We start from the raw sequence: 56,057 nt of genomic DNA, 5'->3' as shown, positions 1-56,057 counted from the left end.
TTTCGTAAAACGGGCGCAGCGTGTCCAGTAGATCGGGTTTGCGCAAACTCCTCGCGCCGGGAATCAAGGCAACGGCTTCAGCGAAGATTTCCAGCAACTGAGGACGTGTGCTGAGCGCGAACAGATCGTCGAGCGTGAGGTGCGGTTCGGTGTCGACCCAGCCGAGCGCCGCCATCGGCGCGGCCGCCTGCAACGGGCAGCCGATCTCGTCGTACGCGAGACGGCTCGCGCGAAACAACGCGCCTTTGCGCATCAGCATGCGCACCAACAGCGCACGGGACGCCAGAGGCAAGCGGGCGAATGCGTCGACGAACGCGTGCTCGCGTGCGTCCATCAGATCGTCGTAACGCGTGGCGAGCCACGCCAGCGCGCGCTCGAAGTTCAACAGGTAGTAAGGGACGTCAGAGCGGATGTCTGACCGAGCATCGGTTGCCACGGGTTTTGCTTAACCTGTATGTTTATACAGTGATGATAGCAAAGTCCGTGGCGGGGACTGCCGCCATAAGCGTCAGCGCGCGGCCCACACGACCGTCAACGACCGCACGCCTTGCGCGCCGCGAATCAGCACGCCTTCGATATCGGCCGTCGCCGACGGCCCCGTGACGAGCGCCGCATAACGCGCATCACGGAAGTCGTCGCGCCGATAAAGATCCTGCAAGCCGTCGATCAATTGCGCCGGATCGAGCAGCACGACCAGATGCTGGACGATGTAGCCCAGCGCGTTGACCACATACTCGCGTTCGCTGAACCACACCGAGCCGGTCTCGGCGACGCCGAAGCGCGCGCGCACCACGCCGATGTCGATGTCCTGCAACGACGCCGGTTCGGTATCCGCCGCGAGCGAGCGCGTGCCCTGCACCTCGGGCGTGGCCGATGCGATCGACACGTCGCTGCCGAAGCGTTCGCGGATCAAACCGCTCACGTCGCTAGCAGCGGCAACTTCGACACAGGTACCGCCCATCAACTGCAACGCCGCGGTGAAACGTACGCGCAGATCGCCGCCCGTCGCGTCGAACAGCGGGACGTCAGGACGCGGACGTGCCGGCGGCTGCGCCTGCCGCACCTTCGCCAGAAAAGCGTCACGCGTTGCCATCGCCACCTCCACGATTTTTCTTGTACCAGGCATGGAAGGTCAGCTTCGGCGCCTCCGGCAACTCGCGCTGCTTGCCCCAGATATTGAGCGGGTTGTACAACATGAAATTCGGCAGCCGCCGCAACGCGCTGCCCATCGACGATACCGTCGCGCGATACAACGTCGGACTCGCGAGCAGCCGCCCCGCCATCTTCAACACCTCCTGCTTCACGAACGGCACCTCATGTTGCCCGGCAATCACCGTGCGCCATTTGTAGATCTGCTCGTGAATGTTGATCTTCACCGGACACACGTTCGTGCAGCTACCGTTGAGCGTCGACGCGAACGGCAGTGCGCTGTAGCGCTTCAGATCGAAGGTCGGATTGATGATCGCCCCGATCGGCCCGGAGTACGTGCCGCCATACGACAGCCCACCGCTGCGCCGATACACCGGGCACGTATTCATGCACGCGCCGCAGCGGATGCATTTGAGCGAATACCAGAAGTCCTCCATCGCGAGCCGCTCGGAGCGGCCGTGATCGACGAGGATGTAGTGCATCTCGGTGCCCGGACGCGGCGCGCGAAAATGCGACGTGTACTGCGTGATCGGCGAGCCGAGCGCGCTGCGCGACAGCATGCGCACGAACACGCCGAGGTCCGACACTTTCGGAATCAGCTTCTCGATACCGATCGACGCGATATGCAGCGGCGGCACATTCGCCGACAAATCCGCGTTGCCTTCGTTAGTACACACAACCACCGTTCCCGTCTCCGCAACCGCGAAATTGCAACCCGTCATGCCGGCGGTTTTCTCGCGCACGAAGTACGGCCGCGTGTTCATCCGCTGGCTTTCGGCGAGGTAGTGAATGTCGCTGTTGTTCGGATCGGTGCCGATGGTGCGGCCGAACAGTTCGGCAACGTCGGCGCGCAGTTTATGGACCGCCGGGACCACCATGTGACTGGGGTCCTGATGATCGAGCTGCTGGATGCGTTCGCCCAGATCGGTCTCCATCACCGTGATGCCGCGCGGTTCGAGGTACTCGCGCATCTTGCATTCGTCGGTGAGCATCGACTTGCTTTTGACGAGCGTGGTCATGCCGCGCTCGGACATGATCTTGTGCACCAGCGCGTTGTGCTCTTCGGCGGTGGCCGCCCAATGCACCACCACACCATTGGCTTCGGCCGCCGCGGCGAACTGTTCGAGATAGTCGGACAGATTCGACAGCGTGTGTTCCTTGATGCCCGAAGAGAGTTCGCGCAGCGTCTCCCACTCGGCGATGCCATGCGCCTGCGCATCGCGCTTCTCGCGCAGATCCCACAGACGCTTGTCGTGAAACGCGACATGCTCCGTCTTGCTGATGAAAGCGCCCGCGGCTTTCGCGTGATCGATCCGACTCATGCGCGTGCTCCGTTGAGGACCTGCGCGATATGGATGAAGCGCGCGTCGGCCTTCATGCGTTCCGCGCAGCCTTGCTGGTGCATCAGGCACGACATGTCGCCCGACACGATGTATTCGGCGCCCGCGTTCAGATGGTCGCGCACTTTGTCCTGGCCCATGCGCACCGACACCGGTTCTTCGGTGACCGAGAACGTGCCGCCGAAACCGCAGCATTCGTCGGGTCTTGCCGGCTTGACGAACTCGATGCCCTTCACACGTTCGAGCAACGCGCGCGGCTTCGAAAACGGCGTCCCCGCAATTTCCGACACCGAGGCTTCCTTCAGATGACGCAGCGCGCTGCAACTGTTATGCAAGCCCACCCGATGCGGAAACTCAGCCCACGGAAATTCACGCGCGCCGACCACGTCGTGCAGAAATTCGACCAGTTCATACGCGCTCGCGCGGACCTTCTTCACGTCGCCGGTCTGCTCGATCGCGGTGAGATGCTCGCGCACGTGATGAATGCAGCTCGCCGACGGTCCGACGATGTAGTCGTAGCCCGCGAAGTTGCACGCGAACACGCGCTCGGCGCCGGCGGCCTCGGTGTGCGCGCCGCTGTTGGCCATCGGCTGGCCGCAACAGGTTTGCTCCTGCGGATAGTCGACTTCGATGCCGAAGCGTTCGAGCAATTCGAGCGTGGCGATCCCCACTTCGGGATAGAACGCGTCGATGAAGCACGGGATGAACAGGGCGACTTTCATAAGCTCTTTGAAATGAAGAAGCGGCGCGGGGACTCGCCTACTCTACTGCGGATTCGGGTCGGAGGGGCCATGACGGCTCGCAGGTTTCTGTTCCCGCGAGGCGTGCAATCCGGCACTCCGTAAGACTGGTCATGTTGGTCTGACCACGAATATAAGGAACTCGCCGGAGGGTGTCAATCGGGGAAAGCGGGATCACGCGGGATGACGCGGGATGGGATGCAGGAGAAACAGCGACGCGCGCAACGCGCGAACAGGCGATCAGACAACCAGGCGACTAGCCGCTCATCAGATCGCCCTCGCCGACGGTTTCGCCGCGTCGTCCTTGTACATCTCGCGCACATACGTCAAATGACGTTCGGCTGCCTTGCGGGCTTTCTGCGCGTCGCGCGCCATCACGGCGTCGTAGATCGCCTGATGCTGGCTCATCAACTGCTTTTCCATCGCGTCATCGTAGTCGATCAATCGATGATATTGGCGCATCCCCTCGCGAATCAGCGTATGGATGCCGTGCATCACATGCGCCAGCGCGATGTTGTGCGTGGCGTCGGCAATCGCGAGATGAAACGCGGCGTCCAGTTCGGCCAGGTTCACGCGGTCGCCGGACTGCGAGCCGGCCTTCAACGCGTCGAACGCTTCGGTGATCTTCTTCAGGTCCGCGGCGGTGGCGCGTTGCGCGGCATATACCGTCGAAATCGATTCGAGGCCCTGACGCAATTCCAGAATATCGGCACTGGTGCGCGGATTTTGCAGCAGCAACTCGGCGAGCGGCTTGGAGATGATCGGCGCAGTGACGTCGACCACCGTGAAGCCGCCCCGGCCCGACGTTTCGATGTAGCCGTCCGCTTCCAGTCTGATCAGTGCTTCCCGCAACGAAGGCCGGGATACGCCGAGTTGCGTAGCCAGATCGCGCTCGGCCGGCAGCCGGTCGCCAGGCATCAGCGTGCCTTCCGAGATCAGTTGCTTGATCTGGTCGGACACCACGTCGGACAGCCGTTTACGCGTGAAGGACTGGATCGGGAGGAATGGCATAGGCAGCGATGGGTGAAACCGGTTTGGAAAAGCAGCACTGGCAGTGCTGTGAACGGCGGGCTATCGCGGCGTTCGAACACCCGCCGCACGGTGCGTGAATTATACCGTTCAACGGTATGCGTCGAATCGGCTTCCGGCCAATCGCGCGCGGCGCCAACAGCCGCGCGAAGCTCGACTGGCCGCTTCGACACAGCCGATCGGCCGCCTCGTTTCAACGCGCGCCCAATTCGCCCACAAACGCCGCGATCCGCTCGCACGCATCGATCAACCGCGCCTCATCCACCACGAAGCCGAGCCGCACGAAACCCTTCGCGGTCTCGCCGAACGCGCTCGCGTCGAGCAGAGACACGCCCTTCGCGCGAAACAGCTGCCAGGTGAAATCAACCGTCTCCAGACCCGTGCCGCTGACGTCGACCATCATGAACATACCCGCCTCGGGCAACAGGCACCGCAAACCCGGCACGCGATGCAGGCGCTCGAACACCACGTCGCGACGACGCCGGTAGATCTCGCGCATTTCGGCGGCGATCGCGGCCTTGTTCTGCAGCGCCGTCAGCGCGGCCTGCTGGATGAAACCCGGCAGACCGTAAAGCATCGCGAGTGCGAGACGTCCCATATGCTCGATCAGCTCCGTCGGACCCACTGCCCAGCCGACGCGCCAGCCCGCCATGGCATGCGACTTCGACAGACTGCCGAGCGTGACCGTACGCTCCGCCATGCCGGGCAGCGACGCGATGCTCACGTGCTCGCGCTCGAAGGTCAAATCCGCGTAGACCTCGTCGGACAGCACCCACAGATCATGCTCGCATGCGAGCCGCGCAATCCGCTCCAGATCGGCGCGCTGCATCACCACGCCCGTCGGATTGCATGGCGTCGCGAAGAAAATGGCCTTGGTGCGCGGCGTGAGCGCACCTTCGAGCGCATCGCAATCGACGTGAAACGCCCGCGCCGCATCGACCGGCACCGGCACGAGCGTGGCGCCCGCCGCGCGCACGCACGCCTCGTAGGTCAGGTACATCGGCTCGGGGACGATCACTTCGTCGCCCGCTTCGAGCAGGCACAACGACACGGCGAACACGCCGTTCTGCGCGCCCGCGGTCAGGATCACGTTGGCCGCGCTCGCGGTACAACCGGTCGTGCGCGTATGCTCGGCCGCGATCGCCGTGCGCAGCGGTTCACGGCCCGATACCGCGCTGTAGTGGGTATCGCCGCCGCGCAAAGCGTCGATTGCGCGCTCGACGATCGGCGCGGGCGTCGCGAAGTCCGGGTCGCCCACGCTGAGTACGATCACATCCTCGCCGGCCGCGGCGGCCAGTTGCGCGACACGATGGATTTCCCACGCCGACGTGCGTCTGCCTTGCAGTCGCTCGACCAGATTCGAGTACTTCATTGCGCTCATCCGTTTCGATTTGACCCGCCAATGTAATGGCGCGCGCACGAAACGTCCAGATACGAAAAAGGGCCACGCGAGTAGACAGTCTCGCGTGGCCCTTCTGCGCAGTCGCCTCCGGAACGGGGGCGACGTTCCTGACGGCGCGTTAAATCTGGCGGCGCAACTCCGCCGGCGGCACCTTCATCAGATGCCGGTACTTCGCGACCGTGCGGCGCGCGACCAGCACGCCCTGATCCGCGAGCATCTTCGCGAGCGTCACGTCGGATAGCGGATCGCGAGTGTTTTCGGCGGCGATCATCTCCTTGAGCAGCGCACGCACCGCAGCGGCCGAACAGGTGCCGCCGCTTTCGGTGCCGAGTTCACGCGGAAAGAAATGCTTGAACTCGAAGATGCCGCGCGGCGTGGCCATATATTTGTTGCCGGTGGCGCGCGAAATCGTCGACTCGTGCAGACCGAGTTCTTCGGCCACATCGCGCAACACCATCGGCTTCAGCGCGATTTCGCCGTACTGGAAGAAGGCTTTCTGATGCGCGACGATGCACTCGGCGACGCGTTGAATCGTGTCGAAACGTTGTTGCGCGTTGCGGATCAGCCAGCGCGCTTCCTGCAACTGCTGCGCGAGCGGCGAGCGGCTCGCGCCGGCCGACTGCGCGAACAGCTCCGCGTACATGCGATGAATCCGCGCGCGCGGCTGAACCGCCGGGTTGATCGACACGACCCACTTGTTGCGCACCTGACGCACGATCACGTCCGGCACCACGTAGTTGTCTTCGGTGCGGCCGTAGCAATTGCCTGGCTTCGGATCGAGCTTGCGCACCAGCGCGCAGGCCACGCGCAATTCTTCCGCGCTGCAGCCGATCTGCTTTTGCAATTCGGCCTGCTCGCGACGTGCGAGACGTTCGAGATGATGTTCGACGATTTCCCGTGCGACGTCGCGGCCCGGCGTGTCGGCGGGCAACGCATGCACCTGCAGCGACAAACACTCCGACAACGAACGCGCGCCCAGACCCGGACGATCGAGCGATTGCACGAGGCGCAGCGCCACCAGCAATTCTTCTTCGGTCAACTCCGGTTCGAGATCGACGCTATCGGCGAGATCGGAGAGTTCCTGACGGAGATAGCCGTCATCGTCGAGTGCTTCGATGATGAAGCGGGCCACCGCGCGATCGCGATCGTCGAGTCGGTACAGGCGCAACGAGTCGTGCAACTGCTCGCGCAGCGTCGGCTGCGACCGGGCCCACTCGGCGGGATCGCTGCTGTCCGAGTCGCCGTTCTGGCGCGTCGAACTGCGGCTGCTGTAATCGCCCGAGAAATCGCCCGGCACGTCGTCCGGGCCGGAGCTTTCCAACGACTCGCTGCCGGCGCTGTCCGCGGCCAGAGAATCGGGTTCGGCGGTGGCGACCGTGTCGGCCGCGGGCAGCGCGCCGCCCTCATCGCCAGTCGATGCGGTGGCGAGCGCGACATCTTCAGTTTCCGACGAGTCGTATTCGAGGAACGGATTGGTGTCGAGCGCGGTGCGCAACTCCTGCTGAAATTCCAGAGACGACAACTGCAACAGACGCACCGATTGCTGAAGACGCGGCGTGAGTGCGAGAGACTGCCTCGTGCGTAGTTCAATTGAAGGCATTGTAGTGAGGTCCCGTTAATAAGCTGGAAAATGGTCAGTGACCTCAATAGAGCAACTGTCGTACCAGCTTACTCAACGCCCTGTTTTTTATACGCTTTGCTTTTGCAGGCCCGCCAATTGCGCGGGCGTCGAGCGCCTTTTTTACAAGTACCCGGCAAATTCCGGTTCTGCTGCGACCACCCCGCCAAACCGCCCTTCATGCCTGGCGCCTCACCTATTCGTCAGCCTAAATGGTTGTGCGGTAACGGCTTTTTCCTCTCTACCTGACGAATTGCGGATACCGGGCACACCGCTTGCGCCTAGCTCTATGTGGACGGATGTCGGTCTCTGCACGCCAAACGCACTAGCGCAACGCATGCAGAGACCGTCGTCCGGTGTCGATAACGGGCCGTGACGGAACCGTAGCGGCAACGACCCCACGCGAGTCATCGGCGGCTACGGCTGCGATCGACCGCAGGCAACAAGACCGCAATTTTCATCAACACCCGAAGGAGAAACCATGAAGACCATCCAACTTCTGAAGACCGCAGGTAGCATCGCTTGTGTTGCATTCGCACTGAACGCTACCGCGCAGACCGCCGCCCCGGCGCCGGCCGCTTCCGAATCCATCGGTCAGCACGTCGACGACACGACGATCACCACCAAGGCCAAGGCTGACCTGCTGGCCGCGAAGAACGTCAAGTCGACCCATATCCACGTGAAGACCCGCAAGGGCGTAGTGTCGCTCACGGGCTCGGTGCCGTCGGCCGACGACAAGGCTGCGGCCGAAGAAGTCGTGACCGCCGTGAAGGGCGTGTCGAGCGTGAAGAACCATCTGAAGGTCGCAGCCGAATAAGATCGGTCGCTAGCCTTCGAAGATGCCGGCTTAGGCCGGCATCTTTTTTTGCGCTTCGATTTTGTGGCTCCAAATTGCGCAGAGAAAAAAGCCGTCCGCGTTCAAAACGCGGACGGCTTCTTTTGTTGCAGGGCTTTATCGCAGTGTTCTGCTTTGCCGCCTTCAATGCATCGCTTCAAGCAATGACTTTCACGCGGCCCTTGCGCAATGTCCGGCGCCCTTCCGGGCGCCGGACACCTAACCGCATCCAGCAACAGCGCTGATGTTAAGCGCGGCTCGCGTACTGATCGCGCAAATCGCGCACGCGATCATGGTTCTGCAGCACGCCCTGATACTGACGTTCGACGATCGCGCGCACGTCCACCGGCAAGTCCTTTTCGAGCGCGTCGTGATAGCGCTTCTTCGCGACATCTTCGCCCTTTTCGCATTCGGCGAGGATCTCGTGATCGCTGCGATCGGTCACCGCCGACTTCACGTCCACCCAACCGCGATGCAGCGCACCGCTCATGCTGCCGCCCGTCTCGGGTTTGCCGCCGAGGCTCTGAACCGCGTCCTGCAGTTCGCGTGCGCCGCGCGAGCAGTCTTCCGCGCGCGACAGGAACATCGTCTTCAGTTGCGCGTCATGCGCGTCTTCCGCTGCTTTGCGAAAGCCCTTCTCGCCATCCTTCGACGTTTCGACCAGATCGTTCAGCACGGAAATAACGTTCGTAGCCATTCAATACCTCCAGGGGTTTCGTTGATCGTGGAATCCGCTGCCAGCCTCTGCGTGCGTTTGCGTTGCACGGGTCACGCATCGGTTGTCGATGGCAACGGGGTTCGTCGTTGTATTCGCAGGAGCCGTGCCCGGCCCGATGTTCTTTCAAGATTTGTCGCGGCGCGTCACGAAACCGCGCCAATCTTGCAGATGCGCGTAAATGTTGCGCGCCGGCTTGTGCTTCCATGGGCCTCGATGTCCCGCCTGGCGGGGCTTGTGTGAATGGCATGCCAGTTGCTTTTGTAGTCGCCGAGCCCGCGTCGTGCAATGCACGCGGCGACACACGGCAAGACTTGCCAAAGGCTTTGAAAACAATGGCAGGCAATAACGACAGGGAGCCCTATATGAAGAAGTTCAGCAGCACGGCATTTCTCGCCGCCGTCGCGGTCGTCTCGTCCGCCACCGTGATGCAGATTCGCGACGACCTGCCATCGGCCGACGCGTCGCCGGCCAATGCACAGGCGACGATGTCCTCGTGCGGAACAGCGCGCGACGGCCTCTTGCCCGCGTCATGCGAGCCGACGCCGACGCGTGGCGAACGTCAGATGGCGCCGACGACCCAGCCGCAACAAGGTGCGCGTCGACAAATCTGGGTGTGAAGGCTTTTTAAAGGTTTCGAGGCAACGCGCATTCCCGCCGCTTTAATTACACCCGTGCCTCGCAACCATCGCATCGCCACCTCTCGCGATCAATCAAAGCAAAACGGCCCGACAAACGTCGGGCCGTTTTGCTTCCGCCATTCACCGCATCGCGAACGGAACTAAAAAACTCAGGCGTGCTTCTCGCTGTATTCGTTGAGCGGTTCCGGCGTCTTCAACGGATCGAAGTCGGCCCAGCGCCCTTGCTGCCAGCGCCCACTCGCCCGTTCGATCGCAACGCCGCCGGCTTCACGCAACACGCGCGCGGCGTCGAACTGATTGTCCGGCGACACGTGCACGGCGACCAGCACGCCCGAATCGCGTGCCTCTTCATGAAACGCCAGATGATGGCCCGACTTGCCGGTTTCGCGCGTGGCCGCCATTGCGCCGACCAGCGAGCCGACATAGGCGCCGACACCAGCTGCGATCAGCGACACGATAATCGGCGCGGAGAACGCAGCGAAAATCGCCACGCCCACCACCGCCCCAAGCACCGCCCCGAGCGTGACGCCGAGACCGGCGCCTTTGGGCGCTTTCTTCGCGCCGGGATCGGTGCCGGTGTCGCCGCCAATCGGATAACGTGCATGCTGGCCGCGCGGATTGACGAAAAACAGCGTCACGTCTTCTTCGACGAACCCTGCGTTGAATAACTTTTGCGCCGCCTCTTCGCCGGCGGGAAAAGTCGTAAAACGTGCTGCGACGATGAGTGACATGAGGCCTCCTTGCATCGTTGAAATGGCGTTGGCGGACCATGCCGCCGCCGTTGCATGCGCGGCACGCGCGCTCGCACGACGACATGCGCCGGCACTACGCCGTGGCGCCGCGATCAGGTTCCATGCCTTCCACTCTGAACAGTCCGCTATGCAACACTACGCCTTCGCCGTGATTCTGGTCGAGCGCTTCCGCGCAGACCGAACGGATGCGGTGAAGGCCCTTGTCGAAGGCTGTCATCAACGTGGACTCCAGCGCGGAATCCGCGCCGAAATGATCTTCCAGCGCCTCGGCCGTGATGGCGCACACCACCGGCTCGCCATCCACCCGCGCCATGAAGCGCACGGTCAGATTCGAGCCGTCGAAGGCGGGCTTGTCGTCCGGGAAATTGATCTGCATAAGCGAATCCTCATAGGCCGGCCGCGGCAAAATCGCGTTCATGACGAACCCTTCATGTCGCCGGCGAGTTGCTGCGCCATGGCGAGGTGGTGTTTGATGATCGGCAGCGCCTTCGCGGCGGCGGCCTTCAGTTGCGAGTCGGTGCCGCTCTGGCTTTCGCGCTCGAACAGATCGACCGCGCGCTGATGGGCTTCCACGCCGATCTGCTCGACGTAGGCCTGATCGAACTCCTTGCCCTTGAGCGTTTGCAGTTTGCCGACCAGCGCCGAATCCGCGGACGGCGTCGTCGTGAAGCCCTTCTTCGACACCAGCGCCGCCATCCCATGCGAAAGCTTCGTATGGTCCGTGATCATCTGTTGCGCGAACTTGCGCACGTGCGGATCGCTGGAATTTTTCAGCGCGATCTTGCTGGCCGCGATTTCGGTCGCGTCCGAGGTCGACGCGTCCTGCACGAACTGCTGGTCGGCCGGCGAGAGCTTCGTGCCGCTGACCGGCGCTTCGCTTGCAGGCGCATCGCTCGCTTGTGCGTGAACCACGCCGATCGACGCGGCGCTCAAACCCAGCGCGAACGTCATCACTTGTAGGGAATACCGGAATTTCATGCATTTTCTCCCTGTTGGCCACGGCGCCGGAGCCCAGTCGAGCGACGAGTCGCGGCAGATGTTTCGCACAGCCTCGCGTTCCCATGCCGCGTCTCGTTCATCCGCTCCACTCAGGCCGCCTTGCGCTTCGACAGTTGCGCGATCAGCGCCTTGTTAAAAGCAGGCAGGTCATCCGGTTTGCGGCTCGAAATCAGATTGCCGTCCTCGACCACTTCCTGATCCACCCACGTGCCGCCCGCGTTGCGAATGTCGTCCTGCAGGCTCGGCCAGCTCGTCAGCGTACGTCCCTTGATGATGCCCGCCGACACCGGCAGCCACCCGCCATGACAGATCACCGCGATCGGCTTCTTCGCGTTGTCGGCCGCTTTGATGAAGGCCTGCGCTTGCGGCAGCAGGCGAATCGCGTCGCCGTTCACCACGCCGCCGGGCAATACGACCGCGTCGTAGTCATCGGGGCGCGCGTTGTCGAAGGTCGCGTCGACCGCGACCGTGTCGCCCTTGTCGACGTGCTTGAAGCCCTGAATCTTGCCGGCCTTCTCCGAAATCACATGCACTGTCGCGCCCGCTTCCGAGAGTGCGCGCTTGGGCTCGACCAGTTCCGCCTGTTCGAAACCATCCACCGCGAGTACCGCTACCTTGTAACCGTTCAGTTCGCCTGCCATGCGTGCTCTCCTTCGTTTGAATGCGGGAGCCGCGCGTGATGCAGTGCGGCCCCGTGCTCTCATTACCTCGTGATTGAGCAAAAGACGTGCCCGTCGAATTCCCCGCGTCTCACAGACCGTTGGGGTCGTCGTCGAGACCGTCGTCATCCGAGGCGAGCGGATCGATGATCCGATCCGGCTCGATGTCGCTGTCGGCATTCAGCGTCGAATCGCCGTCGGCTGCCGCGCGTTCGCCGGTGCCGGCACGATCGGTGTCGCTGCCGAGTTCGGTATCGCCCGTTTCTAGGGCGTGATTGTCCAGTTCCGAATCGACGTCGAACACATGACGCTTTGCACCGGCGACGTCGCTGCCGCTATCGGACGAATCGCTCGGACCGAGCGCGCCGGTCGTACCGGACGTTTCCTTCACCACCTGTTGCGGCTCTTCATCGGGATTCAGTGTGCTGCTCATGGTGCTCTCCTTGGCTGGGTTGATCGCTGGTCGATCTATTGATGAATGCGGGGTCGCTGTTCATCACACGCTTCACTTCGCAAGGACTGTTCCGCTCGCATTGCGCTTGCGCCGCACGCGCGCACGCTGCGCATCGCGCGACGTTGGGCATCGGCTTTGCTTCCAGCGAATCGTCGGCGCCAAGCGCGCCTCATGCTTGAAACTTCTACCTGCAACAATGGCCGCCACGACCCAACCGAGCGCACGCCGTGCCGAATCCGCGCAACCTGCGAATCCCGCGGACGATTCCGCGAAGCCATCGGCGCCCGCTGCGATGCCGCCAGGTCTGCGGCACGCCGACGACACCAAGCCGGGCTACACACGCAAGCGCGACAAGGACGGCTTCGTCTATTTCGATGCGAGCGGCAAGCGCATCGACGATCAGGACGACATTCAGCGCATCAATGCGCTAGCCATTCCGCCCGCGTACGAAGACGTGTGGATCTGCCCCGATCCGCGCGGCCACATCCAGGCGACCGGCCGCGACGCACGCGGTCGCAAGCAGTACCGCTATCACCCGCGCTGGCGCGAGACGCGCGACGCCGACAAATACGAGCGCATGGCCGAGTTCGGCCGCGCGCTGCCACGCATTCGCGCACGCGTCGCCCGTGACCTCAAGCTGCCGGGCATGCCGTGCGATAAGGTGATCGCGGCGATCGTGCAGTTGCTCGACACGACGCTGATCCGTATCGGCAGTGTCGAATATGCGCGCGATAATCAGTCGTACGGATTGACGACGCTGCGCAAGAAGCATGTGAAGATCGAAGCCGGACAGGTGCGCTTCCGGTTTCGCGGCAAGAGCGGTATCGAACACGACGTCACGGTCGACAATCCGCGCATCATGCGCATCGTGCGTCGCTGCGCCGAACTGCCGGGCCACGATCTGTTCCAGTATCTCGACGATGACGGCACGCGCCGCACCGTCGGCTCGGCCGACATCAACGACTATCTGCGTCGTGCGAGCGACGCGGACTTCACCGCGAAAGACTATCGGACGTGGGCCGGGAGCGTGTACGCGCTCGCGGCGCTGCGGCGGCTGATGTGCAGCAGCGCAGCGGAAGCGCGCCGCCATCTCGTCGCCACGGTGAAGGACGTCGCGACGCTGCTGCGCAATACGCCGGCGGTGTGCCGGCGTTGCTACATTCATCCGACGGTGATCAGCGCGTTCGAGGCGGATGAATTGCAAAGTTTGCCGCCGGGTCAGTCACGTCGCGGGCTCAGAGTGGATGAAGTGGCGTTCGCCGCGCTGCTCGCTCACGCGGAAAAGCGCGCCGCGAAACTGGCGCGTCAGGCGGGGGCGAAGGGCCGCAAGGTACGTGAGTCGGCGGTGGCGGAGAGTATCGACGGCTCGCTCACCAGCTTGCTGAAAAAGTCGCGCGTGGGGCGCAATGCGGCGGCCGCCGAGAAAGCCGGCGCAAAAGCGAATGCCAAACGGGCACGCTCCGCGCGACGGACTGCCGGTATGAGCGCCGTCGATGCCGCGAGTGATGTGAAGCGGGCCGCTCATCGAGCGTGACCGAATGAGCGCGGCGGAAACTATCCGCGCAATGCGCGCTTCATCGTTGAAGACGTCGCTAAATCAAAAAGACTATGGGGTGGTGTAGATAAGAAACAGGCAGCGCCACGATGTGTGTGCGTGCCGTCCCAACGAACGACGCGTGCGCCGCCCCTCACCCTTCCTCGTCGAACGCGGCCATCACGAGCCACATTGCGCGCTCGCCGTCGCGTATCGGCGCCGCGAGCGCGTACGGGTCGCCCGGCTCGCACACGCGCTCGAGCGCTTCATGCGCGGCTTCGCCGTTATCGAACACCCGCTCCGACAATCGCCGCACTTCCTGCTTGCCCTCGAACATCCGTTGATGCCTGCGATAGACGAGCGGCTCCGACTTCCAGTTGCGAAAGCATTCGCGCACGTGCGTAAAGTCGCCGCCGCAAATGTTCACCTGATAATGGATTCTGTTCGCCACAATCGATTCCCCCGCGCGGCAAGCGCCGCATGCGCGTCGTTCGCGCGCAACTCGTGATGAGCGCTGGAGCGCATGCTCCCTTGCATCGATTCAGCCAAAGCGGCGCTTCGTTATGCCGCGCCTGCGTCGGTGTTCACATCACTGCTACTACAGCTTCCGCCTCGGACATCCGCCTGCATGTCCATAGCGGGTTCGGACCGGACTCAAACGGATCGACGCGAGGCGCGCACCGATCCGCACTTGCTCGAAACCGACTACTCCGCCGATCCATCTGCGATCGATCGGCTCACGCGCGCACGCCCACGCGCGCAACCCGGCAGTCGTTCGACACGCCGAGGCTTACTGCCCCTTCGTATCGCTGCTCGCATTGGCGCCGGGCATATTGGTCGAATCGTTCATCGGCTTCTTCGCCTTCGACTTCGACATGGAATGCGCCTTGGGCGCCGTGGCGCTCGTCGCGCCGGTCGACGCATCGCCACCCGTGGTCGGGCCGGCCGTCGCAGCGCCGTGCGCGTTGCCCGAGCCGCCGGTGCCGCCTGCGCCGCCATTGCCGTTGCCGCCGCCCGCTTGCGCGAACGCGGCCGTGGACATGGCGACGAGCGCCGATACCAACAGTGCTTTTGAATATTTCATGAAAGTCTCCCTTGAGTGATGGGCCAGCGTGGTGGAATCGCGCCATGTCGTCATGGCGGCGAGCCACGCCGAAGTCCATCCATCACTCAGCAAGGGCTATGCCGCGCGAGGCTCGGGAGACGCGAAACATCGGCAGGCATCGACGCGCGCTCGACAGACATCGATCCATTGGCTCGACGAGGCGACCTGCCGAAATAATTTCAAACACGCTCGCAGCCTTTTTTGCGTATCGGTTGCGCACGCAGCGCGTACGCCCTTGAGCGTCTTGCAGACGCGCAAGGAACGCGCGTTGCTCAGGTCTTCGGTACATCCACCTGAAGAGGAGTGACATCATGCTCAACCAGACACAGACTCAAGGACAAGGCGCACGTATCGTCGGTAAGGGCAGCATGACCGCGGAGGGCCCCGGCCCCGACGTGATGGCGGCCGCCACACTCGATGGCAACAAGGTGATCAGCAGCGACGGCGAGGATGTCGGCAAGGTCAAGGACATCATGCTCGACGTCGGCTCCGGTCGCATCGCCTATGCGGTGCTGTCGAGCGGCGGCTTTCTCGGCATCGGCGACAAGCTGCTGGCAATTCCGTGGCACGCATTGACGCTCGATACCGAGCAGAAGTGCTTCGTGCTGAACATGACCGCGGAAGGCGTGCGCAACGCCCCGGGCTTCGACAAGGATCACTGGCCGTCGATGGCGGATCAGACGTGGGCCACCTCCGTGCATCAGTACTACGGCAGCGAACCGTACTGGGCTCGCGATCGTTACGAGCTTCGCGACGACCTCGGCACCGACCCGATCCCGCCGGCTTCCTCCGACGCGCCCGAGGCTGGCGGACTGAAGCTGTAAGCGCAGTCTGTTGGTGCAGGGCGCGCGCCATACGCGGGACATTGCGTTGGACGTTTCGTTGGACGTTGCGTCGAAAGTGACGCGCGCCCGTCCACCGCGCCGGCATGCCGCGAGCAGCTAGCGGCTACCGGCGCATTCACCGCGCCCTCCGGGTTGCGCGTTGGCGCACGCCTGACGCAAGCGATGCGACAACGCCGCGCCGCCCTCCGCGCCGACGCCCCTCCAACCCCATAAGGACTGACCACCATGCCCGCCCGAAAAGCCAGTAGCAAATCGAAGCGTCCGGTCGCGCGCGGCAAGTCGGGACGGCCACCCCGTCAACGCCATGCCCAGGCGCATGCCGCGCATCGCGCGAAAACCGCCAAAGCAGGCGGCGCCCGCCATTCGCGCAAATGGTCGCATCATGTGATGGAAACCAGCGACGCAATGGATATCCAGCACGACATTTTCAAAACCGGCAGCGCCGAGTCAATTGCGCAGTCGCTCAAGCGCTCGTCGACGCAGAGCCGTCGCCGCAAGGGCACGCCGTACCAATCGGCGATGTCGATGCTTAATTTCTATATCAATCGCGCCGGCAAGAATCTGCCGAAAACCCGCCGCGCGACGTTGCAGCAGGCAAAGCGCAAGCTGCGCGAAGCGTTCGGGCGCGCGCCCTGACGTAGCTGACGCAACCGGCATCACGCGTCCCGGCGCGCGCCTCTTTTAACCGGCCGGCGCCTCGCCTCTTTCCGCAAGCGCACGCCGGCCCTCTTCGGAAGCTCATGCGCGAAACATTGTGGTTTCTCATCGTCGGCGCCGTGCTCGTGTTCATGGGTCTCGCGGCCACGACACTGCGACGCCTGCCCGTCAGCGCCGCGATGTTCTATCTCGCGATCGGCTATGCGCTCGGCTTGCCCGGCGTCGCGCTATTGCGCCTCGACATGGTCGCCGATGCGCATCTGCTGCGCACCATCACCGAAATCGCGCTGCTGGTCTCGCTGTTCGCGATCGGCTTGCGCCTGCGCCTCGGCGTGCTGGAAAAACTGTGGACCGTCCCGTTGCGCCTCGGCTTTCTCGCGATGCTGGCGACCATCCCCTTGCTGACGCTGTTCGGGGTGTACGTTCTGCAACTCGGCTGGGGGCCGGCTTTGCTGCTCGCATCGATCCTCGCGCCGACCGATCCCGTGCTCGCGCACGACGTGCAGGTGCACAACCCGGGCGATCACGACCTGCTGCGCTTCGCGCTGTCCGGCGAAGGCGGCCTGAACGACGGCATTGCGCTGCCCTTCGCGATGCTCGGCCTCGCGCTGTGCGCGGCGCCCGCCGGTCAGGGCGCCGAGTTGCTGAATCTGAAACTCGTCGCCGGCATGGTTTGGGGGGTGGCGGGCGCGATCGCGATCGGCGGCGCGCTCGGCTGGGCGACCACGCATGCGGTGGCATGGCTGCGTACGCGTCATGCTCAGGCGCTGGGCCTCGAAGGCTTTTTCGCGCTCGGGCTGATCGAACTGTCGTTCGGCGCCGCGCAACTCGCGCACACGTATGGCTTTCTCGCGGTATTCGCGGCGGGCGTTGCGATGCGCCGCGTCGAGCATCGCGCGAGCGGCGGCCAGTCGCCGCGCGAAACGCTGGGCACGGTCGATTCGCAGAACGTCGAAGCGACAGCGTCCAATCCGAGCAAAGCGCATGCGTACATCACGGAGTCGGTGCTCGGCTTCACGATCGAACTCGAAAGCATCGCCGAGGTCGCCGTGATGGCGATGGTCGGCAATGTGCTCGCCACCATCCACACGTCGCTCTTCACCTGGCAAACGGTTGCGCTGTGCGTTGCGCTGTTCGTGATCGTACGGCCGGTGTCGGTGGAGCTGTCGCTGATCGGATCGAGCGCGACGCCCGCGCAGCGGCGTCTGATGAGCTGGTTCGGCATACGCGGCATCGGTTCGTTCTACTACCTGGCGTTCGCGCTCGAACACGGCAACGCGGACGACGTCGTGCCACTGATGCCGCTGACGCTCGCGGTGATCGCGGCGTCGGTGGTGATCCACGGCGTGTCGGCGACACCGTTGATGAACTGGTATCGCCGGCTGCGCGGCGCTGAAAAATAGTCATGGGCGCAATCCGCTCCCGCGCAAAGAGGAGTCGCTAGAATACGGGACCCTCTTGCCGCAACAAGGCGCTTCCTTTCGATGACCCCTCCCGACGACCGACGACGCACCGAACGGGCCAGTGCGGCCAACTCGCTGTTTGCTTTTCTCAAGGCACTGCCGCTCGCCGAGCGGCTGATCGAAGGCGGCTTCATGGCCGTGCAGGCGGTCGCCGGCGCGAGCCTCGCGTTCGGGATCGGCCGCGCGCTGCATACCGAGCAGGCGTTCTGGGCGGCGATCACCGCGATCGCGGTCAGCCAGCACAGCTATATCGACACCCGCAAGCTGTCGCGCGATCAGTTCATCGGCGCGATGGTCGGCGGCATCTGCGGTCTCGCGGGCGCGCTGCTCGGCGCGGGGCACTTCGCCGCCTATGCGGCCACGGTGGCGGCGGCGATCGTGATCTGCTGGATCGTCAACGTGGGCAGCGCGGCACGGCTGGGCGGCATCACCGCGACCATCATGCTGCTCGTGCCGGGCATGGGACCCGCGTGGGATAAAGCGTTGCTGCGGCTCGGCGAAGTGACGATCGGCACGATCTGCGCGCTGCTGGTGGCCTGGCTGATGGCGCAAGTCGAGCAGCGCTGGCTCGGCAAGCCCGACGCGTCAAACTAGCTGTCCGGCACGTCGTCCTGTTGCGGCCGACGCCGGTAGCGCCCCGGCGTCACGCCGACGCTCTGCGCGAACGCCTTGCCGAACGCGGCCTCCGATTGATAACCGACCGCTTCGCCGATCTCCGCCGCGCTGCGTTGCGTGCGCCGCAGCAGATCGCACGCGAGAGTCATGCGAATCTGCGTGAGGAAGTCCATCACGGTTATGCCCGCGCGTTCGTTGAAGCGGCGCGCGTAGGTAGCGCGCGACATCGCTGCGAGGTCGCCGAGTTGCGCGATTGTCCATGCGCGCTCCGGCGCACTCAGCATGCCCTGCACGGAGGCACCGAGGCGTGCGTCGGCGAGCAGCGCCAGCACGCCGGCGCTCGCCGCATTGCGCTCGCCGTGCACGCGCAACGCCATCGCGAACAACGCCTGGCTCATCGCGGTGACGATCGCGAGCGCGCCCGGCTGACGCCGCGCCGCTTCATTGCGCATCAGGCCGATCATCGTCTGCAATGCGCCGACAGTTCGCGCACCCTCTAGCGATACATGCAATGGGTCGGGCAACGCGTTCAACAGCAATGCCGACGGTCCGGGCGCATAGACGAAGCGGCCGCAGAGGAGGTCGACGCCGGCGGGGGCGGGGTTGCCGTTGTCGGTGCCGCTGTTATTGCCGGCATCGCGTCCATCGTTGCGCCGCACAGGCAGCATGCCGTCATCGCCCAGCGTCACCGGCGCGCCACCCGCCGAGCGCTGCACGTCGCGCACGCGGTGCGCGGCGCCGCGCGGGAACAGCATGAAGTCGCCCGCCTGCAACGCTACCTGCGCGCCGTCGACGGTCTCGATCACGCATGCGCCGCCGAGCACCAGATGAAACGGCGCGATGCCCGCTTCCATCGGCGCATGATCGATGTCGAACGCCCCCGAGAGCAGGCAGCGCAGATCGAGGCTGGCTTGCGGCCTCGCGAGGTCCAGCAATCGGCTGAGGGTGTCCATGAGACGATCGCGCTAAAAGTTGAGCGAGGCGAGTATTCAGGATATCGCCGGGCAGCGCAATACTTTGTCCCACGACGCCGGCACCTGCCGACGCGCGCGAGACCAAGGAGCACTGCCATGTTGAACTGGATCGATTACCGCAAAGCACTGTTCGGCCGCATCGGCGAGATGGCGAAGTTGTCGCCGGACACCGTGAAGGCCTATCAGACGATGTCGAACGCCGGTCAGAAAGCCGACCTGCTCGGCGCCAAAACGCGCGAGCTGATTTCGCTCGCGGTCGCGGTCAGCCTGCGTTGTGACGGCTGTATCACCGTGCACACGGCCGAAGCGTTGAAGCACGGCGCGACGCGCGAGGAAATCGCCGAGGCGCTGGGCGTCGCGGTGGCGATGAACGCGGGTGCGACGATGGTCTACTCGGCTCGCACGATGGACGCGGTCGCCGCTTATACGGCCGACGCGAACAAGGCAAGCGAAGCAGCGGTTTGATTTGGCGCGGGGCGCGAGGTCAGCGTGCCACGCCGGCCGCCGAGGGTTCGGCATGCAGCGTGTGACGCGAACCACCACGCCCCGCTCATCACAGCCCCGTACCTACCCCGCGCGCCGGCTCCCCGCCAACTGCTCGCGACGCCCTTCCCCCTGACGCTCCAGCATCCAGCCAGGATACTCGGCGGGCAACGCGCTGACCTGATCGAGCTTCGCAAGCTCTTCCGCGCTGAGCGTCACGCCGGTCGCCGCGATGTTGTCATCCAGTTGCTCGACCTTCTTCGCGCCGACGATCACCGAGCTCACCACGCGCTGATGCAGCAGCCACGCCAGCGCGATCTGCGCGACCGATACCTGCTTCGCCCCGGCAATCTCCCGCATCACGTCGATGCAGTCATACGCACGCTCGCGATCGACCGGCGGAAAATCGAAACTCGTGCGCCGGCTGCCTGCTTCGCCCTGCTGCTCGCGGCCATATTTGCCGCTCAGCAAACCGCCCGCCAGCGGACTCCATACCATCAGCCCGAGGCCTTCGCTGTGCAGCATCGGCACGAGTTCGCGTTCGAGGTCGCGGCCCGCGAGGGTGTAGTACGCCTGCAGCGTTTCGAAACGCGCGAGTCCGAGGCGCTCCGCGATGCCGAGCGCTTTCACGATCTGCCACGCGGCCCAGTTCGACACGCCGACATAGCGCACATGACCGTGCTGCACGAGCGTGTCGAGCGCGCGCACGGTTTCTTCGATCGGCGTGGCCGGATCGAAACCGTGGATCTGGTAGAGGTCGACGTGATCGAGTTGCAGGCGCTTCAAACTTGCCTTCACACCGTCGATGATGTGATACCGCGAAGCGCCGCGCGCATTCGGAAACTCGCCGCTCTGGCCGAAGACTTTGGTTGCCACCACGACCTTGTCGCGTGGCACCTTGAGGTTCTTCAGCGCCTGACCGGTGATCTGTTCGGACAGGCCATCCGCATACACGTCGGCCGTGTCGATGAAATTTATGCCCGCGTCGAGCGCCCGGCCGACCAGCCGCTCCGCGTCGCCCTGCTGCAGATCGCCGATCTGCTTCCAGATGCCTCCTCCGCCGCCGAAGGTCATCGTGCCGAGACATAGTTCCGAAACAAATAACCCGATTGGCCTGATTTTTGGGAATAAAAACAGTCAGATAGGCTTGAAATTAGCCTAAAAAATAGCGGCGAAAACAACCTGATGCGTCACATATAAATCAAGCACTTACGCAGGGTTTTGAACAGCATCCGGAGTTACTCTTTTCTCTCGCCCGGCTCGCGCGGCTCATCTCCTGTGAAGCCCCGGGAGTGGTATTTGTAGTTCAGCGATTCTGGCTCGCGCGCGCCGGTCCGGTAGCAAAACCGCCACGTCGCGACGATCGCGAAATACTCGGCCTCGTACCGTTTCAGGCCGCCGTCGAATTCCATGATGGCCGCGCGCTCCAGCAGGTATTCGGTTGCGTTCTCGGATTCCATCCTGGAATTCTAACCTCGCGAGCCAGAAGCGGTCTGCTCGCCCAGAGTGCGCGACCAGTTATACTGCCGCCCATAAAAACGACTGGGGAACCAAGCCACATGGAAGTCATTCACCTACACAACGAAATCAGAGAGCGTTTCGAGCGTTGCAATATCGCGCTGGATCCGAAGCAAAATATCCTGAAGTGGGAAGGTCTGATCGAGCTGGAGGAATTCAGTTCTGTCAAGAACGACCACCTAGTCACATGCGGCGCATTCAGCTATTCGTTTTCCCACCTTCCCTTTGATACCAAGGTCGGCCGTTACTGCTCGATCGCCTACGGCATCACCGACCTTGGCAACTCCCACCCTCTGCACTTCGTCAGTGGCCATCCATTTCTCTTTGATGGCGGCGACTGGCGTGAGATCGCGCGGCGAAACGGTTCAGATTGGGACGTGCACATTCCGTACGATGACCGATACGGACCTATCGAAATCGGCCACGATTGCTGGATTGGATCAGGCGCGCGCATCAAAGGCGGTGTAAAGATCGGAACCGGATCCGTCATTGCGGCTGGCGCGATCGTGACAAAGGATGTGCCGCCTTACTCGATGGTGGCCGGAGTGCCCGCGAAGGTCGTCAAGAACCGGTTTAGCGACAAGGTTATCGAGCTGCTGCTCGAAACCGAGTGGTGGAATTACGCATATTGGGACTTGAAGGGGTTGCCCTTTGACGAACCAGAGCGGTTCGCCAATGAATTCCTCGACATCAAATCCCGGTTGAAGCCGTTCGAACCGCGCGTCTTTGGCGTGCGCGATATTCTGAGAGCTTGAACTTCCTCACTGCGTCTCTTTCGGGCAGTTCTTCCGACGCGCGATCTCGTAGCCGATGATTTCGCGTTTCGTCTCCGGTGTATCCGATACGCTCGCGGTCATGTGCGGTAACCACGAGCAATCCTTGACGGTGCGCGTGATGTAGACCGTCTGAGTCGGCTCGGGCTTCGCAGGGGTACCGCAACCGGCGAGCAAGAGTAGCGGCAGCAGGTATCGCATGGTCAGTCCTTTCGAAGCGCGCCGATCTGCTCGAGTTCGGCGTCGAGCTGATTGTCGGGAATCTGCTGTGCTTCGGCGTGCGCCTGCGACGCGTTCTGCACGTCCTGCAATGACTTCTGCGCCTGCTCAGCGTCGGCCGCTGCCTGCGCTGCCTGCTGCTGCGCCGCGACGGTCTGCGACTGAGCCGCACCGATTGCCGCCTTGGCTTCGTCCTGCGCCTTCGTCTGGCCGGTGGATTTCCCGTGGAACCACGCAGCGACGACCGCCACGAGAGCGCCGCCGGCAACGGATGCCGGTCAAGGGCGCGGACAGCACTATCCGCAGTCGCAAATACTACGACGCGCACATAGCGAAAAAAATCGGGTCGGTGGCATGCGCCGACCTGACTACGAAGCACGTCGCGGACATGCTGGAAGATCTGATCGATTCCGGCAAGGCACCGTGGGCGAGGAACTTGCGCTCGCGCATGCTAGCGGTATGCAAGCGCGGCGCGGCACTTGGCTGGATGTCTAGCAATCCGGCCGCCAACACTGAGCAGGAAGAAATCACGGTGACGCGTCGCCGGCTCCGCGGCATCGAGGAATTCAACACGATCTTCGAGAAAGCACCGCAGGTGAACGACTGGCTTCAGAACGCCATGCTGCTCGCGCTGGTATCTGGGCAGGACCGATCGACGTGCGCGCGCTGGGAGCGCGCTTCAGTGAAAGACGGTATAGCGACGGCGTTCCGCAAAAAGACGAAGGTCTACATCGACATCCCTACCGCGCTTCGGATGGACGCGATAGGCATGTCGCTCGCAGATGTCATAGCGCGATGCAAATCGACCGGCGTCGTCAGCAAATATCTGATCCACCACGTGCGCAATCAAGGCGGCGCCAAGAGCGGTCAGCCGGTGAAGATCGACTCTCTCACCAGAGCATTCGCGGAGGCGCGGACGCTTGCCGGAATCACTGGAGACGATGCGCCGAGCTTTCACGAACTGCGCAGTCTCGCGAAGCGGCTTTACGAAAAACAGGGCGGTGTCGACACGAAAGCCCTGCTTGGCCACATGACGGAAACAGCAGCCGATCTATATGCCAACAGCCGCGGAATTGAGCCGATCCGCGTGAAGATCAGCGCGTGAGTTTTGAACGCATTTTGAACAAGTTTTGAACACGGTACGCCCAGCAAGGGTTTGCCGGGCGAAGTTCATTTCCGAAACAAACACACCGGTACGGCCAAGCTGGTTGTATCGCATCGTCGACGCTCCATCTTTGCATTCGTGAAGGGGGTGAGGCGTAGAGAGTACTGCAATTGACGGGATCTGGCAGGACGTGCATCGACGTGTGACGAGCCGCCCCGCGTGTCGATTTTTTCAGACTGCTTATGATTCGCGCGATGCCGATGCGAGCCTTGGTCATGCAGCGAAAACAGCGCGCGGATCAAGCGATGCGGCTCGGCATCCACGGCAAAATTTGCCGCGCACGCACGGTTCCTGTGAGCAGATCACCACGGTGTGACCGACAGCTCGACAACGCGAGGCCAGCGCGAGATCGGCGCGAAACCCCTCGGCAAAGCGCGCAAAAACCTGCCAGACTGACCGCTGCTTCGCTACCGGCCCGCCGTTTTCGCCGCCCTCTGGATATGGCACGCCCCGCCCCCATCTACGTCAGCATGACTTCGGCCACGACATCCGCCGCGCTGGACCCGGCCGCCCACTCAGCGGCAGCGGGCACCAGCGCGGACCTCGCTTCGCTCTCCCCGACGCACCGCGCGCTCGACGACTTCCACCCGGCAGTCGCCGGCTGGTTTCTGAAGACCTTCCCCGCCCCGACCGACGCGCAAGCGGCCGCGTGGCCACAGATTCGCCGTGGCCGCTCGACCCTGGTGGCCGCGCCGACAGGCTCGGGCAAGACGCTCACCGCCTTCCTCTCCGCGCTCGACGATCTGGTCCAGCAAGGCCTCGCCAACGGCGGCGCGTTGCCCGACGAAACGCTGGTGGTGTACGTCTCGCCGCTAAAGGCGCTGTCCAACGACATCCGTCTGAACCTGCAAATACCGCTGCAAGGCATCGCAGCCGAACTCGACGCGCGCGGCCTGCCGCCGCTCGAGATCCGCACGGCCGTTCGTACCGGCGACACCACGCAGCAGGAGCGCAACGCGCTAAAGAAGCGTGCGCCGCATATCCTGGTGACCACGCCCGAATCGCTGTACGTGCTGCTCGGCTCGGACTCGGGCCGCCGCATGCTGGCGACGGTGCGCACGGTGATCGTCGACGAGATTCATGCGCTTGCGGGCAGCAAGCGCGGCAGCCATCTCGCGCTCAGCCTCGAACGTCTGGACTCGCTCTGCGAACGGCGATTGCCGCGCATCGGCCTGTCGGCGACGCAAAAGCCGGTGAGCGCGGTGGCGCGCTTTCTGGTCGGCGGCGCGGGCATCGACAGCGGCATCCCGGCCGACTGCGCGATTGTCGATGTGGGTCACGTTCGCGCGCGCGATCTCGCGCTTGAAATCCCGCCGGTACCGCTCGAAGCGGTGATGCCCAACGAGGTGTGGGAACGCGTCTACGATCGCGTCGCCGAGCTCGTCGCGATGCACCGCACCACGCTCGTGTTCGTCAACACGCGGCGCATGGCCGAGCGCGTCGCGCGTCATCTGACCGAGCGGCTCGGCAAGGACGCGGTCGCCGCGCATCATGGCAGCCTCGCGAAAGAGCATCGCTTCGACGCCGAGCAGCGGTTGAAACGCGGCGAGTTGCGCGTGCTGATCGCGACCGCGTCGCTGGAACTCGGCATCGATATCGGCGATGTCGACCTGGTCTGCCAGATGGGTTCGCCGCGCGCGATCGCGCCGTTCCTGCAACGCGTCGGACGTTCGGGCCATCACGTCGGCGGCATGCCCAAAGGGCGGCTTTTTCCGACTTCGCGCGACGATCTGATCGAATGCGCGGCGCTGCTCGATTGCGTGCGACGCGGCGAACTCGACGCGCTGCGCATTCCGCGCGCGCCGCTCGACGTGCTCGCGCAACAGATCGTCGCCGAAGTATCGAGCGCCGAATGGAGCGAGGACGCGCTGTTCGCGATGATGCGGCGTGCGGCGCCCTACGCGGACCTCACGCGCGAGCAGTACGACGCGGTGCTGCGCATGCTCGCCGAGGGCTACACGAGCCGCAACGGTCCGCGCGGCGCGTACGTGCATCGCGACGTCGTGAGCGGCACGCTGCGCGGCCGGCGCGGCGGCAAGCTGGTCGCCGTCACGTCGGGCGGCACGATTCCCGAGAACGCGGACTACGCGGTGGTGCTCGAACCGCAGGCGATCAACATCGGCACCGTCAACGAGGACTTCGCCGTCGAGAGTCTGGCGGGCGACGTGTTCCAGTTGGGCAATGCGTCGTACCGGATCGTACGGATCGAAAGCGGTCGCGTGCGGGTCGAGGACGCGCAGGGGCAGCCGCCGAATATTCCGTTCTGGCTTGGCGAAGCGCCGGGGCGCAGCGACGAGTTGTCGTTCGCGGTGGCGCGCTTGCGCGAGGAGATCGGGCGCCTGCTCGAACCCGCGCCCGCCACCGCCGCCACCGCCGCCACCGAAGCGATGCCCGCGCGCCTCGATCACGCAATCGACTGGCTGGTCGACACCCTCGCTCTCGACGAAGCCGCCGCGCGCCAGATCGTCGACTATCTCGCCCGCGCCCGCGCGGCGCTCGGCGTGCTGCCCACGCAGAACACCCTGGTGATGGAACGCTTCTTCGACGAATCCGGCGGCACGCAACTCGTGATTCACGCGCCGTTCGGCAGCCGCGTGAATCGCGCGTGGGGGCTCGCGCTGCGCAAGCGTTTTTGCCGGACCTTCAACTTCGAGTTGCAGGCCGCCGCCACCGAAGATGCGATCGTGCTGTCGCTGACCGGCAGCCACTCGTTCGTGCTCGACGACGTATGGCGCTATCTGCATTCGAACAGCGCCGAGCGTCTGCTGATTCAGGCGCTGCTCGACGCGCCGCTGTTCGGCGTGCGCTGGCGCTGGAACGCGACCACCGCGCTCGGCTTGCCGCGTTACACCGGCGGGCGCAAGACCGCGCCGCAACTGCAGCGTATGCGCAGCGAAGACCTGCTCGCGAGCGTGTTTCCCGAGCAGGCTGCGTGTCTGGAGAACGTGGTCGGCGAACGCGAGCTGCCGCATCATCCGTTAGTCGACCAAACCGTTGACGACTGCTTGCACGAAGCGATGGACAGCGAAGGCTGGCTCGCGCTGCTGCGCCGGATCGAACAGGGCGATGTGCGGCTGGTCGCGCGCGATCTGCCGGCGCCGTCGCCGCTCGCCGCCGAAATCCTCAACGCGAAGCCCTATGCGTATCTCGACGATGCGCCAATCGAGGAGCGCCGCACGCAAGCCGTGCTGAACCGCCGCTGGACCGACCCGGCCAGCGCCGACGATCTCGGCGCGCTCGACGCCGACGCGATCGACAGCGTGCGCGACGAGGCGTGGCCGCAGGCGCGCAACGCCGACGAGATGCACGAAGCGCTGACCGGCCTCGCCTGCATCACCGAGGCCGAGGCGCGCGCGCATAAAGGCTGGCCGGCATGGCTCACGTCGCTGGCCGACTCCGGCCGCGCCACCCGCCTGCAACTCGCCGACGATGCCGCCGTGTGGCTGCCCGCCGAGCGCATCACCTGCTTCGAGGCGCTCTATCCCGACCTGCCGCGCGCCCGTTACAGCCCGCCCCTCACCGCGCCGAAAGGCTACACCGACAGCTGGAGCGCCGACGACGCGCTGCTCGACGTGTTGCGCGCGCGCCTGACCGGCTTCGGCCCGCAGCCGGTCGGCGCGATCGCGCAGCCGCTGAAGTTGCCGGCGGCCGCGGTCGAGCACACGTTGGCGCGTCTCGAAGCGGAAGGCTATCTGATGCGCGGCCGCTTCACACCGCAGACCGCTGACGAAGAATGGTGCGAGCGGCACCTGCTCGCGCGGATTCATCGTTACACGGTAAAGCGCTTGCGCCGCGAGATCGAGCCGGTGGAGCGGCACGACTTCATGCGCTTTCTGTTCGAGTGGCAGCATCTGACGCCAGACACGCGCAGCGAAGGCCGCGACGCGCTGGCCGCCGCGCTCGACCAGCTCGAAGGCTTCCAGGCAGCGGCCGGCGCCTGGGAAGAAGACATTCTGCCCGCGCGCGTGCGGGCCTATGCGAATAGTTCGCTCGACGAACTATGCCGCGCCGGCAAGATCGTCTGGACGCGGCTCACCGAGCGCGCGCGCGGCGCGGCGGGCCCGATCCGCAGTACGCCGATCGTGCTGCTGCCGCGCGCGCAGGTTCGCGCGTGGCACGCGCTGCTCGACCCGGCACGGCAGGTCGAGTTATCGGCGCTCGCGCAGAGCGTGTACGACACGCTCGCGCAACACGGCGCGATGTTCTTCGACGAACTGCTCGCCGAGGTCCGCGTGCTGCGGATGGAGCTGGAAAATGCGCTCGGCGAACTGGTCGCCGCCGGCCTCGCGAACTCCGACAGCTTCGCTGGCTTGCGCGCGCTGCTGAAGCCCGCGGCCAAACGCAACGCGTATGCCGGTAGCCGGCGCACGCGCTCCAGTGCACTGATCGGCGGGATGGACGACGCCGGGCGCTGGGCGCTCGTCACCCGCCGCGCGGCCGGCACGGACACGCAAACGCTGCCGCTGCGTCGCCGGCAGTTGCCGCCCGAGGTGCTCGAACATGTCGCGATGACGCTGTTGCGCCGCTACGGCGTGGTGTTCTGGCGCGTGCTCGAACGCGAGGCGGAATGGCTGCCGCCGTGGCGCGATCTGCTGCGCGTGTTTCAACGGCTCGAAGCCCGCGGCGTGATTCGCGGCGGGCGCTTCGTGAACGGTCTGGCCGGCGAACAGTTCGCGTTGCCGGAGGCGATTCCCGTGCTGCGCGAAGTGCGCCGTCATGCGAACGATGGTGCTTTTGTGTGCGTCGCCGGCACCGATCCGTTGAATCTGGCGGGGACGCTGCTCGTCGGCGAACGGGTGCCGGCCGTGGCGGGCAACCGGCTGTTGTACCGCGACGGCGTGGTGGCGGCCACGCTAGTCGCCGGGAAGTTCTGGTTCGACGCCGCGCTCGACGCCAACCCCGCCGAGCGGGAGCGGGCGCGCGGGTTGCTGGCGCGCAGATTCTAGCGTCAGCGAGCGCGCCTGATCGCCGGGTAAGTGCGAGCGACCGTGCGGCGGCCGGCATTCAACCCGAATATCGTCGCGATTCCCTGCCCATCGCCCTAAAGCTCGCGAGCGCCGGACCGTTAATGTTTATAAGCCCGAATGCCACCGCTTCGCTACAATGGGGCCAGTCTTAAGTATGAAGACTGTTTGCCGCCTCGTGCCTTGACGAGGACGACCGGCACACATTGCCCGGGGATCTCATGAACGACGACCAACACGAGCAGGTGCTTTATGCCCAGTTCGGCACAAGCAGCCCATGCTGGCGTCTGTCGACCGACAGCAACGCACTCGAACTCACACCCGTCACCGGCGATGTGCCGGCCAACGTCGCCATTCCGCTGAATCCCCAGCAAGCGTCGCAAATCCGTTGTCTCACCGGCGTGACCTCGCACATCGTGGTGGACGTGCGGATGTTCGGCGAGCCGCTGCGCCTGCATCTCGTCGGTAAAAAGCTCAGCAGCAATACGTGGGCAGGCACCGCGTCCGCTTACGACGACACCGAATCCGTCGCCCGCGATCTGGTTCACGGCCTGTCGTTCGCCGAACAGGTGGTCTCCGAAGTCAATTCGGTCGTGGTGATCGTCGACCGGCACGGCCGGATACAGCGCTTCAACCGGCTCGCGGAAGAGCTGACCGGCGTGAAGGAGGAGAACATCATCGGCCGCAATGTGTGGGCGCTGTTCATGTCCTCCGAAGACGGCGCGGCCTCCAGCCAGAACATCGCCGGCTTCTTCAATCGCGGCGTGTCGTACGAAGTCGAACGGCGCATCAAGACGGTACACGGCGAGCGGCTCTTTCTGTTCCGCAACAAATTCGTCCAGAGCGGCAGCGGCGTCGAAGAGCAATTCCTGATCTGCTCGGGCACCGACATCACCGAACAGCGGCTCGCGCAGGACCGGCTCACCGAACTCGCCAACAAAGACTCGCTCACCGGGCTCGACAATCGCAACGCGATCCAGGACAAGATCCGCGCGGCCATCGAAGACGCCGGCCCGAACGAAGCGGTCGGCGTGCTGTTCCTCGATCTCGACAACTTCAAGAAGGTCAACGATCACTACGGCCACGTCTTCGGCGACCGGCTGATCCGCGATGTCTCCGCGGCCATCAGCACCTGCCTGAACGAAGGCGACGCGCTCGCGCGCCTGGGCGGCGACGAGTTCATCGTGCTGGCGGCCAAAGGCACCGCGCACGAGCTCGAAGCCACCGCGCAGCGCATTCTCGAACGGATGCGCACGCCGTTCGCCCTCGGCCTCGTCGAGGTGTACACCGGCTGCTCGATCGGCATTGCGCGCTATCCGGAGCACGGCGACAGCCTCGAATCGCTGATCCGTTCGGCCGACACCGCGATGTACGTCGCCAAGGATGAAGGCAAGCGCACCCTTCGCGTGTTCTCGGAGGACATGAACCGCAGGGTCGCGGAATACATGTGGCTCGACACGAATCTGCGTCGCGGGCTAGAAGAGGGCCAACTGACGCTGCATTACCAGCCCAAGCTGTCGCTCGCCACCGGCAGCGTGCAGGGCGCGGAGGCGCTGGTGCGCTGGAATTCGCCGGAGCGCGGACAGATCATGCCGGCCGAATTCATCCGTTACGCGGAAGAGTCCGGCCTGATCGGCGTGCTGGGCCGCTGGGTGATGGAAACCGCCGCGAAACAGGCGGCCAAATGGAAAGCGGACGGCTACAACCTGCGCATCGCGATCAACGTGTCGGCGCGGCAACTGGTCGATACCGCCGTGGTCCGGCATTTCACCGAAGCGCTGCAACACGCGAATCTCGATCCCTGCCTGGTCGACCTCGAACTCACCGAGAGCTGTCTGATCGAGGACGAAGCGGCCGCAATCGATCTGATCAAGCAGTTCCGCCAGCTCGGCGCCCAGGTGCATCTGGACGACTTCGGCACCGGCTATTCGTCGCTGTCGCAACTGGGCCGTATTCCGCTCGACGTCATCAAGCTCGACCGCAGCTTCGTACGCTCGATCAACGCGGACACCAAGGCGCAGGCGCTGGTGCGCTCGATGGTGGCGGTCGCGCAGGAACTGGACTTCAAGGTGGTCGCCGAGGGCATCGAGACCGAAACGGAAGAACTGTTCATGAAGGGACTGGGCGTCGATTATGTGCAGGGCTTCCTGTATGGCCAGGCGATGCCCGCCGCCGAATTCGAACGCTGGTTGCAGGACCGGCAGAAGCTCAGACTGATCGCCTGAGCTTCCGCCCCGACTCAACGGGGTGACGGGCCCGACCGGCTCACGCGAAATTGGCGGCGCTCGGCGTCGCCTGACGCAGATTCGACGTACGGCGGTTTTGCAGCATCACCAGCCGCTCCATGAACGCGAGGTCCTTCTCCTCGATCGTGAACGCGGCGTTCACCCAATCCTCGGTGATTTCCATCAGCTCGGCGCGCGAGAGTTGCAGCACGCGCTGACGTGCGCGCAGCATCGCGCGGATGCCGTTCATCTTCGGCTTGAGCGTGTCGATGAACGTGCGCGTCGCCAGATAGGCGTCGCCCGGTTCGAACAGATGGTCGACCAGACCCTTGGCGTAGTGCCATTCCGCCGTGTGCGATTCGCCAACGCCGATCAGTTCTTCGGCGAGGCGCATGCCCGCTTTGCGCGCGACCAGCGAGTAACCGCCCATGCCCGGGAACAGATTGAACGCGATCTCCGGAAAGCCCATGCGCGCGTCGTTCTGCGCGAGCAGGAAATGATGCGCGAGCGCGGCCTCGAAGCCCCCGCCGAGTGCCGTGCCCTCCACCATCGCGATCGAAATGGCTCCCGTATCGAAGCCGCGCGCCGCCGCGTGCACGCAATCGACGCAGGCCCGCGCATACGCCATCAGCGCCTGGCGCTTGCCGGCGCGGATCGTCTGCGCGAAGAAGTCGAGATCGCCGCCGACGTTGTACATGGTCGGAATCAACGAACCGGTGACCCAGAAATCGATCGGCAGGCCGGACTCTCGCGCCGCCTGCGCGAGTCCCAGGATGTCATGCACGAGATCGAGATTGAAACAGGGACGCGGCTGGGCGCGCAACATCATCCACATGATGTTGCGGCCTTCTTCGTAGTAAGCGGAGATTTGCGACAGATTGCCGGCTTCGATGAACGGGCGGCAGGCGTGGTGGTTATGCAGATTCATTTTGATCGGTCCTTTAAGGTTAAACACTGGCATTGCAATGCGAGCCTAAAACAGACCGGAATCGGATGGGAGCGGGGTAACCAACAGAAGAATGCAAGCCCGTCGGGAAGCCGCGCCGGCAGGGGCTCCGCTGTTGGCAACCCGGGACTGCGAAGGGTGGGATGCGCAAACGCTTGCGCACCGTAAAGAGGCAAAAAATGCGGAGAAATGCGCGCACCGCGCTAATCAATTAGCGGGCGGACCGAATCGGAATTTATTGCTGGGTTCGGCAAAGAGAGGCAATAGCAGGCGTTCGGAAAATGTAATTGAAAAGAGAATTTTGCAATGCTTGCTTTTTATTTTTTTGACGGAAGAGGTTTTTATCCGATTCGCATATAGAAACACGGAAGGCGCTTGCGGAGGGCGATGATCGAGCCCACCCGCACCCACACTCCCGAGACCCCGCCCCGCTCTTACCGCAAGTACGCGGACCAGCGCTCCACTTCTGCTTCGCTCATCCCGACGTCCCGCGCCGCGTCGCGAATTTGCGTCCACGTCGCCGGGTCGACCGGAATACCTTCGGCTTCGCGCTGTGCCCGCGTCATGCGTTCGGGCTCGCCAGGCTCGTAGATGCGATCGGTGCCCGCCGCGAGCGGCGAGGCCTTCACCCACTCGATGAACGCATCGGCTTCGGCTTGCGCATCGGGGGCGTCGAACGCGGCCGGATCGACGATCACGGACAGCATGCAGTTGATGATCGCGTTGGTCGTGCCGAGCGTGTCCGTGTGCGTCGTAAAGCCGCCCGACAGCGCGCCGCCGAAAATCTCGCACATCGCCGCGAGCCCGAAGCCCTTGTGACCGCCGAACGGCGTCAGCGAGCCGAACGGCGCTTCGTGCATGACCTTCGGTTCGAGCGTCGGAAAACCTTCATGGTCGATCAGCGCGCCGGGCGGCACGTGCTTGCCCTGGTTGTACGCGACGCGCGTCTTGCCGTAGGCGACCGTGCTCGTCGCGAAATCGAGTACGAGCGGCGGCTTGCCGGGCCGCGGATACGCCGCGCAAAACGGATTCGTGCCGATGCGCCGGTCCGCACCGCCGAACGGCGCGACGAGCGGATCGCCGGCGACGTTGACGAAGTGGAACGACACCAGGCCGGCGCGCGCGCACTGCTCGGCCCAGTGGCCGATGCGCCCGATGTGATGCGCGCCGCGCAAGCCGATCGCGCAGATGCCGAGCCGTTTGGCGCGCTCGATGCCGCGCTCCATCGCCTCGAACGCCACCACCTGGCCGAAACCCTTGCCGCCTTCGACCGTCAACACCGCGCCCGCATCCTTCACCACTTCGGCATGCAGGTTCAGTCGCAATTGCGCGTCGGCGAGCGATGCGACATAGCGCGGGATCATCCCCACGCCATGCGAGTCGTGACCGGTCAGATTCGCCGCCACCAGATGATCCGCGACGAGAGCCGCTTCGCGCGGCGTGCTGCCCGCCTGCTCCCAGATCGCCTTCACATAGGCATGCAGTTGATCGGCCGGAATCCGGAGGGTGGCGGGACGGGCAGTCTGGTTATCGGTCATTCAAAGTATCGGCGTGAGTTGATGACGGGTGTTGAGTGTCTAAAGAACCTGAGCGAAAAGCGGCGGCGCGACGAAGCCGCGCTCAGGGCGCGGCGGCGATCACTTCGGCCACGGCGGCCGTGAGCTTCTTGCCGTACGGCACGTGCAGGAATTCGTTCGGCCCATGGGCGTTCGACTTCGGTCCGAGCACGCCGCACACCATGAACTGCGATTTGGGGAAACCCGCCTTCAGCACGTTCATCAACGGGATCGTGCCGCCCTGCCCCATGTACGCGACGTCGGCGCCGTAGTGCCGGCGCGACGCGTCGTTGAGCGCGGTGGCGAGCCACGGCGCGAGGTCGGGCGCGCTCCAGCCGCTCGCCGCGCCCGCGTCCGGCTTGAACGTGACCTTCGCGTTGTACGGCGGATCGACTTCGAGCAGCGCCTTCAATTCGGCGACGGCCTTTTCCGCTTCGATCAGCGGCGGCAGACGCAGCGACAGCTTGAACGCGGTGCGCGGACGCAGCACGTTGCCGGCATCGGCGAGCGCGGGCAAGCCGGCCGCGCCGGTCGCCGACAGCGACGGCCGCCACGTCGAATTGAGCAGGGCCTCCTGCGGATCGGTGGTGGTCGGCAGCACCTGGCGGCCGTCCTGGCCGCACGCCCACGGCAGTTTCTTCCACACGTCGTCGCCGAGAATCTGCGCGGTCGCTTCCGTTTCACGCAGACGGTCCGCGGGGATCGGGCAGTGAAAACCCTTCGGCAGCAGCGTGCCGTTGGCGGCGTCTTCGAGACGGTCGAACAGTTGCCGCATGATACGGAAGCTCGACGGCGCGATGCCGCCGTAGCCGCCCGAATGAATGCCTTCGTCGAGCACCTGCACTTCGAGGTCGCCGGCGACCAGCCCGCGCAGCGACGTGGTGAGCCACAGCTGATCGTAATTGCCCGCGCCCGAGTCGAGGCACACGACGAGGCCAACCTTGCCGAGCCGCTCGCGCAGCGCGTCGACGTACGGCAGCAGATCGTAGCTGCCCGACTCCTCGCAGGTTTCGATCAGACCGACGCAACACGGACGCTCGACGCCTTGCGCGTCCAGTGCGGCGAGCGCGGTGATGCTCGCGTAGATCGCGTAGCCGTCGTCGGCGCCGCCGCGGCCGTACAGCTTGCCGTTCTCGAACTTCGGCGTCCAGGGGCCGAGGTCGTTGCGCCAGCCGTCGAACTCGGGCTGCTTGTCGAGGTGGCCGTACAGCACGATGGTTTCGTCGCTGCCCGAACGGGTTGCGGCCGATTCGAAGAAGATCACCGGCGTGCGGCCGGGCAGGCGGATCACTTCGAGTTTCAGACCGCGCACCGGTTGCTGCTCGGCCCATTGCGCGGCGTCGGTAATCACGCGCTCCAGATAGCCGTGCTTGACCCAATCGGGATCGAATGCCGGACTCTTGGCCGGCACCGCGATGTAATCCGTCAACGCGGGCACGATCTCGTCGTTCCATTTGCGGTCCACGAATTCGCGTAGCGTGTCCGGGTTGATGCGTTGAGCCTGCTGGGTCGTATCGTCGGAGATCATGATGGCGGTCCTGGCGGTCTGTTCAGTCGAAACGGCCATGATAGACCTGATGCCGGATTGGCTGAACCCCTTCGCGCATATCGGGAGGCGCTGCTGCGCAAACCCGCCAATCGCGCGACAATCGCCCGATACGTCGCGCATCGGGAGTTGCTCATGGCTGGCAACGCGATCGTCCAGATCATCGCCGCGGTGTTCGCGCTGGCGCTGTATTTTCTGCCGGCGCTTCTCGCGGACCGGCGCAAGCGCCACGACATGCTGACGCTCGCGCTCTTCAACGCGTGCCTCGGCTGGACCGTGTTCGGCTGGCTGCTCGCGCTCTACTGGTCGTTGCAGCCGAACCCGCCGAAGAACATCGCGGGCGAGGTGGCGCAGACGCGCAAAGTCATACGCATGCGCGCGTTCTCGTCCGCGCTGATGCTGCGCGTGCAGAAACGCGCGTCGGCGCGGGACGGTTCGGATAATTGAATCTGTCGACGCGCTCGGCCTGCGCCTGACAGAAGAACGGCGAAGTGGCCTGAAAAGCGGCCGGAAGGATCCGGATAACCAAAGTAACCAAAGCGGCGGCCGGATCACCCGCCGCCCGGTCATTCAACTCGAATTGGAATCAGGCCGCGCGGCCCATCCGGTGCCAGCGCACAGAGCCGGCCGGAATCGACCGGGGCTCGGCGCGGACGTTCGCGGGCGCGAACATCTCGCGACGCAGTTCGCCGTGTTCGTCGAACCACTCGCAGATGAGCCAGTCGCCGGGGTTCAGCGCAACCGGACCCGAATAGGTCACGGTCATGCGTGGACCCCCGTCCTTCAACGTCACGACATCGCCCACGTTGAAACTCGCGGATGGCGGTGTCGGGAGTGCGTCAATGGTAGCGGTTAGCATTTTATTTCCCCTACGGAACCGTTGAGCGTGATTAAGTCATTGCGCCGGGATTCTCGACATTAGACCTACTGAGGGAAGACTCTAAAGTGTGCCAAGATTAACAATCGAAATTAATCGCGGCAAGTGCTTTTTATTGATACCGTTTTCAGCGTCCCTGGAATGTCCTTCCCGTCGCGACGTACACCGTTTGAAACCAGGAAAATCCCTGAACATCGCGCGAAGCCGCCTCCCATGCGGCAGTGCACGATGGCACCATTTACTGCGGGGCTAACTCGGCTCGCTTAGAAAATGCGGCCGGCATTCCTCATATCTAAGCGGTGACGCAATGCCGTGCAGCATTTACGGTAAATGCAGGTTACCTGTAAACGGACAACTCATCGGTAAATATACGCGGCCTTTATTTATGCCTTTGTTTAAACGTGCACAATAATGCCGGTAACCCACCGGTTGAAAACGATTTCCGGAAGCGGATTTTCAGGCCGGTTGCGCGGTACGCCGCAGCGCCATTTGCTGATGGCGCACGAGCATCACGCTCAAACCAATGCAGGCGAACATCAGCAGCGCGTTGATCGCGAGGCTGATCTGAAATCCGTGTGCGTACGCAGCGGGCGCCGCGCTGCCGCCGATCGCGCCGAAGAACGCCCCGCTGATCGCCGCCGTGCCGAACGCCGAGCCGATCTGCAGCGTCGACGACACCACGCCCGACGCGAGCCCCGCCTTCTCGGGCACGACTTCGAGCAGCACGATGCGCATGATCGACGGCAACAGCAAGCCGTGACCGACGCCCGCGCACACCAGTCCGCCGTAGAACAGCAGATCCGGCGTGGCCGCTTGTGTCGCCGACCAGCCGGTCAGCGTGAAGCCGACCGTCATCATCGAAAAGCCGAGCGTCAGCACGTGTGCGCCTATGCGCTTGACCACCGTTGGCGATGTCAGCGGCCCGACCACGAAGCCGAGCGCGAACGGCATGATCGCGAGGCCCGACGCGAGCGGCGTCCAGTGCAGGCCGGTCTGCAGGTAAATCCCGTAAGTGAGGAAGAACGCGCTGTTGCAGTAAAACAGGAACGCTAGCACGAGACCCAGCGCGAACGCGCGGTTGCGGAATAACTGCAGGTCCACCAGCGGATGGCCGCCGGCGCGCTCCACGCGCCGCTCGGTCGCGATGAACAACGCGAGCGCGGGGACCGCGAGCGCGAACATTGCGAAGGTCCAGACGGGCCAGCCGGCCTCGCGGCCGTGCGTCATCGGGTAGATGACCAGCAGCAGCACCGCGGACAGCAGCGCGACACCCTTCAGATCGATGCCGGTGCGCGTGCCCGGCTGATTCTCCGGCACGAACTTCCATGTGCCGATAAACGCCGCGATCCCGATCGGAATGTTGATCAGGAAGATGATGCGCCAGTCGAGGCCGAACGGGTGATACGTGATCAGCGCGCCGCCGCCCAGTTGCCCGACGATCGACGAAAGGCCGAACACGAAACCGTACAGGCTCATTACCTTGGTCTGCTGATGCAGCGGCACGACCGCACGAATGGTCGCGAGCACCTGCGGCGCCATCACCGCGGCCGCGATCCCCTGCACGATCCGCGCGATCACCAGCATCTGGCCGCTGGTCGCGAAACCGCATAACGCCGACGCGACCACGAACGCCGCCATCCCCGTCATGAATATTCGGCGGCGGCCGTACAGATCGCCCAGTCGCCCGCCGGTGATCAGCAACACCGCGTACGCCGACGCGTAGGCCGATACCACGAGCTGCAATTGCGCATCGGTGGCGTTCAGACCGGAATGAATCGACGGCAGCGCGAGGTTGACGATGAAATAGTCGAGCGGCGCAAGGAAAGCGCCGACGAACAGCACGGCCAGCGCGAGCCCCTGGCGCTCGAAGCGCGGCACGGTCTTTTGCGCGGCTTTTTCCACTACCGCCGCCGTCGCGGCGATGCCGGCGGCCACCGTCCCCGGACAGGTCACCGCGCGCGCGGCGGCGCCGGCGGGTCCAACGAGTGCCGCCGGAGCGGACTTGATCGCTTCGCTATTCATGACTGAACGTTCAAAAATTCCGCAAAAAAATTAGACGAGCGCGCGCATCGCGACGTCCACTATTCCGCTTAGCGCGTCTTCCTTGTGGGCGACCCGCCCCAATACTCGCAGACCTTGCATCACGCACAGCAGGAAATCGCCGACGGCTTTTTCGTCGAGCGTCGAATTGAACGCGCCGCTCGCCTGGCCGCGGATAACCGACGCCGCCAGCAACGTCGCCATGCGGCGCTGGATCGCGGCGACGCGGGTGCGCAGTTCTTCGTCGCCCGGCTGCATCTCGAGCGTGGTGTTGGTGATGAAGCAGCTGCGCTCGCCGGTCAGCGCGCACGCGACCCGCGCGTAATGCAGCAGCGCGTTGCGCAGCGCTTCTTCCGGCGGCACCGGCGCGTTCAGCCGCTCGGCGAGTCGCGCCACGGAGCCTTCCGCGTAGTGATCGAGCGCGGCGAGCATGATGCCGTGCTTGTCGCCAAAGACGCCGTACAGGCTGCCGCGCAACAGGCCGGTGGCTTTGCACAGGTCGTCGATCGACGTCGCATGGTAGCCGTGGTTCCAGAAAACCTGGCTTGCGCTCGTCAGCACCGTGTTCGTGTCGAACTCGCGAGGCCGGCCGCGCGAACACACGTCGCCGGCTTTTTTCGCGGATTGCTTCGGATGGCCTGATTGCTTCATAGGTTGGATATTATGACCAACCGTTCAACAAATCAAGGACGGGTTTTCGTAGGCATCGGCGACGGGGATCACCCATCAACGCCAGACGGCGTGCAAAAAAGCCGGCGAGAGGTTCCCACTCCCTCTCGCCGGCTTCATCGCGTGACGACCGCCTTGAAACGGTGCGAACTCAGGTTTCCAGCTTTGCATCCATCGTGATCGTCGCGTTCAGGACCTTGGAGACCGGACAACCCGCCTTCGCGTCCGCGGTGGCCTTGTCGAACGCGGCTTTGTCGCCACCCGGAATTTTCACGGCCACGTCGAGATGCACGGCGGTGATCGAGAAGCCACCGCCGTCCTTGTCGAGCGTGACGGTCGCGGTCGTGCCGATGCGCTCGGGTGTGATGCCGGCCTTGCCCAGTTCCGCCGACAACGCCATCGAGAAACAACCCGCGTGCGCAGCCGCAATCAGCTCTTCCGGATTCGTGCCGATGCCATCGGCGAAGCGCGTCGAAAACGAGTATTGGGTCTCCTTGAGGACGCCGCTGTCGGTGGAAATCGAGCCTTTACCGTCTTGCAGGCCGCCTTGCCAGACTGCTGATGCCTTGCGCTTCATTGCTCTCTCCTGTTGTGCCCTGCTTCGCGCGCGTCCCGACCGAAGATGATGCCCGCCGCGACGGTCTCGCCCGGATGTTCGCGGTTCAGGCATCGGTCGCGAGCCTCCTGCTCGGAGGCTTCCTTTCACGGCGTCCCGTAGGGAACGTCCTGGGGCATGTCGCGCGGCGCTGCAGGCGCGGGCGTGGACCGAACCTCATCATAGGCGCTTCCGCGTGCCGGCGTCGTGACGATCCACGCTTGCGTCAATGGAAGGTTCGCAGGACGTCAGCGGCGCGATGGGGGGCTCGTCGGCAGCGGGTGCGCCCTCCACGGTGCAGCAGCGTCTGTTTTCGATCTATCGCGGGCAGTAAGCCGCAGAGCCGCGCGGTCGGCAGCAGTAAGCTGTGAAATGCAGGTGATGTCGCAGCGGTAGACGGAAGCGCCCCAGTTGCGAAGTTCGCAACTGGGGCGCTTCTTTTGTGCATTGCGTGTGGGACGAAGCGTGCGCTATCGCCCCGGTCCGCTACTCGGCGAACGGCAGACTTTCCTGCCCGAGCGCCCGCATGCCGAACACGTTCAGCGTCATCGCCACCAATGCGTAGTAGCCGAGCAGGCCCACCAGGTTGATCACCATCTGATGCCCGAAGCGGTCGACCGCCTGCGCATACAGCGCGTCCGGCACCCGCTTCGTGTCATAGAGCTCGCTCGCGAAGTCGTGAATCAGCGCGTCGTCGGCATCGGCGAAATTCGGGCGGCGGCCCTGACGGATCGCCTCGGCATCCGCTTCGGCCACGCCCGCCTCGAGCGCAATCGGATAGTGGATATACCACTCGGCCTGCGCCTGCCAGCGTGCCGCGGTCACCAGAATCGCCAGCTCCGACAGACGCAGTGGCAAGCCGGTCCGATAGCGGCAAAACGCGCCCAGGCGTTGCGCCTGCTGTGCCAATTCCGGGCTATGAATCCAGCCGAGAAACGGCCCGTTCAGATTGCCGCGCGGGCCGGACAGAATTTCGTCCAGCACGGCTTTCTGTTCGGGCGTGGCGGCGGACAGGTCGAAGTGAGGCAAACGCTCGGTCATCATGGTTCTCGCAGGTGGCGGCGTGGTTGCAAAGTTCAGACGGCGGACAACGCGCCGTCGATCGCGTCGGTGAGCCGGCTGACGATCTCGTCGATGTCGCGCTCGGTGCAGATGAACGGCGGCGCCAGCAGCACATGATCGCCGATCTTGCCGTCGACGGTACCGCCCATCGGATACACCATCAGTCCACGCGCGAACGCTTCACGCCGGATCGCCGCGTGCAGTTTCAGCCCGGCGTCGAACGGTATTTTGCTCGCGCAGTCGCCGACCAGTTCGACCCCGACGAACAGCCCGCGCCCGCGCACGTCGCCGACATGCGGATGCCGCGCGTAATGCTCGCGCAGCGCACCGCGTAACTGCTCGCCGCGCGCCCGCACGTTCGATAACAGTTGGTCTTCTTCGATCACGCGCTGCACTTCGAGCGCCGCCGCGCACGCGGTCGCGTGGCCGATGTACGTATGGCCATGCTGAAAGAAGCCCGAGCCGCCGACGATCGTCTGGTAGATCCGGTCGCTCACCAGCGTCGCGCCGATCGGCTGATAGCCGGCGCCGAGCCCCTTCGCGACGGTCAGCAGATCCGGCGCAACGCCATCCTCTTCGCATGCGTACAGGAAACCGGTGCGACCCATGCCCGACATGATCTCATCGAGAATCAGCAGGACCCCGTAACGATCGCACACCGCGCGAATCTTGCGGAAGTACTCGCGCACCGGCGGCACCGCGCCCGCGGTCGCACCCACCACCGTTTCCGCGACGAACGCCGCGACCGTGTCGGCGCCGAGTTCGACGATCTTCTCTTCGAGTTCATCGGCGAGACGTTGTGCGAACGCTTCTTCGGTTTCGCCGGCGTGCTGCTCGCGATACGCGTAACACGGGCTCACGTGATGCGCTTCGATCAGGATCGGCAGAAAGGGCTCGCGGCGCCATGCGTTGCCGCCGATCGCAAGCGCGCCCAACGTATTGCCGTGGTAGCTCTGCCGACGCGCGATGAAATGCCGGCGCTGCGGCTCGCCCTTCTCGACGAAATACTGGCGCGCGAGTTTCAGCGCCGCCTCGATCGCCTCCGAGCCGCCCGACACGAAGTACACGTGTTCGAGCCCGGCCGGCGCGCTCGCCACGAGGCGAGCGGCGAGTTCCTCGGCAGGCTCGGTGGTGAAGAACGACGTGTGCGCGTACGGGAGTTGCTGCGCCTGGCGTTTGATGGCGTCGATCACCCGCTGATTGCTGTGGCCGAGACACGACACCGCGGCGCCGCCGGACGCGTCGATGTAGCGCTTGCCGGTGGAGTCGATGATTTCGATGCCGTCGCCCGCGACGGCGACTGGCAGCAATTGCTTCGGTGAACAATGGAAAATGGTGGACATGGTTTTCTATTCCCTGGTGGTAGCGGCGGTAGCGGTGCCCTCAGGCAGCGCCCGGCCCGGACGACGAGCGCACAATGAAGGTATCGAATTCGCACTGCCCCTGGCGGTAAACCTTCATCGACACACCGTCGTCGCCGATCTCGAAGAGCGCCGTGGCGAGCGTGTTTTCGTCGTCGGGGTCGAGCGGGTCGTCGCGATAGATCGGCAAGCCCGACGGCGCACGATCCTGCAACACGTCGAGCAACGCGGCGGGTTGCAATGGGCTCGCGAGCGCCGGCAGCAACGCATCGACCCGCAATTGCCGGTCGCGCGATGAGTCCGTGACGATTTGCGCCTCGGCCTCGCAGCCCGGATGGATCATATGATTCGCGTGGCCGGTAAGCGTCGCCACGCTTTGCACGGAACAGCGCTGCGCGCTCGCTTCGATACTGAACAGACGCGCATCGCCGGCAGCGCCGAGCGTGTGATGAAAACCGCTTGCCGCCGGCACGCCGCGCAGCATGTTCAACGCTTCATCGAGCGAGCCGGCGTCGAGCACGGCGCGCGCGAGGATCATCCGGGGCACGCCCACGCGGGGCGCGCGGATGCGCAAATTATTGATCGCCTGTGCGACACCGGCGCGGTTCGCGGCGAAGGTGTGACCCGGCAACGATCCGGGGTAATAGAAGCTCACGAAGCCGGGCTTGCCATTCGGTCGAACATCGACCAGCGCGCAACGCGCGCGCAGATAAGGATCGCCGTCTTCGTTGTGCGCGATGAACCGCCGCGCGCCTTCGACGGCCGCGACCGTGGTGCAGCCATCCGGCGCGTGATGAATCAGTTCGCCGCGGCAGTTCCACAGAAACGCATCTTCGGCGGACCAGCCGAGCCCCGCTGCCATGCCGTCGAGTTCGGCGATCAGCGCCGGGTAATAGGCGCGCGCCGCATCGCGCAGCGCCTGCACGAACGGCTCGCCACGCCACTGCCGTACCGCACACCACGCGCGGCTCTGCTCCATGTAATCAGCGAACACCGGCCGCGCGATTTCACCCAGCCGATAGCCGATCTCATACGGCTCCCCGCTCACCTGAAAAAGACTCAACCCCTGCTTCGAAGTCACGGCTCGCACTCATTCAACAATCGGTACACATTTATACTTTAAAACAACATTTGTTGTCAAACGGGACGACACGGATCCGGATGGAGCGGTCCTGCTTCGCGCAAGACCGGCGTCGTTCGATTCAGATGGAAGCGCTCAGGGCACGTATGCGCCCTTCGCGTGCAAGGATTGCTCGGCAATCGCGAGCTGGTCGACGGCGCCCGCGCCTTCGAGTGCGAGCAGATGCGCGACCAGCGATTCCGCAATCGCGGTGGCCGCCACCAGCGACGGAAAAAATGACGGGCTCTCGTGCGAAAAAATCAGCACCTTGTCGGCGTTCAGCGCGATCGGCGAGACCGCACTGTCGGTGATCGCGATCAGCTTGCTGCCCTTTTCCAGCGCGGCTTCAGCCACGCGCGCCGCTTCGACCGAATACGGCGCGAAGCTGATGACGATGGTCGCGCTGTCGCGTTCGACGGTACGCAATTGCATTTCGAGCGTGCCGGCCTCGCCGTTGAGCAGCGACACCGACGACCGGAACAGCCGATAGCCGTACACGAGGCCGAATGCCACGGCGTAACAGGAGCGAAAGCCCGCCACGTGCACGTGCGGCGCGCGTCGCAACAGCCGCGCAGCCTCGACGATCACGCGACCGTTATGCGCGGCGGTGACGTCGAGATTGTGCTGTTGCGCGATCAGCAGATCGTTCGCCAGCGCATCTTTCGATTTGACCAGCGAACGCGCGCGGCTCGTGAGCGGCTCGGGCCGCGTGCGCACGCGCGCGACGAACAGGTTGCGCAATTCGTTCCAGCCAGGAAAACCGAGTTGCTGCGACAGGCGCACCAGCGAAGCGGGTTGCACCTGAGCGCGCTCGGCGACTTTGCGCATCGACGAGACCGCGACCTCGTCGGGATGATCGAGCAGGAAACCTGCTCCCATCTGGAACTGCGGACTCAGTTCGGAGAAGCGCGCCCGGATCAGGGCGGCGAGCTGGTCGAAACTGTCTGGCATGCGATGGTCGGGGCGAGCCGTCTATAAGGATGACAACAAATGTTACCACCCGGGACGGCGCGTTCAACAGGGCCGCCTGCGGATGGCGGCTTGCAATCTCACTGTGTCGGCGTGTATGGCGGACAGTTTCGCGGACGCGCAATTCCTGAATGCCTTCGCATTCAGCGCGGCTCACTGCAGTCCGGAGAGATGGAAACACGGCGGACGTTCGCACGTCGCCGTGTCCCGTGCGATCACTGCGGCTCGTACCACGAGTAGGTGGCGAGCGTACTAATCGGCGGCGTGCCGATCTGCAATGTGATGTCGCGCAGCGAGGTCAGTTCGATGTTGCGCAAATCGCCCATGTAGCGGCGCGAGTCGCCATTGTCGTTGATGTATGCAACCACGTCTCCGGTCACGCCCGCCACGTTCGTGCTGCTAAGCGGTTGCCCCCAGAGATCGAAGAACTGGCCGAGCGTGAAGGTTTTGAAAGTCGGCGTTTCAATATGGATGATGCCGGTCTGATCGTGCGTGTGCATTTCATAGTCGCACTGCGGCAGAATGCCGACATCGGCGGGCATCGCGAGCCACTGGCCGTCCTTGAAAATAGCGAGGTGTGCATGGACGTGATACAGCGCGCTCATGTTCGGCGCGCAGATCAGACCGTCCACTGGCGAACCCTTGCCACCCGTCGCCGTGTTACCCACCGGCCAGAAGTTGTTCCCTACTACACCGAGGTACACGAGGGTGATCGGGTTTGGATCGAAGGGCGGCGGATCGGTCCATGCGTACGTCGGAATCTGGGTCAACGGTGTGCCGATTTCAATCGTCACCTCGCCATGCGCGGGAAGCACGAGGCTCGCAGGATCGCCTGTGTATTGCGTGAGCTTGCCGCCGTCGTTCACATAGACGGTGATGGGTGAACCGGTCACGCCGGCGACGTTGGACGCAGTGAGCGTTTGCCCCCAGATCGAGAAGAACTGCCCCAGCGTGTACGACGCGGGAGTGCTCGCGTCCATGTGAATTTTGCCGGTTGAATCCACCGTGTGCAGCGGATACGCGCAGCCGGTCTGCGCAGCCATGGTCGGCTCGACCACGCCGACATTGCCCGGCAGCGCAAGCAGGCGTCCATCCTGATAGATGGACAGATGCGCGTAAGTGTAGGCATTGCTACGCAGCGCGCATTTGAGCGCGCCCACCGCTTGACCTTGCCCACCCGATGACGTGGAGCCCGCGGGCCAGAAGGCATTGCCGAGCGTGGTGCCGTCGATCACCGGTGTCGCGGCGGCCAGCGTCGGCGTCGTCGCGCCGGGGGCCGATGCACCCGACGCCGGGGTCGCCGCTGCCGGCGCGCTTGCGGCATCCGGCGAACTGGCGGCGCCCGGTGTACTGGCAGCGGCCGGGGAGCTCGCGGCGCCCGGAGAGCTGGCGGCGGCGCCTGCAGCGCTGCCGGCGCCCGTCGTGCCGCCTCCGCCTCCTCCGCACCCGGTCAGTACTACGAAGATACCAATCGCAAGCAATCGTGCATTCAATCCTGTCAACATGTCGTACTCCGCGCTGCTGGTTACAGAGGAATCGGGTACACCCGATCAACTCAGGAACAAGCGCCTCGTTAGAAACGTATCGATTGACCGAGACGACATACAGTCGCGAGTCCGCGAATGTACAACGTGTGCAAATCGCCCGGACCCGGATGGCTAATATAGGATTAACAAATCACTTCAGATTGCCTGCTACATGCCGATTTAGCGTAACAGATGTCATTAGAAAGCGAACTAAATGAACCACAGCGTTTTGCGCCTTTTCATGTCGTATTTATGCGAGTGGGCGCGCATCCGTGTGCACTCATCGACGTTGATATCGGCTTTGTCGCGTGCCGGGAGCATTTAGCCTGAGAAGCAGCCGATTTCTTTTAATTGCCCACTGAGCCACAAAATTAGACGGGTCAACCGCAAACGCAGTCACGGCGCATATCGGTCAGCCAATTGACTACCGCTTTTCAACGAGCGCTCGCATACTGCCGCGCCTCGTTTACCCTCGCCCGGCACTCGCCACTACCGACTTTTTTCGCCGCGCCTCTTTCGCAGACGCAGGCTTGCCGACCGCGTTAGCATTAGCATCGACATTTCGCCCCGCCGCCACTCTGGCGTTTTCAAGCAGCACTTCGCGGAATATCGCCACCAGCGGCCGAAGATTCACCTTATGCCACGCAGCCCACAACGGCGTGCGATACGTAAACCACGGCACTTCCCGAAGCACGACACCCGAGGGCGCCTGGCGACGCAGGCTGCTTTGTATCATCGCCGAACCGAGGCCGGCGGCAACCAGCCCCAATGCGGTGAGCGGCTCCGTCGCCTCCATCGAGATGTTCGGCGTAAAACCGGCACGCGCGCACGCGGCCACGAAGTTGTCGTGCTTCAGCGCGCCTTCCTTCTGCAGCACCGCGATCCAGTCGAGCGCGCCTAACGCCTCGGGGGTGAGGTCGTGTGCGGCGGCGAGCGGATGCGACTCCGGCAGCGCGAGCAACATCGGATCGCTCAGCAATTGCGCCGTGTCGAGATCCGGGTCGTCCTTCAGCGGCGGCTCGCAAACGAGCGCTATATCCAGGCTTCGCTGTCGCAAACCTTCCAGCTGATCGGTCGACTGCATGTTGTAGAGCGCGATATGCACCGAAGGCCGCGTACTCCGAAGCGTGCGCAACGCGTCGGACAGGACGCCCGAATGCATCGCGTTCTCCAGATAGCCGATGCACAGCCCACCTTCATCGCCCCGCCCCAGTCTGCGCGCTAGCGATTCGAGGCGCGTGGCGTGCGTGAGCAGCGCGCGCGTCTCCGCAAGGAAAGTGCGGCCGTCGGCGGTGAGCCGGATCCGCTGCTGGCTACGCTCGAACAGCGTCAACCCGAGACGTTCCTCCAGTTGCGCGATTTGCCGGCTCAACGGCGATTGGGAAATGTGCAGGCGTTCAGCGGCGCGCCCCACATGCTCCTCTTCCGCGACGGCCACGAAATATTGAAGCTGGCGAATATCGAGCACTTAAGACCTCCTGAGACACAACATTGACAAATTATGTCCTGGACGGACTCGAAACGCCACCCTAAACTTGCCGTCACCGTGACCAAACAAGGATCATCATGAGCATCAGAAATCGACTGCAAGGCAAGCTGGGCTTCGGCACCGCCCCGTTGGGCAACATGTACCGCGACATCCCCGAGGCGGAAGCCCAGGCGACGGTCGACGCCGCATGGGACCACGGCGTGCGCTTTTTCGACACGGCCCCGTTCTACGGTGCGGGCCTCGCCGAAATCCGCCTGGGCGCCGCGCTACACAAGCGCAGTCGCGGCGAGTACGTGTTGAGCACCAAGGTAGGCCGTCTCGTCCTTGATGAAATCGAGGAACCGGCGGCACGCGACCTCGGCGAGAAAGGCGGCCTGTTCGAGCACGGCCGCCCGAACAGGCTCGTCAACGACTACAGCGCCGACGCGACGCTGCGGTCGATCGAAGACAGCCTGAAGCGCCTGAACACCGACCGCATCGACATCGTATGGGTGCACGACATCGCGCAGGACTTTTACGGCGACGAGTGGCTCGCACAGTTCGAAACCGCGCGCAAGGGTGCGTTTCGCGTGCTGACGCGTCTTCGGGAAGAAGGCGTCATCAAGGCATGGGGGCTGGGCGTGAATCGCGTGGAACCCTGCGAGTTGACGCTCGACCTGAGCGAAGCGCAACCGGATGCCTTTCTTCTGGCGGGCCGCTACACCCTGCTCGACCATGAGCGCGCGCTACAGCGCCTGATGCCGGCGGCGATCAGCAAGAATGTGGATATCGTGGTCGGCGGGCCTTATAGTTCGGGAGTGCTGGCCGGCGGCACGCACTTCGAATACCAGAAAGCATCACCGGAAATCCTCGCGCGGGTCGAACAGATCAAGGCGATCGCGCAACGCCACGACGTCAGCGTAAAAGCCGCGGCCTTGCAGTTCTCGCTGGCCAACCCGGCAGTGGCTGCGGTCATTCCGGGCGCGAGCCGTCCGGAGCGGATCGCCGAAGACTTCGCGGCGTTGTCGGATGCCGTCCCGCCCGCCTTCTGGACCGAACTGCGCGAAGCCAGATTGATCGCAGCCGATGCACCCGTTCCTTCAACCCAGGTAGGAGTGTGAAATGCCGAGTACCTCTGCTTCCATCGAAGTCCCCGCGAGCGCCAGCCAGGTCTGGCAGTTGATTGGAGGATTCAACTCGCTGCCGGACTGGCTCCCGTTCATCCCTCATAGCGAGCTGAGCGAAGGCGGCCGCGTGCGGACTCTGAAGACCGCCGACGGACATACGATCGTCGAGCGTCTGGAAGCGTTCGACGAGAAAGCGCGCTCGTACAGCTACTCGATCGTGGACGCACCGTTCCCCGCGAAGGACTATCTGGCCACGCTCAGCGTGAACGACGCGGGCGGCAACGCGTCATCCGTCGTGACGTGGTCCGGCAACTTTACGCCGGTCGGCGTGAGCGACGAGGAAGTGACCCAGCTTTTCCAAGGCATCTACGCGGGCGGGCTCGCGGCATTGAAGGAGACGCTGGCGTCCGCATAGCAGCCCGGTTTTAAAGGTTAGCTTTGCGGCCAGCCTGGCAGGGAGACAGCGCGTCTTTCGCGATTCCATCGTAGTCCGAAGATCGCGGCGTGAATGCCTGGTTGTCGCTGCAAAAGAAGGACCGCCCGGCGGGCGGTCTTTCTTCGTGGTGCTATCCAAAATCGGTGGTAGCGAACCACCGGGCTTTTAGCGCATGCCTGTTCCTAAAGCAACGCCACCACCCGCACATCGCCCTGCTCGGCCGCAGACGCCACCACCTTGTCGCCAATACGGCGGAACGTGATCGACACCGACGAATCCCCAACCCGAAGCTCGCCGATTTCGAGCCAGTCGATACCCTCCGGCAGCATCGGCTGCTCGATCACGACTTCGCGTCGCTCGGCGTCGATCGTGATGCCCAGACACGCTTCGAGCATCATGAACGGCGAACCCGCCGCCCACGCTTGCGGCAAGCAGGCGACCGGATACGCGGTCGGCGGCTCGCCGCGCCGTCGCGGAAAACCGCAGAACAGCTCGGGCAGACGCATGTCGAAATTGACCGCCGCCTGGAACAGCGCCTGCAACAGCCGCACCGCCGCCGCCTTGCCGCCGTAATGCGACAGGCCGCGCGCGCACAACGCGTTGTCGTGCGGCCAGACCGAGCCGTTGTGATAGGCCATCGGGTTGAAGCGCGCCTGACTCGCGGCCAGCGTGCGCACGCCCCAGCCGGTGTGAAACAGCGTGGAGTCGAGCGCGCGCACCACCGCTTCGCCACGTTCGCGCGACGGCAGTCCGAACGCCAGCAGGTGGCCCGCATTCGACGCCATCACACGGCACAGTTCGCCGTGACCGTCGAGCGCGATGCCGTAGAAGCCGGACTCTTCCATCCAGTACTTCTCTTCGACACTTCGACGGATCTTCTTCGCGCGTTCGCTGTATTGCTCCGCCGGCTCGCGCAGGCCGCGCAGCTTCGCGAAGTGCGCCATCGTGTCGAACGCGGCGCTCGCATACGCCTGCACTTCGACGAGTGCGATCGGACCATCGGGGAAGCGGCCGTCGGCATGAAACACCGAATCGTGGCTGTCCTTCCAGCCCTGGTTCGCAAGGCCGCCGTCCGACTCGCGCTGATAGTCGAGCAGGCCATAACGGTTCTTGTCGCACACGCTCGCGACCCACTGCGCGGCGCGCTCCAGCGCGGGCCACAATTCGTCGATCAGCGCGAGGTCGCCGGTACGAGCCGCATACGCGCCGGCCAGCACGATGAAGAGCGGCGTGGTGTCGACGCCGCCGTAGTACAGCGCGAACGGCACTTCGCCGGCGGCGGCCATTTCGCCCTTGCGCATCTCGTGCATGATCTTGCCGGGCGCGGCGTCGCGAAACGGCGAATTCTCGCGCGCCTGATGCTCGGCGAGAAAACGCAGCACGCCAGCAGCCAGTTGCGGTTGCAGCCACAGCGTCTGCAACGACGTGATGACGGCATCGCGGCCGAACGGCGTCGAGAACCACGGAATGCCCGCATACGGATACGGGCCGGTCGCGAGATCGGTGGTCAGCAGACCGAGGTCGGCGAACGAACGGTCGATCCATGCGTTGAAGAGCGGATTGCTCGACCGCACACGCGCGGTCGCGCGGCGGCGCTCGCGCATCACGAGGTGGGCGTCGACGAGCGCGGCGCGCACAGCCGCGCGGCCGACGCGCGGACGCTCCGCATCGATCTGCGACAGATGGCTTTCGCTCAACGCATGCACCGGCTGCGAGACGTCGGCGGCGGCCTTGTCCGACTCCGCGACGACCTGCACCGCGACCGACAGATAAATCGACACGCACGCTTGCGCCGGCAGTTTGACGGTGTAGTCGGCGCGGTCGGCGAACAGCTTGTCGGGTTCCGGCGCGAATGCGATCTGCACATTGCGCGCGACGTCGTCAAGGCCGACATAGCCGAGCAGCACTTCACGATTCTCGACGCGCGCCGGTTCGATGCGGCCCTGCTTGTCGCGTCTCAGGCCGCGCACTTCGAACATGTCGCGAAAGTCGCTCGAAAACGAAATGGAAAGCGGCACGACGGCGTCACTCGTACCGTAGTTAGTGAGTTCGATGGCCTCGTTGAGCACGGTGCCCGACAGCACGCGCACACGCTCGACGTGGATCACGCCTTCGGGTGTGCTGTCGCCGCCGAGCGGCGGCAACGGACGATTGGTCAGATGCGCGGTGAACGAGGTGTTGTCGCTGCTGACGCTGCCCGACAGCAGCGACGGCGCGCGGCCGCCGAAGGTCAGGCGCAGTTGCGAGAGAACGCGGGTGTCGTTGACGAACAGGCCGTCGTCATGACCGGTGATATCGCCGAGCGGGTCGTTGACGATGAATGTGTCGCCCGACTTGAGCACATGCTGGGTGGCGCTCGCGACATTGAGGTTTTCCGTCGGGATGAATACGCCGTCCGGCTCGGCTTCGCGGTGATCGACACCGCCCGAGAGGGACACACCACCGAGGGTTTCTGGCTGCTGCATCAGGGTCACTCCTATGGGTTCGCTTCTGCTTTCAGTTTCACATTCGGTTGCCGCATGGTGCCGGCCAGTCGCTTCCGATTGTAGAGGGTCTGTCCGCGTGAGACGAACTTATCAAGGAGGAGTTGCGGTTTTTTGTCAGGTTTGTTGCGTGGGTGTTGCGTGAGTGTCGCGCGGTTTTCCGTGGCACAGGACGTGCAGAGGGGGCCAGCGCAAAAAAGGCCGTCGCGCAGCCACAGGCTGCCGACGGCCTCGACACATTAACGCTTCGCTGCCGGCCTGGCTTCGCGCTGCGTCTCGCCGACGAACAGCTGACGCGGACGGCCAATCTTCTGCTCCGGATCGGCGATCATTTCGTTCCACTGCGCAATCCAGCCGACCGTGCGGGCCATCGCGAAGATACACGTGAACATGGCGGTCGGAATGCCGAGTGCGCGCTGCACGATGCCCGAGTAGAAATCGACATTCGGGTACAGCTTGCGCGACACGAAGTAGTCGTCTTCGAGTGCGATCTTTTCCAGCGCCATCGCGAGCTTGAACAACGGGTCGTCGTGCAGACCCAGTTCTTCCAGCACTTCGTGGCAGGTTTCGCGCATCAGCTTTGCGCGCGGATCGTAGTTCTTGTAGACGCGGTGGCCGAAGCCCATCAGCTTCACGCCCGAGTTCTTGTCCTTCACCTTCGCGATGAACTCAGGAATGTTGTCGACCGAGCCGATTTCCTCCAGCATGTTCAGCGCGGCTTCGTTCGCGCCGCCGTGCGCCGGGCCCCACAGACACGCGATACCCGCTGCGATACAGGCAAACGGATTCGCACCCGACGAACCGGCGAGACGCACGGTCGATGTCGACGCGTTCTGCTCATGGTCGGCATGCAGAATCAGGATACGGTCGAGCGCGCGCACCAGCACGTCGTTGACCTCGTACTCTTCCGCCGGATTGGCGAACATCATGCGCATGAAGTTCGCGCTATACGACAGGTCGTTCTTCGGATAAACGAACGGCTGGCCCACCGTGTACTTGTACGCCATGGCGACCAGCGTCGGCAGCTTCGCGATCATGCGGATCGCGGAGACCTCGCGGTGCTGCGGGTTATTGATGTCGAGCGAGTCGTGATAGAACGCCGACAATGCGCCGACCGCGGCGACCAGAATCGCCATCGGGTGCGCGTCGCGACGGAAACCGCGGAAGAAGAAGTGCATCTGCTCGTGCACCATCGTGTGCTGCGTGACGGTATGAACGAACTCTTCTTTCTGCTGCGCATTCGGCAATTCGCCCTTCAGCAGCAGATAACAGCTTTCGAGGAAGTCGGCGTTTTGCGCCAGATTGTCGATCGGATATCCGCGGTACAGCAGTTCGCCTTTGTCGCCGTCGATATAGGTGATCGCCGAGTTACATGCCGCCGTCGACATGAAGCCCGGGTCGTACGTGAACTTGCCGGTCTGGCCGTAAAGCTTGCGAATGTCGATCACGTCCGGCCCGAGCGAGCCTTGATAGATCGGTAATTCAATCGTCTGGTCGCTGTCGGAAAAGCTCAGCGTTGCGTGTGTCTTCGAGTTCATCTACACGTTCCTTATACTTTCACATCGCACACGTGCCGGCTTGCCCGACCTTCGTCTGTTCGAGGCGCATGGGCATGCTCAGGCTCCGCCTCGCATTCTACGGGCCACAGCATCGTTCATTGCGACGATTGACCGCAACAATCCATCTCGGCTCACGCAACATTCGTTGCCTTCAAAGCGCGCGAAAAACACCCATGCAACGCGCGAATGCGTCACGCGAAAATCAATCGGCACGCTTCACGACACCGCCAGCCAAATGAAAGTTAGCGCGCTTGCAGCAACAATGTTTTGCGGCGGCAAGCCTGCGCAGACACCGACGCATCTGCGATACTGGATTCGTGTTTTGCTTCCCCTGCTAACACATCGCTGTGTTTGGCCCGCCGCGCAACGGCGGGCTTTTTTAATCAGCCAGAAGAACAGGAAGGACCCGATGAATGCCTCTCTCGAAACGCTATTTCCGGATCATGTCCACACGGAAGACAACAGCGTCACCGCGCTGAATCATCAGGACATCGTCGTTGCGTTATCGGCGGCGCTGAAGACGCAGGACGTCGCGGTGTTGCACATGCTTTATCCGCGGACCGACGCGCGCACGCATCGCAGTCTCGATACGCTCGTGGACGTGTTGCACGGCCACGGCCTGCATGAAGTGGCGGATCTGATCGCTCACGAAGCGCACTATCTGCTATTCAAGGACCCGGTGAAAGCGTGGAAAGCGTTCCACGAAATTCGCAACGACTCGCTCGCGATCGGCGTGCATCTGTATTACCACGGCCTCGTCGGCGAAGCGGCGGAACGGGCGCTCGATAAAGACGCGCATCGCAAAGTTTGAAGCCGTTGACTGAGTGACGGTGCGTGCGACGCTGTCGCGTGTGAAGCGCCACGCGCAACCCCGCACGCCGTGTAGTGCGATTCGCACTACACGGCGTTCATTCCCGTCGCGCGTGCTACGTAATCAATGACTGCGTACTACGCGCTCATTGCCCGAATGAACTCGTCGACATAGCGATTGAATGCGCCCGGATGCGCGAGGTTCATTCCATGCGACGCGCCACGCACCGTCTCGCGACGCGCATCGGGCAGCCATCCTTGCAACGCGGTCGCGGTGCGCCGGAACATATCGGGGCTCTTCTCGCCGTCGATCAGCAACACCGGGCAACGCACTTCGGCCGCTTCGTCCGGCACATATGCCGGCAGCGGATCGCGGAATTGCCGCGCAAGCGTGTGAGCGTTGTCGGTCGCCATTCTGCGAAAGCCCGGCGTGCTCATCGCCCAGAAGCCGGGGCGGCTCACCGAATCGACGAAAAGTTGCAGGCCCGCTTCCACGTCGCCCGCTTCGATCAGTTGCGCCGCTTTCGCGCGCAACGCGTTGACCGTTTCCGGCAAACGCGCGGGCGGCCGCCCGGCGATTTGCAGCGGACCGCCCGGATCGGCGAGCGTCAACGTGCGTACCCATTCCGGATGACGTCGAGCGAAATGAAACGCCACGCAGCCGCCCCGCGAATGCCCCACCACGTGCGCCGGTCCCGCGCCGAAACGGTCGATGAATTCCGCGACTTCGTCCGCATGCTCGCTCCAGCTGAACGGCAAGCCGGGCTCGGTATCGGTCACGGGCCAGTAGTGCGTGAGACTCACCGCGACGCAGCGGTACTGCCTGGAAAGACCGGTCATTTGCGGTTGCCAGTAACGGTAATCGCACAGCGAGCCATGCACGAACAGCAGCAGTTCGCCCTCGCCCGCTTCCACGTAGGGCATGCGAAGACCGCTCTGCAGCTCGATGAAAGATGGCGAAGACGACGAAGACGAAGCAGAAACAGATTGATTCACGGGTGGTTCACAGACAGCGCGGCAGCACGCGAATTGAGCGGCGCCGGCGGGAAATGGAATTGGAAAGTAACGCCCCGGTCCCTGAATGGGGACGAGGACGCGTATTGTCACACAGCTAATGGAAGTGTGTGGCGGGTCGCGTGGCGCGTGGTGTCGGCTCGAGCCGGTGTGAAACGCCGGGATCGCGGCGCGATGCTCCCTCGGAGCGGGACATGCGCGCGGGGGCCGTCGATCGCAGCGCGGCGTCGCACGGCGCAACGCCACAGCACGCCATCAGCAACGGCGTCCCGCGACGCTCACTCGTACCCGGCGTCGTCGAGCAAACCGGCCGCGGCCGCCGCGCCGGCGCCACGCACCGCGCAGGTCAGCGGCTCGTCGGCGACGCGCACGTCGAGGCCGAGTTCATTCGTCAGGCGGCGCGCGAGATTGCCGAGCAACGCGCCGCCGCCCGTCAGCACGATGCCGTTGTGCGCGATATCCGTCACCAGCTCGGCCGGCGCCCTTTCGAGCCCGCGCTTCACCGCGCCGATTACCTGGCGCAGCGGCCCCTCGATCGCATCGGCGATATCGTGGTTGCTCACCCGCACCGTGCGCGGCAAGCCGTCGTCGACGCTGCGGCCGGTCGCGTTGATCTGTTCGATCGGCACGTCGCGCATCGCCGAGCCGATGGTCTTCTTCACGTGCTCGGCGGTCTGCTCGCCGAGCAATACGCCGTACAGATTGCGCACATAGCTCACGATCGCCGCGTCGAAGTTGTCACCGCCGACGCGGACCGAGCCGCTGTACGCGGTGCCGCCGAGCGCGATCACGCCGACTTCGGTGGTGCCGCCGCCGATATCGATCACCATCGACCCGGTTGCCTCCGACACCGGCACACCCGCGCCGAGCGCCGACGCAAGCGATTCGCCGATCAGACTGACTTTCCACGCACCGGCGGCGACGGCCGCTTCCTTGATCGCGCGCCGCTCGACCTGGGTCGCTCCGGCCGGCACGCACAGCGTGAACGCGGCGCGGCGGCTGAACATCGAGCGGGGACGCGCCATCTGGACGAATTGCCGGATCATGTGTTCGGCGGCGGAGAAATTGGCGATCACGCCGTGGCGCATCGGCCGCACCGCTTCGAGATTGCGCGGCGCGCGGCCGAGCAACTGGCGCGCTTCGGTGCCGACCGCCGCGATGCGCTTGGGTCCGGCCGCCGGTTCTTTCTGGAAGCAGACGACGGACGGCTGATTCAGCACGATGCCGCCGTCGTCGGTATAGATCAGGGTGTTGGCCGTGCCGAGGTCCACCGTCACGGAAGGACGGAACAGTCGCTCGAAGAGCGGGTAATGCGGCGTCGGTGTGGCCATAGGAAGGCTCTGATAGGTCGTTATCCGCCCAGGCTGGGCAGTTGAAAATGCACCCCCGGTCCCCCGCGCCGCCCGGCACGCCTCGGAAGCGCCGCGCGGTCCGCGCGGCGGGGTGATTTTCAAGCTAATGACCGCTTAACGGCAAGCGTATCGGAATCTTTAGCGCCACTTTCAATCGGGGCCGTGTCAGCCGCGCGACACTCCGCCCAGCGCGCGCTCCAGCGCCTCGCGGCCGAGCGCGACGCCGTCGGCATCGATCGTATGGCCGATGCCGGGCAACGCGTACGCGTCGACGGTGTAGCCGGCGTCGGTGAAGGCGTCGGCGGCGTCTTCGAGCTCGCGCACCGGGATCACCTCGTCGGCCTCGCCGTGAATCAGCGTGAGCGGCGTGCCGTTGCGCGCCACGATCGGCGACGCGAGCCGCCCCGAATACGCGACGACCCCGGCCGCCCCTTCCGTGCTGGCCGCCACGTGATGCAGCGCCATGATCGAGCCCTGCGAAAAGCCGACGAGCGCAAGGCGTTCGAAAGGAACCTGCCAGTGCGCGAGTTCGGCTTCGAGCACGCCGCGCAATGCCGGATACGCGGCCGCCACCCGCGCCTCGCGGTTCGTCTCGTTGACGTCGCGCAGGCTGAACCATTGACGGCCGCCGAAGCCGCCGTCGAAGGCGTCGGTGCCGTCGAGCGACG

54 protein-coding genes (2 of these 54 only partly in view) are annotated in these 56,057 nt (G+C 64.2%); 16 read left to right on the top strand and 38 right to left on the bottom strand.

Features of this window, described 5'->3' with window-relative positions; genetic code table 11:
- From BGI01S_RS11065 to BGI01S_RS11035, 7 genes are all read right to left on the bottom strand, one after another.
- On the bottom strand, positions 1-436 hold the 5' end (the start) of the coding sequence (locus BGI01S_RS11065; RefSeq protein ID WP_042325223.1) for a VRR-NUC domain-containing protein. The gene continues 1,340 nt to the left of window position 1, outside the view; 436 of the gene's 1,776 nt are visible here — the first part of the coding sequence; its start codon is at positions 434-436; the stop codon falls past the left edge of the window.
- A gap of 72 nt (positions 437-508) precedes the next feature.
- Positions 509-1,093 (bottom strand): LutC/YkgG family protein, encoded by a 585-nt coding sequence (locus BGI01S_RS11060; RefSeq protein WP_042325221.1) that lies wholly within the window; start codon positions 1,091-1,093, stop codon positions 509-511.
- Positions 1,080-2,471: a lactate utilization protein B gene (locus BGI01S_RS11055; RefSeq protein ID WP_042325219.1), complete on the bottom strand. Its 1,392-nt coding sequence runs from the start codon at positions 2,469-2,471 to the stop codon at positions 1,080-1,082. The genes BGI01S_RS11060 and BGI01S_RS11055 overlap by 14 nt, the downstream gene beginning before the upstream one ends.
- Complete coding sequence (locus tag BGI01S_RS11050) at positions 2,468-3,211, bottom strand: (Fe-S)-binding protein (RefSeq protein ID WP_042325217.1); 744 nt, start codon at positions 3,209-3,211, stop codon at positions 2,468-2,470. The genes BGI01S_RS11055 and BGI01S_RS11050 overlap by 4 nt, the downstream gene beginning before the upstream one ends.
- Positions 3,212-3,496: 285 nt before the next feature.
- Positions 3,497-4,240 carry a FadR/GntR family transcriptional regulator gene (locus tag BGI01S_RS11045; protein WP_042325215.1) on the bottom strand — a complete coding sequence of 248 codons (744 nt, stop codon included), beginning with the start codon at positions 4,238-4,240 and terminating at the stop codon, positions 3,497-3,499.
- Positions 4,241-4,451: 211 nt separating this feature from the next.
- Complete coding sequence (locus tag BGI01S_RS11040) at positions 4,452-5,630, bottom strand: pyridoxal phosphate-dependent aminotransferase (RefSeq protein ID WP_042325943.1); 1,179 nt, start codon at positions 5,628-5,630, stop codon at positions 4,452-4,454.
- Positions 5,631-5,778: 148 nt separating this feature from the next.
- Complete coding sequence (locus BGI01S_RS11035) at positions 5,779-7,260, bottom strand: RNA polymerase factor sigma-54 (protein WP_042325214.1); 1,482 nt, start codon at positions 7,258-7,260, stop codon at positions 5,779-5,781.
- A gap of 499 nt (positions 7,261-7,759) precedes the next feature.
- Between BGI01S_RS11035 and BGI01S_RS11030 the strand changes: the two genes are divergently transcribed.
- Entirely contained in the window at positions 7,760-8,095 is a 336-nt protein-coding gene (locus BGI01S_RS11030) for a BON domain-containing protein (RefSeq protein WP_042325212.1), read from the top strand.
- A gap of 265 nt (positions 8,096-8,360) precedes the next feature.
- On the opposite strand, the gene BGI01S_RS11025 is transcribed toward BGI01S_RS11030, so the two are convergent.
- Entirely contained in the window at positions 8,361-8,810 is a 450-nt protein-coding gene (locus BGI01S_RS11025) for a PA2169 family four-helix-bundle protein (protein WP_042325210.1), read from the bottom strand.
- Between the two features lie 383 nt (positions 8,811-9,193).
- On the opposite strand from BGI01S_RS11025, the gene BGI01S_RS11020 reads away from it, so the two are divergent.
- Positions 9,194-9,448, top strand: coding sequence for a hypothetical protein (locus BGI01S_RS11020; RefSeq protein WP_042325208.1), 255 nt, complete (start codon positions 9,194-9,196; stop codon positions 9,446-9,448).
- Between the two features lie 170 nt (positions 9,449-9,618).
- Here BGI01S_RS11020 and BGI01S_RS11015 read toward each other — a convergent pair whose 3' ends face one another.
- The 5 genes from BGI01S_RS11015 to BGI01S_RS10995 form a co-directional block, all read right to left on the bottom strand.
- Positions 9,619-10,200 (bottom strand): membrane protein, encoded by a 582-nt coding sequence (locus tag BGI01S_RS11015; protein ID WP_042325206.1) that lies wholly within the window; start codon positions 10,198-10,200, stop codon positions 9,619-9,621.
- A gap of 94 nt (positions 10,201-10,294) precedes the next feature.
- The gene (locus tag BGI01S_RS11010; protein WP_042325205.1) at positions 10,295-10,639 is read right to left on the bottom strand and encodes a DUF1488 family protein; all 345 of its coding nucleotides are present in this window, start codon (positions 10,637-10,639) and stop codon (positions 10,295-10,297) included.
- Positions 10,636-11,199: a DUF4142 domain-containing protein gene (locus BGI01S_RS11005; protein WP_042325202.1), complete on the bottom strand. Its 564-nt coding sequence runs from the start codon at positions 11,197-11,199 to the stop codon at positions 10,636-10,638. The genes BGI01S_RS11010 and BGI01S_RS11005 overlap by 4 nt, the downstream gene beginning before the upstream one ends.
- Before the next feature lie 110 nt (positions 11,200-11,309).
- Complete coding sequence (locus BGI01S_RS11000) at positions 11,310-11,861, bottom strand: type 1 glutamine amidotransferase domain-containing protein (RefSeq protein ID WP_042325200.1); 552 nt, start codon at positions 11,859-11,861, stop codon at positions 11,310-11,312.
- Between the two features lie 109 nt (positions 11,862-11,970).
- The gene (locus tag BGI01S_RS10995) at positions 11,971-12,312 is read right to left on the bottom strand and encodes a hypothetical protein (RefSeq protein ID WP_042325199.1); all 342 of its coding nucleotides are present in this window, start codon (positions 12,310-12,312) and stop codon (positions 11,971-11,973) included.
- 217 nt (positions 12,313-12,529) lie between these two features.
- Between BGI01S_RS10995 and BGI01S_RS10990 the strand changes: the two genes are divergently transcribed.
- Positions 12,530-13,867, top strand: coding sequence for a DNA topoisomerase IB (locus BGI01S_RS10990; protein ID WP_042325197.1), 1,338 nt, complete (start codon positions 12,530-12,532; stop codon positions 13,865-13,867).
- A gap of 154 nt (positions 13,868-14,021) precedes the next feature.
- On the opposite strand, the gene BGI01S_RS10985 is transcribed toward BGI01S_RS10990, so the two are convergent.
- Positions 14,022-14,318, bottom strand: coding sequence for a hypothetical protein (locus tag BGI01S_RS10985; protein ID WP_042325195.1), 297 nt, complete (start codon positions 14,316-14,318; stop codon positions 14,022-14,024).
- A 339-nt stretch (positions 14,319-14,657) separates the two neighbouring features.
- Positions 14,658-14,951 (bottom strand): hypothetical protein, encoded by a 294-nt coding sequence (locus tag BGI01S_RS10980; RefSeq protein ID WP_042325193.1) that lies wholly within the window; start codon positions 14,949-14,951, stop codon positions 14,658-14,660.
- 332 nt (positions 14,952-15,283) lie between these two features.
- Here BGI01S_RS10980 and BGI01S_RS10975 point away from each other — a divergent pair, with 332 nt between their 5' ends.
- The 4 genes from BGI01S_RS10975 to BGI01S_RS10960 all read left to right on the top strand — a co-directional run bounded on the left by BGI01S_RS10975 (position 15,284) and on the right by BGI01S_RS10960 (position 18,531).
- A complete protein-coding gene (locus BGI01S_RS10975; RefSeq protein WP_042325192.1) occupies positions 15,284-15,796 on the top strand; it encodes a PRC-barrel domain-containing protein in 513 nt (170 codons plus the stop codon).
- Between the two features lie 246 nt (positions 15,797-16,042).
- Complete coding sequence (locus BGI01S_RS10970; protein WP_042325190.1) at positions 16,043-16,453, top strand: DUF3175 domain-containing protein; 411 nt, start codon at positions 16,043-16,045, stop codon at positions 16,451-16,453.
- A 104-nt stretch (positions 16,454-16,557) separates the two neighbouring features.
- Positions 16,558-17,877, top strand: coding sequence for a cation:proton antiporter (locus tag BGI01S_RS10965; RefSeq protein WP_042325187.1), 1,320 nt, complete (start codon positions 16,558-16,560; stop codon positions 17,875-17,877).
- Positions 17,878-17,958: 81 nt separating this feature from the next.
- Positions 17,959-18,531 (top strand): FUSC family protein, encoded by a 573-nt coding sequence (locus tag BGI01S_RS10960; protein ID WP_042325186.1) that lies wholly within the window; start codon positions 17,959-17,961, stop codon positions 18,529-18,531.
- On the opposite strand, the gene BGI01S_RS10955 is transcribed toward BGI01S_RS10960, so the two are convergent.
- Positions 18,528-19,505 (bottom strand): AraC family transcriptional regulator, encoded by a 978-nt coding sequence (locus BGI01S_RS10955; RefSeq protein WP_042325184.1) that lies wholly within the window; start codon positions 19,503-19,505, stop codon positions 18,528-18,530. The genes BGI01S_RS10960 and BGI01S_RS10955 overlap by 4 nt on opposite strands.
- A gap of 117 nt (positions 19,506-19,622) precedes the next feature.
- Here BGI01S_RS10955 and BGI01S_RS10950 point away from each other — a divergent pair, with 117 nt between their 5' ends.
- Complete coding sequence (locus BGI01S_RS10950; protein ID WP_042325182.1) at positions 19,623-19,991, top strand: carboxymuconolactone decarboxylase family protein; 369 nt, start codon at positions 19,623-19,625, stop codon at positions 19,989-19,991.
- Positions 19,992-20,093: 102 nt separating this feature from the next.
- Here the strand turns inward: BGI01S_RS10950 and BGI01S_RS10945 are convergent, their stop codons facing one another.
- Complete coding sequence (locus BGI01S_RS10945) at positions 20,094-21,128, bottom strand: aldo/keto reductase (RefSeq protein WP_255219737.1); 1,035 nt, start codon at positions 21,126-21,128, stop codon at positions 20,094-20,096.
- A gap of 119 nt (positions 21,129-21,247) precedes the next feature.
- Positions 21,248-21,469 (bottom strand): hypothetical protein, encoded by a 222-nt coding sequence (locus tag BGI01S_RS10940; RefSeq protein ID WP_042325178.1) that lies wholly within the window; start codon positions 21,467-21,469, stop codon positions 21,248-21,250.
- A 99-nt stretch (positions 21,470-21,568) separates the two neighbouring features.
- Here BGI01S_RS10940 and BGI01S_RS10935 point away from each other — a divergent pair, with 99 nt between their 5' ends.
- The gene (locus BGI01S_RS10935) at positions 21,569-22,282 is read left to right on the top strand and encodes a CatB-related O-acetyltransferase (protein ID WP_052400450.1); all 714 of its coding nucleotides are present in this window, start codon (positions 21,569-21,571) and stop codon (positions 22,280-22,282) included.
- A 6-nt stretch (positions 22,283-22,288) separates the two neighbouring features.
- On the opposite strand, the gene BGI01S_RS10930 is transcribed toward BGI01S_RS10935, so the two are convergent.
- Positions 22,289-22,501 (bottom strand): hypothetical protein, encoded by a 213-nt coding sequence (locus BGI01S_RS10930; protein ID WP_042325176.1) that lies wholly within the window; start codon positions 22,499-22,501, stop codon positions 22,289-22,291.
- A gap of 2 nt (positions 22,502-22,503) precedes the next feature.
- Entirely contained in the window at positions 22,504-22,770 is a 267-nt protein-coding gene (locus tag BGI01S_RS10925) for a hypothetical protein (protein WP_042325174.1), read from the bottom strand.
- A gap of 20 nt (positions 22,771-22,790) precedes the next feature.
- Between BGI01S_RS10925 and BGI01S_RS10920 the strand changes: the two genes are divergently transcribed.
- The 3 genes from BGI01S_RS10920 (at position 22,791) to pdeR (ending at position 30,873) form a co-directional block, all read left to right on the top strand.
- A complete protein-coding gene (locus BGI01S_RS10920; protein ID WP_052400449.1) occupies positions 22,791-23,624 on the top strand; it encodes a phage integrase central domain-containing protein in 834 nt (277 codons plus the stop codon).
- A gap of 500 nt (positions 23,625-24,124) precedes the next feature.
- A complete protein-coding gene (locus BGI01S_RS10915; RefSeq protein ID WP_042325171.1) occupies positions 24,125-28,630 on the top strand; it encodes a DEAD/DEAH box helicase in 4,506 nt (1,501 codons plus the stop codon).
- 239 nt (positions 28,631-28,869) lie between these two features.
- Positions 28,870-30,873 (top strand): cyclic di-GMP phosphodiesterase, encoded by a 2,004-nt coding sequence (gene pdeR, locus BGI01S_RS10910; protein WP_042325170.1) that lies wholly within the window; start codon positions 28,870-28,872, stop codon positions 30,871-30,873.
- Positions 30,874-30,913: 40 nt separating this feature from the next.
- On the opposite strand, the gene BGI01S_RS10905 is transcribed toward pdeR, so the two are convergent.
- From BGI01S_RS10905 to BGI01S_RS10895, 3 genes are all read right to left on the bottom strand, one after another.
- Positions 30,914-31,801, bottom strand: coding sequence for a crotonase/enoyl-CoA hydratase family protein (locus BGI01S_RS10905; protein WP_042325166.1), 888 nt, complete (start codon positions 31,799-31,801; stop codon positions 30,914-30,916).
- 452 nt (positions 31,802-32,253) lie between these two features.
- Entirely contained in the window at positions 32,254-33,357 is a 1,104-nt protein-coding gene (locus tag BGI01S_RS10900) for a malate/lactate/ureidoglycolate dehydrogenase (RefSeq protein WP_042325163.1), read from the bottom strand.
- An 82-nt stretch (positions 33,358-33,439) separates the two neighbouring features.
- Positions 33,440-34,903, bottom strand: a complete 1,464-nt coding sequence (locus BGI01S_RS10895; protein ID WP_042325162.1) for a M20 family metallopeptidase — start codon at positions 34,901-34,903, stop codon at positions 33,440-33,442.
- A gap of 153 nt (positions 34,904-35,056) precedes the next feature.
- Here BGI01S_RS10895 and BGI01S_RS10890 point away from each other — a divergent pair, with 153 nt between their 5' ends.
- Complete coding sequence (locus BGI01S_RS10890; protein WP_042325160.1) at positions 35,057-35,368, top strand: superinfection immunity protein; 312 nt, start codon at positions 35,057-35,059, stop codon at positions 35,366-35,368.
- Between the two features lie 139 nt (positions 35,369-35,507).
- Here BGI01S_RS10890 and BGI01S_RS10885 read toward each other — a convergent pair whose 3' ends face one another.
- The 10 genes from BGI01S_RS10885 to BGI01S_RS10835 all read right to left on the bottom strand — a co-directional run bounded on the left by BGI01S_RS10885 (position 35,508) and on the right by BGI01S_RS10835 (position 46,608).
- Complete coding sequence (locus BGI01S_RS10885) at positions 35,508-35,780, bottom strand: YodC family protein (protein ID WP_042325159.1); 273 nt, start codon at positions 35,778-35,780, stop codon at positions 35,508-35,510.
- Between the two features lie 474 nt (positions 35,781-36,254).
- Positions 36,255-37,820 carry an MFS transporter gene (locus BGI01S_RS10880; protein ID WP_042325156.1) on the bottom strand — a complete coding sequence of 522 codons (1,566 nt, stop codon included), beginning with the start codon at positions 37,818-37,820 and terminating at the stop codon, positions 36,255-36,257.
- Positions 37,821-37,850: 30 nt separating this feature from the next.
- Complete coding sequence (locus BGI01S_RS10875) at positions 37,851-38,489, bottom strand: TetR/AcrR family transcriptional regulator (protein ID WP_042325154.1); 639 nt, start codon at positions 38,487-38,489, stop codon at positions 37,851-37,853.
- Positions 38,490-38,658: 169 nt separating this feature from the next.
- Entirely contained in the window at positions 38,659-39,084 is a 426-nt protein-coding gene (locus BGI01S_RS10870) for an OsmC family protein (RefSeq protein WP_042325152.1), read from the bottom strand.
- A gap of 504 nt (positions 39,085-39,588) precedes the next feature.
- Positions 39,589-40,143, bottom strand: a complete 555-nt coding sequence (locus BGI01S_RS10860) for a carboxymuconolactone decarboxylase family protein (RefSeq protein WP_042325937.1) — start codon at positions 40,141-40,143, stop codon at positions 39,589-39,591.
- 35 nt (positions 40,144-40,178) lie between these two features.
- Positions 40,179-41,507 carry an aspartate aminotransferase family protein gene (locus tag BGI01S_RS10855; protein WP_042325151.1) on the bottom strand — a complete coding sequence of 443 codons (1,329 nt, stop codon included), beginning with the start codon at positions 41,505-41,507 and terminating at the stop codon, positions 40,179-40,181.
- Between the two features lie 40 nt (positions 41,508-41,547).
- Entirely contained in the window at positions 41,548-42,606 is a 1,059-nt protein-coding gene (locus BGI01S_RS10850; protein ID WP_174447398.1) for a C45 family autoproteolytic acyltransferase/hydolase, read from the bottom strand.
- A 135-nt stretch (positions 42,607-42,741) separates the two neighbouring features.
- Entirely contained in the window at positions 42,742-43,596 is an 855-nt protein-coding gene (locus BGI01S_RS10845; protein WP_042325149.1) for a MurR/RpiR family transcriptional regulator, read from the bottom strand.
- A gap of 233 nt (positions 43,597-43,829) precedes the next feature.
- A complete protein-coding gene (locus tag BGI01S_RS10840) occupies positions 43,830-45,119 on the bottom strand; it encodes a hypothetical protein (protein WP_174447397.1) in 1,290 nt (429 codons plus the stop codon).
- A 487-nt stretch (positions 45,120-45,606) separates the two neighbouring features.
- Complete coding sequence (locus BGI01S_RS10835; protein ID WP_084585334.1) at positions 45,607-46,608, bottom strand: LysR family transcriptional regulator; 1,002 nt, start codon at positions 46,606-46,608, stop codon at positions 45,607-45,609.
- A gap of 98 nt (positions 46,609-46,706) precedes the next feature.
- Between BGI01S_RS10835 and BGI01S_RS10830 the strand changes: the two genes are divergently transcribed.
- On the top strand, positions 46,707-47,729 hold the full coding sequence (locus BGI01S_RS10830; protein ID WP_042325147.1) for an aldo/keto reductase: 1,023 nt from the start codon (positions 46,707-46,709) through the stop codon (positions 47,727-47,729).
- Position 47,730: 1 nt separating this feature from the next.
- Complete coding sequence (locus BGI01S_RS10825) at positions 47,731-48,150, top strand: SRPBCC family protein (RefSeq protein WP_042325145.1); 420 nt, start codon at positions 47,731-47,733, stop codon at positions 48,148-48,150.
- Positions 48,151-48,353: 203 nt separating this feature from the next.
- Here BGI01S_RS10825 and BGI01S_RS10820 read toward each other — a convergent pair whose 3' ends face one another.
- Positions 48,354-50,636 carry an amylo-alpha-1,6-glucosidase gene (locus tag BGI01S_RS10820; RefSeq protein ID WP_042325143.1) on the bottom strand — a complete coding sequence of 761 codons (2,283 nt, stop codon included), beginning with the start codon at positions 50,634-50,636 and terminating at the stop codon, positions 48,354-48,356.
- A gap of 257 nt (positions 50,637-50,893) precedes the next feature.
- Positions 50,894-52,192, bottom strand: a complete 1,299-nt coding sequence (gene gltA, locus BGI01S_RS10815; RefSeq protein ID WP_042325141.1) for a citrate synthase — start codon at positions 52,190-52,192, stop codon at positions 50,894-50,896.
- Between the two features lie 430 nt (positions 52,193-52,622).
- On the opposite strand from gltA, the gene BGI01S_RS10810 reads away from it, so the two are divergent.
- Positions 52,623-53,024, top strand: a complete 402-nt coding sequence (locus BGI01S_RS10810; RefSeq protein ID WP_042325139.1) for a hypothetical protein — start codon at positions 52,623-52,625, stop codon at positions 53,022-53,024.
- Between the two features lie 137 nt (positions 53,025-53,161).
- On the opposite strand, the gene BGI01S_RS10805 is transcribed toward BGI01S_RS10810, so the two are convergent.
- The 3 genes from BGI01S_RS10805 to BGI01S_RS10795 all read right to left on the bottom strand — a co-directional run.
- The gene (locus tag BGI01S_RS10805) at positions 53,162-53,947 is read right to left on the bottom strand and encodes an alpha/beta fold hydrolase (protein WP_042325137.1); all 786 of its coding nucleotides are present in this window, start codon (positions 53,945-53,947) and stop codon (positions 53,162-53,164) included.
- A 368-nt stretch (positions 53,948-54,315) separates the two neighbouring features.
- Positions 54,316-55,368: a rod shape-determining protein gene (mreB, locus tag BGI01S_RS10800; RefSeq protein WP_042325134.1), complete on the bottom strand. Its 1,053-nt coding sequence runs from the start codon at positions 55,366-55,368 to the stop codon at positions 54,316-54,318.
- A gap of 186 nt (positions 55,369-55,554) precedes the next feature.
- A protein-coding gene (locus BGI01S_RS10795) for an alpha/beta hydrolase (protein WP_042325133.1) crosses the window boundary here: on the bottom strand, positions 55,555-56,057 show its 3' portion. The gene runs 157 nt beyond the window's last position; the window shows 503 of its 660 coding nt (coding positions 158-660); its start codon lies off the right edge, out of view; its stop codon occupies positions 55,555-55,557.

The sequence above is a fragment of the Paraburkholderia ginsengisoli NBRC 100965 genome, from assembly GCF_000739735.1.
Taxonomy (GTDB): domain Bacteria; phylum Pseudomonadota; class Gammaproteobacteria; order Burkholderiales; family Burkholderiaceae; genus Paraburkholderia; species Paraburkholderia ginsengisoli.
This window is presented reverse-complemented; position numbering and strand designations above follow the sequence as displayed.

Excerpts from the sequence above, each read along its gene's own strand:
- BGI01S_RS10905 (WP_042325166.1), bottom strand. The coding sequence starts at position 31,801 with ATGAATCTGCATAACCACCACGCCTGCCGCCCGTTCATCGAAGCCGGC.
- BGI01S_RS10975 (WP_042325192.1), top strand. The coding sequence starts at position 15,284 with ATGCTCAACCAGACACAGACTCAAGGACAAGGCGCACGTATCGTCGGT.
- BGI01S_RS10825 (WP_042325145.1), top strand. The coding sequence starts at position 47,731 with ATGCCGAGTACCTCTGCTTCCATCGAAGTCCCCGCGAGCGCCAGCCAG.
- BGI01S_RS11020 (WP_042325208.1), top strand. The coding sequence starts at position 9,194 with ATGAAGAAGTTCAGCAGCACGGCATTTCTCGCCGCCGTCGCGGTCGTC.
- BGI01S_RS10970 (WP_042325190.1), top strand. The coding sequence starts at position 16,043 with ATGCCCGCCCGAAAAGCCAGTAGCAAATCGAAGCGTCCGGTCGCGCGC.
- BGI01S_RS10960 (WP_042325186.1), top strand. The coding sequence starts at position 17,959 with ATGACCCCTCCCGACGACCGACGACGCACCGAACGGGCCAGTGCGGCC.
- BGI01S_RS11000 (WP_042325200.1), bottom strand. The coding sequence starts at position 11,861 with ATGGCAGGCGAACTGAACGGTTACAAGGTAGCGGTACTCGCGGTGGAT.
- BGI01S_RS10870 (WP_042325152.1), bottom strand. The coding sequence starts at position 39,084 with ATGAAGCGCAAGGCATCAGCAGTCTGGCAAGGCGGCCTGCAAGACGGT.
- BGI01S_RS10920 (WP_052400449.1), top strand. The coding sequence starts at position 22,791 with ATGCCGGTCAAGGGCGCGGACAGCACTATCCGCAGTCGCAAATACTAC.
- BGI01S_RS11055 (WP_042325219.1), bottom strand. The coding sequence starts at position 2,471 with ATGAGTCGGATCGATCACGCGAAAGCCGCGGGCGCTTTCATCAGCAAG.
- BGI01S_RS10805 (WP_042325137.1), bottom strand. The coding sequence starts at position 53,947 with ATGCCCTACGTGGAAGCGGGCGAGGGCGAACTGCTGCTGTTCGTGCAT.
- BGI01S_RS10980 (WP_042325193.1), bottom strand. The coding sequence starts at position 14,951 with ATGAAATATTCAAAAGCACTGTTGGTATCGGCGCTCGTCGCCATGTCC.
- BGI01S_RS11010 (WP_042325205.1), bottom strand. The coding sequence starts at position 10,639 with ATGAACGCGATTTTGCCGCGGCCGGCCTATGAGGATTCGCTTATGCAG.
- BGI01S_RS10900 (WP_042325163.1), bottom strand. The coding sequence starts at position 33,357 with ATGACCGATAACCAGACTGCCCGTCCCGCCACCCTCCGGATTCCGGCC.
- mreB (WP_042325134.1), bottom strand. The coding sequence starts at position 55,368 with ATGGCCACACCGACGCCGCATTACCCGCTCTTCGAGCGACTGTTCCGT.
- BGI01S_RS10895 (WP_042325162.1), bottom strand. The coding sequence starts at position 34,903 with ATGATCTCCGACGATACGACCCAGCAGGCTCAACGCATCAACCCGGAC.
- BGI01S_RS10820 (WP_042325143.1), bottom strand. The coding sequence starts at position 50,636 with ATGCAGCAGCCAGAAACCCTCGGTGGTGTGTCCCTCTCGGGCGGTGTC.
- BGI01S_RS10965 (WP_042325187.1), top strand. The coding sequence starts at position 16,558 with ATGCGCGAAACATTGTGGTTTCTCATCGTCGGCGCCGTGCTCGTGTTC.
- BGI01S_RS10935 (WP_052400450.1), top strand. The coding sequence starts at position 21,569 with ATGGAAGTCATTCACCTACACAACGAAATCAGAGAGCGTTTCGAGCGT.
- BGI01S_RS10860 (WP_042325937.1), bottom strand. The coding sequence starts at position 40,143 with ATGACCGAGCGTTTGCCTCACTTCGACCTGTCCGCCGCCACGCCCGAA.
- BGI01S_RS10840 (WP_174447397.1), bottom strand. The coding sequence starts at position 45,119 with ATGTTGACAGGATTGAATGCACGATTGCTTGCGATTGGTATCTTCGTA.
- BGI01S_RS10885 (WP_042325159.1), bottom strand. The coding sequence starts at position 35,780 with ATGCTAACCGCTACCATTGACGCACTCCCGACACCGCCATCCGCGAGT.
- BGI01S_RS11030 (WP_042325212.1), top strand. The coding sequence starts at position 7,760 with ATGAAGACCATCCAACTTCTGAAGACCGCAGGTAGCATCGCTTGTGTT.
- BGI01S_RS10995 (WP_042325199.1), bottom strand. The coding sequence starts at position 12,312 with ATGAGCAGCACACTGAATCCCGATGAAGAGCCGCAACAGGTGGTGAAG.
- BGI01S_RS10930 (WP_042325176.1), bottom strand. The coding sequence starts at position 22,501 with ATGCGATACCTGCTGCCGCTACTCTTGCTCGCCGGTTGCGGTACCCCT.
- BGI01S_RS10845 (WP_042325149.1), bottom strand. The coding sequence starts at position 43,596 with ATGCCAGACAGTTTCGACCAGCTCGCCGCCCTGATCCGGGCGCGCTTC.
- BGI01S_RS10940 (WP_042325178.1), bottom strand. The coding sequence starts at position 21,469 with ATGGAATCCGAGAACGCAACCGAATACCTGCTGGAGCGCGCGGCCATC.
- BGI01S_RS11050 (WP_042325217.1), bottom strand. The coding sequence starts at position 3,211 with ATGAAAGTCGCCCTGTTCATCCCGTGCTTCATCGACGCGTTCTATCCC.
- BGI01S_RS10890 (WP_042325160.1), top strand. The coding sequence starts at position 35,057 with ATGGCTGGCAACGCGATCGTCCAGATCATCGCCGCGGTGTTCGCGCTG.
- gltA (WP_042325141.1), bottom strand. The coding sequence starts at position 52,192 with ATGAACTCGAAGACACACGCAACGCTGAGCTTTTCCGACAGCGACCAG.
- BGI01S_RS11005 (WP_042325202.1), bottom strand. The coding sequence starts at position 11,199 with ATGAAATTCCGGTATTCCCTACAAGTGATGACGTTCGCGCTGGGTTTG.
- BGI01S_RS11025 (WP_042325210.1), bottom strand. The coding sequence starts at position 8,810 with ATGGCTACGAACGTTATTTCCGTGCTGAACGATCTGGTCGAAACGTCG.
- BGI01S_RS10830 (WP_042325147.1), top strand. The coding sequence starts at position 46,707 with ATGAGCATCAGAAATCGACTGCAAGGCAAGCTGGGCTTCGGCACCGCC.
- BGI01S_RS11040 (WP_042325943.1), bottom strand. The coding sequence starts at position 5,630 with ATGAAGTACTCGAATCTGGTCGAGCGACTGCAAGGCAGACGCACGTCG.
- pdeR (WP_042325170.1), top strand. The coding sequence starts at position 28,870 with ATGAACGACGACCAACACGAGCAGGTGCTTTATGCCCAGTTCGGCACA.
- BGI01S_RS10880 (WP_042325156.1), bottom strand. The coding sequence starts at position 37,820 with ATGAATAGCGAAGCGATCAAGTCCGCTCCGGCGGCACTCGTTGGACCC.
- BGI01S_RS10915 (WP_042325171.1), top strand. The coding sequence starts at position 24,125 with ATGGCACGCCCCGCCCCCATCTACGTCAGCATGACTTCGGCCACGACA.
- BGI01S_RS10990 (WP_042325197.1), top strand. The coding sequence starts at position 12,530 with ATGGCCGCCACGACCCAACCGAGCGCACGCCGTGCCGAATCCGCGCAA.
- BGI01S_RS10875 (WP_042325154.1), bottom strand. The coding sequence starts at position 38,489 with ATGAAGCAATCAGGCCATCCGAAGCAATCCGCGAAAAAAGCCGGCGAC.
- BGI01S_RS10810 (WP_042325139.1), top strand. The coding sequence starts at position 52,623 with ATGAATGCCTCTCTCGAAACGCTATTTCCGGATCATGTCCACACGGAA.
- BGI01S_RS11015 (WP_042325206.1), bottom strand. The coding sequence starts at position 10,200 with ATGTCACTCATCGTCGCAGCACGTTTTACGACTTTTCCCGCCGGCGAA.
- BGI01S_RS11060 (WP_042325221.1), bottom strand. The coding sequence starts at position 1,093 with ATGGCAACGCGTGACGCTTTTCTGGCGAAGGTGCGGCAGGCGCAGCCG.
- BGI01S_RS10855 (WP_042325151.1), bottom strand. The coding sequence starts at position 41,507 with ATGTCCACCATTTTCCATTGTTCACCGAAGCAATTGCTGCCAGTCGCC.
- BGI01S_RS11035 (WP_042325214.1), bottom strand. The coding sequence starts at position 7,260 with ATGCCTTCAATTGAACTACGCACGAGGCAGTCTCTCGCACTCACGCCG.
- BGI01S_RS10955 (WP_042325184.1), bottom strand. The coding sequence starts at position 19,505 with ATGGACACCCTCAGCCGATTGCTGGACCTCGCGAGGCCGCAAGCCAGC.
- BGI01S_RS11045 (WP_042325215.1), bottom strand. The coding sequence starts at position 4,240 with ATGCCATTCCTCCCGATCCAGTCCTTCACGCGTAAACGGCTGTCCGAC.
- BGI01S_RS10950 (WP_042325182.1), top strand. The coding sequence starts at position 19,623 with ATGTTGAACTGGATCGATTACCGCAAAGCACTGTTCGGCCGCATCGGC.